General features: G+C 66.6%; 51 protein-coding genes and 1 riboswitch (2 of these 52 running past the window's edge). Of the genes, 30 read left to right on the forward strand and 21 right to left on the reverse strand.

The window, feature by feature from the left end:
- Positions 1–794 carry the 3' portion of an FUSC family protein gene (locus tag AB0H00_RS02280; protein ID WP_357260401.1) on the forward strand. 310 nt of this gene lie to the left of the window's left edge, so the window shows 794 of its 1,104 coding nt (coding positions 311–1,104); its start codon lies beyond the left edge, outside the window; the stop codon is at positions 792–794.
- A gap of 113 nt (positions 795–907) precedes the next feature.
- On the opposite strand, the gene AB0H00_RS02285 is transcribed toward AB0H00_RS02280, so the two are convergent.
- Complete coding sequence (locus tag AB0H00_RS02285) at positions 908–1,690, reverse strand: site-2 protease family protein (protein WP_357259436.1); 783 nt, start codon at positions 1,688–1,690, stop codon at positions 908–910.
- Positions 1,687–2,352 (reverse strand): hypothetical protein, encoded by a 666-nt coding sequence (locus AB0H00_RS02290; protein WP_357259439.1) that lies wholly within the window; start codon positions 2,350–2,352, stop codon positions 1,687–1,689. Before AB0H00_RS02290 ends, AB0H00_RS02285 begins: the two co-directional genes overlap by 4 nt.
- A gap of 277 nt (positions 2,353–2,629) precedes the next feature.
- Between AB0H00_RS02290 and AB0H00_RS02295 the strand changes: the two genes are divergently transcribed.
- Together AB0H00_RS02295 and AB0H00_RS02300 are read left to right on the forward strand one after the other, a co-directional pair.
- On the forward strand, positions 2,630–3,919 hold the full coding sequence (locus AB0H00_RS02295) for an adenylosuccinate synthase (RefSeq protein WP_357259442.1): 1,290 nt from the start codon (positions 2,630–2,632) through the stop codon (positions 3,917–3,919).
- A 117-nt stretch (positions 3,920–4,036) separates the two neighbouring features.
- On the forward strand, positions 4,037–6,640 hold the full coding sequence (locus AB0H00_RS02300) for a LuxR C-terminal-related transcriptional regulator (RefSeq protein ID WP_357259445.1): 2,604 nt from the start codon (positions 4,037–4,039) through the stop codon (positions 6,638–6,640).
- Between the two features lie 165 nt (positions 6,641–6,805).
- On the opposite strand, the gene AB0H00_RS02305 is transcribed toward AB0H00_RS02300, so the two are convergent.
- Positions 6,806–7,057 carry a hypothetical protein gene (locus AB0H00_RS02305; RefSeq protein ID WP_357259448.1) on the reverse strand — a complete coding sequence of 84 codons (252 nt, stop codon included), beginning with the start codon at positions 7,055–7,057 and terminating at the stop codon, positions 6,806–6,808.
- 173 nt (positions 7,058–7,230) lie between these two features.
- On the opposite strand from AB0H00_RS02305, the gene AB0H00_RS02310 reads away from it, so the two are divergent.
- Entirely contained in the window at positions 7,231–7,563 is a 333-nt protein-coding gene (locus tag AB0H00_RS02310) for a helix-turn-helix domain-containing protein (RefSeq protein ID WP_357259450.1), read from the forward strand.
- 18 nt (positions 7,564–7,581) lie between these two features.
- Here the strand turns inward: AB0H00_RS02310 and AB0H00_RS02315 are convergent, their stop codons facing one another.
- Positions 7,582–8,817: a serine hydrolase domain-containing protein gene (locus tag AB0H00_RS02315; RefSeq protein ID WP_357259453.1), complete on the reverse strand. Its 1,236-nt coding sequence runs from the start codon at positions 8,815–8,817 to the stop codon at positions 7,582–7,584.
- Positions 8,818–8,898: 81 nt separating this feature from the next.
- Between AB0H00_RS02315 and AB0H00_RS02320 the strand changes: the two genes are divergently transcribed.
- From AB0H00_RS02320 to AB0H00_RS02330, 3 genes are all read left to right on the forward strand, one after another.
- On the forward strand, positions 8,899–9,075 hold the full coding sequence (locus AB0H00_RS02320; protein WP_357259456.1) for a hypothetical protein: 177 nt from the start codon (positions 8,899–8,901) through the stop codon (positions 9,073–9,075).
- A 125-nt stretch (positions 9,076–9,200) separates the two neighbouring features.
- Entirely contained in the window at positions 9,201–10,652 is a 1,452-nt protein-coding gene (locus AB0H00_RS02325) for a M23 family metallopeptidase (RefSeq protein WP_357259459.1), read from the forward strand.
- A 109-nt stretch (positions 10,653–10,761) separates the two neighbouring features.
- Complete coding sequence (locus AB0H00_RS02330; RefSeq protein ID WP_357259462.1) at positions 10,762–11,859, forward strand: CaiB/BaiF CoA-transferase family protein; 1,098 nt, start codon at positions 10,762–10,764, stop codon at positions 11,857–11,859.
- A gap of 328 nt (positions 11,860–12,187) precedes the next feature.
- Here the strand turns inward: AB0H00_RS02330 and AB0H00_RS02335 are convergent, their stop codons facing one another.
- Positions 12,188–13,693 (reverse strand): PLP-dependent aminotransferase family protein, encoded by a 1,506-nt coding sequence (locus AB0H00_RS02335; protein WP_357259465.1) that lies wholly within the window; start codon positions 13,691–13,693, stop codon positions 12,188–12,190.
- 268 nt (positions 13,694–13,961) lie between these two features.
- On the opposite strand from AB0H00_RS02335, the gene AB0H00_RS02340 reads away from it, so the two are divergent.
- The 3 genes from AB0H00_RS02340 (at position 13,962) to AB0H00_RS02350 (ending at position 17,106) form a co-directional block, all read left to right on the forward strand.
- Entirely contained in the window at positions 13,962–14,540 is a 579-nt protein-coding gene (locus tag AB0H00_RS02340; RefSeq protein ID WP_357260403.1) for an MGMT family protein, read from the forward strand.
- Between the two features lie 414 nt (positions 14,541–14,954).
- Entirely contained in the window at positions 14,955–16,442 is a 1,488-nt protein-coding gene (locus AB0H00_RS02345; RefSeq protein WP_357259467.1) for an aminotransferase class V-fold PLP-dependent enzyme, read from the forward strand.
- A gap of 166 nt (positions 16,443–16,608) precedes the next feature.
- The gene (locus AB0H00_RS02350; protein ID WP_357259470.1) at positions 16,609–17,106 is read left to right on the forward strand and encodes a DUF456 domain-containing protein; all 498 of its coding nucleotides are present in this window, start codon (positions 16,609–16,611) and stop codon (positions 17,104–17,106) included.
- Between the two features lie 54 nt (positions 17,107–17,160).
- Here AB0H00_RS02350 and AB0H00_RS02355 read toward each other — a convergent pair whose 3' ends face one another.
- The gene (locus AB0H00_RS02355) at positions 17,161–18,036 is read right to left on the reverse strand and encodes an amidohydrolase family protein (protein ID WP_357259472.1); all 876 of its coding nucleotides are present in this window, start codon (positions 18,034–18,036) and stop codon (positions 17,161–17,163) included.
- A gap of 84 nt (positions 18,037–18,120) precedes the next feature.
- Positions 18,121–19,584: an FAD-dependent oxidoreductase gene (locus tag AB0H00_RS02360; protein WP_357259475.1), complete on the reverse strand. Its 1,464-nt coding sequence runs from the start codon at positions 19,582–19,584 to the stop codon at positions 18,121–18,123.
- 379 nt (positions 19,585–19,963) lie between these two features.
- On the opposite strand from AB0H00_RS02360, the gene AB0H00_RS02365 reads away from it, so the two are divergent.
- The 3 genes from AB0H00_RS02365 to AB0H00_RS02375 all read left to right on the forward strand — a co-directional run bounded on the left by AB0H00_RS02365 (position 19,964) and on the right by AB0H00_RS02375 (position 22,235).
- Positions 19,964–20,413, forward strand: coding sequence for a hypothetical protein (locus AB0H00_RS02365; RefSeq protein WP_357259477.1), 450 nt, complete (start codon positions 19,964–19,966; stop codon positions 20,411–20,413).
- Between the two features lie 63 nt (positions 20,414–20,476).
- Positions 20,477–20,593, forward strand: a riboswitch (SAM riboswitch).
- Between the two features lie 14 nt (positions 20,594–20,607).
- Positions 20,608–21,024 carry a rhodanese-like domain-containing protein gene (locus tag AB0H00_RS02370; RefSeq protein WP_357259480.1) on the forward strand — a complete coding sequence of 139 codons (417 nt, stop codon included), beginning with the start codon at positions 20,608–20,610 and terminating at the stop codon, positions 21,022–21,024.
- The gene (locus AB0H00_RS02375) at positions 21,021–22,235 is read left to right on the forward strand and encodes an O-succinylhomoserine sulfhydrylase (protein WP_357259482.1); all 1,215 of its coding nucleotides are present in this window, start codon (positions 21,021–21,023) and stop codon (positions 22,233–22,235) included. The genes AB0H00_RS02370 and AB0H00_RS02375 overlap by 4 nt, the downstream gene beginning before the upstream one ends.
- 39 nt (positions 22,236–22,274) lie before the next feature.
- On the opposite strand, the gene AB0H00_RS02380 is transcribed toward AB0H00_RS02375, so the two are convergent.
- Positions 22,275–22,727, reverse strand: coding sequence for an RpiB/LacA/LacB family sugar-phosphate isomerase (locus AB0H00_RS02380; protein WP_357259484.1), 453 nt, complete (start codon positions 22,725–22,727; stop codon positions 22,275–22,277).
- A gap of 170 nt (positions 22,728–22,897) precedes the next feature.
- Entirely contained in the window at positions 22,898–23,707 is an 810-nt protein-coding gene (locus AB0H00_RS02385; protein WP_357259487.1) for an HAD-IIA family hydrolase, read from the reverse strand.
- Positions 23,708–24,012: 305 nt separating this feature from the next.
- Between AB0H00_RS02385 and fgd the strand changes: the two genes are divergently transcribed.
- Complete coding sequence (gene fgd, locus AB0H00_RS02390) at positions 24,013–25,020, forward strand: glucose-6-phosphate dehydrogenase (coenzyme-F420) (RefSeq protein ID WP_357259490.1); 1,008 nt, start codon at positions 24,013–24,015, stop codon at positions 25,018–25,020.
- Positions 25,021–25,194: 174 nt separating this feature from the next.
- Here fgd and AB0H00_RS02395 read toward each other — a convergent pair whose 3' ends face one another.
- A complete protein-coding gene (locus AB0H00_RS02395; RefSeq protein ID WP_357259493.1) occupies positions 25,195–26,922 on the reverse strand; it encodes an SMP-30/gluconolactonase/LRE family protein in 1,728 nt (575 codons plus the stop codon).
- A gap of 259 nt (positions 26,923–27,181) precedes the next feature.
- On the reverse strand, positions 27,182–27,688 hold the full coding sequence (locus tag AB0H00_RS02400) for a nitroreductase/quinone reductase family protein (RefSeq protein ID WP_357259496.1): 507 nt from the start codon (positions 27,686–27,688) through the stop codon (positions 27,182–27,184).
- 184 nt (positions 27,689–27,872) lie between these two features.
- On the opposite strand from AB0H00_RS02400, the gene pta reads away from it, so the two are divergent.
- Both pta and AB0H00_RS02410 read left to right on the forward strand, forming a co-directional pair.
- Entirely contained in the window at positions 27,873–29,945 is a 2,073-nt protein-coding gene (gene pta, locus AB0H00_RS02405; RefSeq protein WP_357259499.1) for a phosphate acetyltransferase, read from the forward strand.
- 252 nt (positions 29,946–30,197) lie between these two features.
- Positions 30,198–31,409, forward strand: coding sequence for an acetate kinase (locus tag AB0H00_RS02410; RefSeq protein WP_357259502.1), 1,212 nt, complete (start codon positions 30,198–30,200; stop codon positions 31,407–31,409).
- Positions 31,410–31,444: 35 nt separating this feature from the next.
- Here the strand turns inward: AB0H00_RS02410 and AB0H00_RS02415 are convergent, their stop codons facing one another.
- From AB0H00_RS02415 to AB0H00_RS02425, 3 genes are read right to left on the reverse strand one after another with little or no spacing between them, the layout of a single operon-like run.
- A complete protein-coding gene (locus tag AB0H00_RS02415; protein WP_357259505.1) occupies positions 31,445–34,042 on the reverse strand; it encodes a tetratricopeptide repeat protein in 2,598 nt (865 codons plus the stop codon).
- 6 nt (positions 34,043–34,048) lie between these two features.
- Positions 34,049–35,032: a transporter substrate-binding domain-containing protein gene (locus tag AB0H00_RS02420; RefSeq protein ID WP_357259508.1), complete on the reverse strand. Its 984-nt coding sequence runs from the start codon at positions 35,030–35,032 to the stop codon at positions 34,049–34,051.
- Positions 35,029–36,468, reverse strand: coding sequence for a hypothetical protein (locus AB0H00_RS02425; RefSeq protein WP_357259510.1), 1,440 nt, complete (start codon positions 36,466–36,468; stop codon positions 35,029–35,031). Before AB0H00_RS02425 ends, AB0H00_RS02420 begins: the two co-directional genes overlap by 4 nt.
- 130 nt (positions 36,469–36,598) lie before the next feature.
- On the opposite strand from AB0H00_RS02425, the gene AB0H00_RS02430 reads away from it, so the two are divergent.
- On the forward strand, positions 36,599–37,294 hold the full coding sequence (locus AB0H00_RS02430; protein ID WP_357259512.1) for an NUDIX hydrolase: 696 nt from the start codon (positions 36,599–36,601) through the stop codon (positions 37,292–37,294).
- Positions 37,295–37,321: 27 nt separating this feature from the next.
- Here the strand turns inward: AB0H00_RS02430 and thiE are convergent, their stop codons facing one another.
- Positions 37,322–38,020, reverse strand: a complete 699-nt coding sequence (gene thiE / locus AB0H00_RS02435; RefSeq protein WP_357259515.1) for a thiamine phosphate synthase — start codon at positions 38,018–38,020, stop codon at positions 37,322–37,324.
- Positions 38,021–38,076: 56 nt separating this feature from the next.
- Here thiE and thiO point away from each other — a divergent pair, with 56 nt between their 5' ends.
- The 3 genes from thiO to AB0H00_RS02450 are packed head-to-tail and all read left to right on the forward strand — an operon-like array spanning position 38,077 to position 40,134.
- On the forward strand, positions 38,077–39,150 hold the full coding sequence (gene thiO, locus AB0H00_RS02440; RefSeq protein WP_357259517.1) for a glycine oxidase ThiO: 1,074 nt from the start codon (positions 38,077–38,079) through the stop codon (positions 39,148–39,150).
- The gene (thiS, locus tag AB0H00_RS02445) at positions 39,147–39,365 is read left to right on the forward strand and encodes a sulfur carrier protein ThiS (protein ID WP_357179722.1); all 219 of its coding nucleotides are present in this window, start codon (positions 39,147–39,149) and stop codon (positions 39,363–39,365) included. The genes thiO and thiS overlap by 4 nt, the downstream gene beginning before the upstream one ends.
- 10 nt (positions 39,366–39,375) lie before the next feature.
- Positions 39,376–40,134 (forward strand): thiazole synthase, encoded by a 759-nt coding sequence (locus AB0H00_RS02450; protein ID WP_357260406.1) that lies wholly within the window; start codon positions 39,376–39,378, stop codon positions 40,132–40,134.
- A gap of 27 nt (positions 40,135–40,161) precedes the next feature.
- Here AB0H00_RS02450 and AB0H00_RS02455 read toward each other — a convergent pair whose 3' ends face one another.
- Complete coding sequence (locus tag AB0H00_RS02455; protein WP_357259520.1) at positions 40,162–40,407, reverse strand: Smr/MutS family protein; 246 nt, start codon at positions 40,405–40,407, stop codon at positions 40,162–40,164.
- A gap of 212 nt (positions 40,408–40,619) precedes the next feature.
- Between AB0H00_RS02455 and AB0H00_RS02460 the strand changes: the two genes are divergently transcribed.
- From AB0H00_RS02460 to AB0H00_RS02470, 3 genes are all read left to right on the forward strand, one after another.
- On the forward strand, positions 40,620–40,997 hold the full coding sequence (locus tag AB0H00_RS02460) for a RidA family protein (protein ID WP_357259523.1): 378 nt from the start codon (positions 40,620–40,622) through the stop codon (positions 40,995–40,997).
- 254 nt (positions 40,998–41,251) lie between these two features.
- Entirely contained in the window at positions 41,252–42,610 is a 1,359-nt protein-coding gene (locus AB0H00_RS02465; RefSeq protein ID WP_357259526.1) for a cytochrome P450, read from the forward strand.
- A gap of 328 nt (positions 42,611–42,938) precedes the next feature.
- A complete protein-coding gene (locus AB0H00_RS02470) occupies positions 42,939–43,886 on the forward strand; it encodes a hypothetical protein (RefSeq protein ID WP_357259529.1) in 948 nt (315 codons plus the stop codon).
- Between the two features lie 4 nt (positions 43,887–43,890).
- Here AB0H00_RS02470 and AB0H00_RS02475 read toward each other — a convergent pair whose 3' ends face one another.
- Entirely contained in the window at positions 43,891–44,364 is a 474-nt protein-coding gene (locus AB0H00_RS02475; protein ID WP_357259532.1) for a DUF6194 family protein, read from the reverse strand.
- Positions 44,365–44,426: 62 nt separating this feature from the next.
- Between AB0H00_RS02475 and AB0H00_RS02480 the strand changes: the two genes are divergently transcribed.
- A complete protein-coding gene (locus AB0H00_RS02480) occupies positions 44,427–45,140 on the forward strand; it encodes a MerR family transcriptional regulator (RefSeq protein ID WP_357259535.1) in 714 nt (237 codons plus the stop codon).
- Positions 45,141–45,250: 110 nt separating this feature from the next.
- Here the strand turns inward: AB0H00_RS02480 and AB0H00_RS02485 are convergent, their stop codons facing one another.
- On the reverse strand, positions 45,251–46,009 hold the full coding sequence (locus AB0H00_RS02485) for an alpha/beta hydrolase (RefSeq protein ID WP_357259537.1): 759 nt from the start codon (positions 46,007–46,009) through the stop codon (positions 45,251–45,253).
- Positions 46,010–46,117: 108 nt separating this feature from the next.
- Here AB0H00_RS02485 and AB0H00_RS02490 point away from each other — a divergent pair, with 108 nt between their 5' ends.
- The 3 genes from AB0H00_RS02490 (at position 46,118) to AB0H00_RS02500 (ending at position 48,533) form a co-directional block, all read left to right on the forward strand.
- Entirely contained in the window at positions 46,118–46,546 is a 429-nt protein-coding gene (locus tag AB0H00_RS02490) for an SRPBCC family protein (protein ID WP_357259540.1), read from the forward strand.
- A gap of 215 nt (positions 46,547–46,761) precedes the next feature.
- The gene (locus AB0H00_RS02495; RefSeq protein WP_357259543.1) at positions 46,762–47,772 is read left to right on the forward strand and encodes an ATP-binding cassette domain-containing protein; all 1,011 of its coding nucleotides are present in this window, start codon (positions 46,762–46,764) and stop codon (positions 47,770–47,772) included.
- Positions 47,772–48,533, forward strand: a complete 762-nt coding sequence (locus tag AB0H00_RS02500) for an ABC transporter permease (RefSeq protein WP_357259546.1) — start codon at positions 47,772–47,774, stop codon at positions 48,531–48,533. Before AB0H00_RS02495 ends, AB0H00_RS02500 begins: the two co-directional genes overlap by 1 nt.
- Before the next feature lie 242 nt (positions 48,534–48,775).
- Here the strand turns inward: AB0H00_RS02500 and AB0H00_RS02505 are convergent, their stop codons facing one another.
- The 3 genes from AB0H00_RS02505 to AB0H00_RS02515 form a co-directional block, all read right to left on the reverse strand.
- Entirely contained in the window at positions 48,776–49,006 is a 231-nt protein-coding gene (locus AB0H00_RS02505; protein WP_357259549.1) for a hypothetical protein, read from the reverse strand.
- Between the two features lie 434 nt (positions 49,007–49,440).
- Complete coding sequence (locus AB0H00_RS02510) at positions 49,441–50,478, reverse strand: terpene synthase family protein (protein WP_357259552.1); 1,038 nt, start codon at positions 50,476–50,478, stop codon at positions 49,441–49,443.
- A 538-nt stretch (positions 50,479–51,016) separates the two neighbouring features.
- Positions 51,017–51,370: a MerR family transcriptional regulator gene (locus AB0H00_RS02515; protein WP_357259555.1), complete on the reverse strand. Its 354-nt coding sequence runs from the start codon at positions 51,368–51,370 to the stop codon at positions 51,017–51,019.
- 742 nt (positions 51,371–52,112) lie between these two features.
- On the opposite strand from AB0H00_RS02515, the gene AB0H00_RS02520 reads away from it, so the two are divergent.
- The 3 genes from AB0H00_RS02520 to AB0H00_RS02530 all read left to right on the forward strand — a co-directional run.
- On the forward strand, positions 52,113–53,828 hold the full coding sequence (locus AB0H00_RS02520) for an acyclic terpene utilization AtuA family protein (protein WP_357259558.1): 1,716 nt from the start codon (positions 52,113–52,115) through the stop codon (positions 53,826–53,828).
- A 146-nt stretch (positions 53,829–53,974) separates the two neighbouring features.
- Positions 53,975–55,126 (forward strand): acyl-CoA dehydrogenase family protein, encoded by a 1,152-nt coding sequence (locus AB0H00_RS02525; RefSeq protein ID WP_357259561.1) that lies wholly within the window; start codon positions 53,975–53,977, stop codon positions 55,124–55,126.
- Between the two features lie 144 nt (positions 55,127–55,270).
- A protein-coding gene (locus AB0H00_RS02530; RefSeq protein ID WP_357259563.1) for a carboxyl transferase domain-containing protein crosses the window boundary here: on the forward strand, positions 55,271–56,201 show its 5' portion. The gene runs 668 nt beyond the window's last position; only the first 931 of its 1,599 coding nucleotides appear in the window; it begins with the start codon at positions 55,271–55,273; its stop codon lies off the right edge, out of view.

Consider the following 56,201-nt stretch of genomic DNA (forward strand, 5'->3'; position numbering starts at 1 on the left):
TCCTCGACGGTGGCTCGATCATCACGATACAGGCGGCCGGTTCCGCGGTGCTGGTCGCGACGTTGCTGCCGCCCTCGGCGGGCGGCGGCTTCTCCCGCATGATCGACGCGCTGGTCGGTGGCCTCGTCGGCGTCGTGGTGGTCGCCGCGATCCCACTGCATCCGGTGCGCCGCGCGAGGACGCTGGCCGCGGAAATCCTCGGCGTGATGGGGAAGTCGATCACCGAGTGCGCCGACGGACTGCTCGAGCAGGACCAGGAGAAAGTGCGCCGCGCGCTCACCGCCGTTCGCGCGACCCAACCACAGATCGACTCGTTGCGCGCCACGCTGGAGGGCGGCCGCGAGATCAGCCGGATCTCCCCGCTGTACTGGAACTCCCGCGACCGTCTCGAACGCATCAGGGCCACAGCGGACCCGCTGGACAACGCCGTCCGTAACACCCGGGTCCTGTTGCGCCGCTCGCTGACTCTGGTCCTCGACGATGAGATCCTGCATCCCGGACTGATCGACGAGGTGGAGCGCCTCGGTCAAGCTGTCGACGTGGTGCGCCGGATGATGCTCGCCGACCCCGGCGAGCAGCCCGACCGGGCCGAGGCCGCCCGCGTGCTGCGCTCGGTCGCGAAGGGGGCGCGGCCGGAATTGGTAGCGGGCGCGGGACTTTCGGCGCACGTCGTGTTCGCGCAGGTGCGCTCGACGCTGGTCGACCTGATGCAGGTGTGCGGCTTGCAGCGCATTTCCGCGATGGCCCTGCTGCCCCCGACGGTCAAGAACCCCTACGTGCCGCCGGCATCGTGAGCCGGACTACTCGGCGAGATTCGGCCATTCCCGTGCGTCCAAGGGAGCGGCCCCATAACCGGGAACTGCCGACCGGAACAGGGCTCGGATCCCCGACCTCCGTGGCTCCGGCCTCAGGTCCAGAAGCGGGTCAGGAAGCTGCCGTATCGTGACCAATTCGATGGAACGCCGGACAGTTCGAAGAGGGCGTACACCGCGTCGAAGAACACCTGGTTGATGGCGGGGGTGAACAGCAGCGCGAACAGGATCAGCATGCCGAACGGCTTGAACTGATCGAGCGAGCGCCGTGTCCGGTAGCTCAGCGATGGCTCGACGATGCCGTATCCGTCAAGTCCGGGCAGTGGGATCAGGTTCAGGAGAGTTGCCGTGATCTGAAGGAACGCAAGGAAGCTCATGCCGAACCAGAACGCGGGATGCGCACTCGCGCTGCCTGCGAACCGGACGACCGCGAGCAGCAGCACCGCGCACAGCGCGTTCACGAAAGGCCCGGCGCCGCTGATGATCCGTTGCGTGCGCGGCGCGACATTGTGGGTGTGTACGTAGACTGCTCCGCCCGGCAGGCCGATACCGCCGAGCGCGATGAACACCATCGGCAACACGATCGACAGCAGCGGATGGCTGTACTTCAACGGGTTCAGCGTCAGGTATCCGCGCAGCTCCACTTCACGGTCTCCGGCCCGCCACGCCGTGAACGCGTGCGCGAACTCGTGCAGGCACAACGTGACGATCCAGCCGAACACCACGAGTACGAACACCCCGACCTTAGCCGTGGTCGAGTCCACCGGAGCGTCCCAGGCCAGCACGCCGCCGACCACCGTGAGGATGACCACGAGCAGGAACACCGGGCTCGGCCGCACCGCGCGCGACCTTCGGTCGATCGGGAATGGGGAAGTCATCGGATCAGCAGCCAGGATTCGTGGTGGCGATAGAAGCTCGAGCGCGGCACGGGCCGGTCGGTGCGGATACCGTCCCTGGTCACGATCGCGCCCGGGGTGCCGAGTTGCGCCGCCCGGCCCGCTAGCCAGCGGCGCCTGCGGACGCGGATGCCCTTCTGCACGGCCGCCTGTATGCCCGGCAGCTCCATGGTCGGCGAGACCAGCATGCCCGTCACCTTGCCGGAGAACAGCTGGGTGTCGTCGACATAGGCCTCGCCCTCCAGCTTTTTCCCGCCGACACCGGTGAGCACCGCGCGACCGACCAGGACCGTGCCGGTGTCGTCCCTGAGCAGCGGCGTCTCGGTGGCACGGCCCTCGAGAGCGCGCTTGGCGGCGGCGTTGCCGGTGCCGGTCTGGTAGACGCGTGAGCCGTAGGTCTTGTCGACCGGCACGTAGCCGATCTCCACGTGCAGCCGCTCGGTGCGCATCAGATGGGTGAGCACCGCGGCCAGCGCGGCGTCCTCACCGAGCACGATCAGGCGCGGCAGGCTGTCGGCGGCCAGCACGGGAAGGAGTTCGTCGATCTCGGTGGTGTCGGGGATGGCGCCCGTTTGAGTAGTCGGCAGCGCCGCGAGCGCGATGGGTACGGGTGCGCCGGCGCAGCGGAGAACATGGGTACTCAAGCTGCCGTACACCCTCCTCGGTTCGAGCCGACACCGTCGGGCCCTCGCAGGGGCGAACCCCCTGTGGTTCGCTCCGGTTGACGCCGCGCTGCCGCTCGGCGTGCCGTGCAACCATAGCCCTGCCCGGCTCTGACCACACCGTTGTCGAGACTACGGCGAGATCCGACGCGACGCCGCTTCGGATGGGTCGGCTAGACTGTGCTTCCGGCCACCGCCTCAGTACGGCAGGTAGCTGCAACACACCAGTGTTGCCTGTCGAACCGTAGGAGACACGACAATGCCGGCAATCGTCCTCATCGGCGCCCAATGGGGTGACGAAGGTAAGGGCAAAGCAACCGATCTGCTCGGTGGCCGGGTGCAGTGGGTGGTTCGCTACCAAGGTGGCAACAATGCCGGACACACCGTGGTACTGCCCAACGGGGACAATTTCGCCCTGCACCTGATCCCCTCCGGCATCCTCACCCCCGGCGTGACGAACGTCATCGGCAACGGCGTCGTCATCGACCCCGGTGTGCTGCTCGCGGAGCTGGCCGGGCTGGAAGAGCGCGGCGTGGACACCTCCGGCCTGCTGCTCTCCGCCGACGCGCACCTGATCATGCCGTACCACGTGGCCATCGATAAAGTCACCGAACGCTTCCTCGGCAACAAGAAGATCGGCACCACCGGCCGCGGTATCGGCCCCTGCTACCAGGACAAGGTCGCCCGCGTCGGCGTGCGCGTCGCAGACGTGCTCGACGAGAAGATCCTCACCCAGAAGGTCGAGGCCGCGCTGGAGTTCAAGAACCAGGTGCTGGTCAAGATCTACAATCGCCGCGCGCTCGATCCGCAGCAGGTGGTCGACGAGGTGCTCACGCAGGCCGACAGCTTCAAGCACCGGATCGCCGACACCCGGCTGCGGCTGAACCTGGCGCTGGAGCGCGGGGAGACGGTGCTGCTGGAGGGTTCGCAGGGCACCCTGCTGGACGTGGACCATGGCACCTACCCGTACGTCACCTCGTCGAACCCGACTTCCGGCGGCGCAGCGGTCGGCGCGGGCGTCGGGCCCAACCGGATCAATACGGTGCTCGGCATCCTGAAGTGCTACACCACCCGGGTCGGCTCCGGCCCGTTCCCCACCGAGCTGTTCGACGAGTTCGGCACGTACCTGGCCAAGACCGGCGGCGAAGTCGGCGTCACCACCGGCCGCGCGCGGCGTTGCGGCTGGTTCGACGCGGTGATCGCCCGCTACGCCACCCGGGTCAACGGCATCACTGACTACTTCCTCACCAAGCTGGACGTTCTGTCCAGCCTGGAGACGGTGCCGATCTGCGTCGCCTATGACGTCGACGGCGAGCGGGTCGAGCAGATGCCCACCACCCAGACCGAATTCCACCACGCGAAGCCCATTTTCGAGGAGATGCCAGGCTGGTGGGAGGACATCTCCGGCGCGCGCACCTTCGAGGAACTGCCGGCGAACGCACAGGCGTACGTATTGCGTCTGGAGGAGCTGGCCGGCGCCCGCATTTCCTGTGTCGGTGTCGGTCCCGGCCGGGATCAGACGATCGTCCGGCACGACGTCCTCGGCTAGAACCGGTTCGAATTCGCCACGGTAGAGCGGAATTTCGGCTCCGATCGCACCGAATCTCCGCGCCGCTTCACAGTTCATCGGCTTCGATCATGATCGGTGAAGAACTACAGTAAGAGCATGGCTCGGAACCGGCCGATGATCGAGCGCGACAGCGAATTCGAGGCGATCCGCGCGGCACTGACCGGGCCCGAATATGTCGGGGTGGTGCTCACCGGCGATGCCGGGGTGGGCAAGACCACCCTGGCCCGGCATGCCACCTCCGCGATCGGCGGCAATATTCGCTGGGTGGCGGGCACCGAGTCGGCACGCAGCATTCCGCTGGGGGTGTTCGCGCATATGGTCGGCGTCTACACGGCGCACGATCCGGTGACGTTCATGTCCGCCGCTCGCAAGGCACTGCTCGCCGACGGGCACACGGTGATCGGCGTGGACGACGCCCACCTGCTCGACCAGCTCTCGGCCACCCTTCTGTTGCAGCTGGCCATCGACAAGGCCGCGCACATCGTGGTCACCGTCCGCAGCGGCGTGCCGGTGCCCGACGCGGTCACCTCGCTGTGGAAAGACGGGCATCTGATGCGCATCGATCTGCGCCCGTTCAGCCAGCGGCAGAGCGTGAAGCTGGTGGAGTCGATGCTCGGCGGGCAGCTGGAAGGATTTACCGCCAACCTGATGTGGGAGTCCTCCGCCGGAAATGCCCTGTTCCTCAAGCATTTGGTCGAGGGAGCGCTGGAGGCGGGCACACTGCGCCAGGTGAACGGTGTGTGGCAGCTACGCGGCAGGGCCGCGGTGACCTCGGAACTGGCCGCGCTGCTGGAGGATCGGGTCGAGCAGCTGCCCGACCCGGTGCTGAGGGTGCTGGAACTGCTGACCTTCTGCGAGCCGATCGATCTCGATGTGCTCGCCGAATTGGCCGGTGAGGATGCGGTGGAAGCCGCCGAGAACCGCGGCGTGATCCGGGTAGTGGAGAGTTCGCGTCAGCTCACCGTGCGATACAACCACCCGCTGTTCGGCGAGGTGATCCGGCGCAGGCTCGGCATCACCTCCGCACGACGATTGCGTGGCCGCCTGTACTCCTCGCTCAAAGAGCGTGCGATCAATTCCGCCGCTGACCGGATCCGGCTGGCCGAGTTGGCCTTGGACAGTGATAAAACCGCGGATCTGGAATTGCTCGAAGCGGCCGCCGCCGACGCGATCGGTTTGGCGAATCTGCCACTGGCCGAACGTTTCGCGCGGGCCGCGGTGGAGCGGCGCGGCGGCGTGGAGGCCGCCGACCTGCTGGCGCGCGCCCTGCTGTGGCAGGGGCATCGGATCGAGGCCGAGCGCACCTTGGCCAGCTTCGACCCCGACCAGCTCGACGAGGTGCAGCTAGCGCGCTGGGGCAGCACCAGGGTGGCGAATCTGTTGTGGGCCATGGGTGATGCCGACCGCGCGGGCGAAGTGCTTACGCTGTTGCGTAGCAAGGTGAAGCATCCGAAGATCGCCACGATCTTCATCGGTCTCGCCTCGGCGTCGGCGGTCAATGAGAACCGCATCGACCACGCGTTCACCGAGGCCGAAACGGTCATGACCACCGAAGGCGCGCCGCCGTGGGCGGTGTGGTGGGCCGCGTTCGGCGGCGGCCTCGCACTGGCGTTGATGGGCAAGGGCGAGGCGGCCAAGGAGTATGCGGCGCGCGGTCACGCGGTGGAAGAGCACATCGACGGCCTCAACCGCTTCATGTCCACGCACGCGGAGGTGCTCGCGCTCACCTTCACCGGCGATCTCGAGGCCGCACGGCATTGTGCCGGAGCTTATTTCGGCTACTCGGCGCCGGGGCAATACTTGGCCTGGGGCATGTCGAAGATTCTGCAAGGCACCGTCGACGTGGCGCAGGGCCGGTTCCTGGCCGGCATCGAGCATCTGGAACAGGCGCTGGCCGCGCTGACAGCCGAAGGCGCGGCCGCTTGGATGTTTCCGGCGAGAATTCGTCTGGCCGAGGCGTATTCGGCGCTCGGCCGCGCCGCGGAGGCGGCCGAGTCGATCGCGGATGCCACCGCGCGTGGGGGACGGCACAGTGCGGTCTACGAGCCTCAACTCGAAATCGCCCGTTCCTGGCAGGCTGCCGCCGAAGGCGCCGTCACCCCAGCCGTCCGAATCGCTATCGGCGCCGCCGACGCGGCAGCCCGTGCGCATCAGCATGCGATCGAGGCCATGGCGCTGCATACCGCTGCCCGGTTCGGTGATCACTCCGTGGCAGGACGGCTGTCCGACCTGGCGTCCCGGGTGGAGGGACGGCTGGTGCAGGCGCAGGCACGACACGCCGTAGCCCTCGCCGCACACGACGGCCCCGGACTCGACGCCGCCGTGGCGGAATTCGAGCACATCGGCGCGATGCTGTCGGCGGCCGACGCCGCGGCTCAGGCCTCGTCGGCCCACGAGCGGGCCGGGGACCGGCGCAGGATGCTGGAGTCCGCCGCCGCGGCGAACCGCCTCGCCGCCGCCTGTGGCGGAGCGAGCACGCCCGCCCTGCGGCACGCCGCTCAGCCGTTGCCGTTGACCGCGCGGGAACGTGAGATCGCGAATCTTGTCGCCGCGGGGCTGTCCAATCGGCAGATCGCCGACCGTCTCACCGTCTCGGTGCGCACGGTGGAAGGGCATCTCTACCGCGCCTGCATCAAGATGGACGTCACCGCCCGCGAATCCCTCGGCGCCCTGATGCGCGGCGAATCCGCAATGGGGTGAGGCCGCGCGCGTCTTCCGCCACCGACTGAGCATGCCTGGTGGCAGGGTGCGGGTCCTACCAGCGCGTATCCCCGCCCCGGCACCTGCCTTGATCACCAACGGCCGACATGGTGTGGCACTCGCGCTTGTCTCGGCCCTGTGCCGCTCGCCGGGGCGAACTGGTTGTTAGGCTGACGCGACCAGGCTTTTTCTTCGGTGGTTGGGACGGATGGTGCGGATTTTCATCGGCGTATGTTCGGTTGCGGCCGGGATGGCGCTCACGCTCGGCTGCTCGAGCGGGCAGCAGGCGCCGATCCCCGGTTCGCCGTCGGCGACGAGCCGGGTGTCGGCGACGCCGCGGTCGGAGACTCCGCAGGAGCGCAACGTTCGGATCAGGCAGAAGCTGATCGAAATGGGGTGCTCGTCGAACGCCTGCATCCAGACGTACTTCGGTTGCGCCGACGGCTACATCACCGGGGAAGCCTGCGATTTCTATCGCGAACACCCGATCTACTGAGCGGCGTGTTGCTCGGACGGCCAGGATATGTCGATGTCTATCGAATAGTACTATCATCCTCGACGTAATGCTGGTTCGTGGCTAGGCTGCGGGCATGAGCGTGGTCATCGATGAAGCGCATCCAGCTGCGGAAGAACTGCGGCTGTCGAAAGTTCTTGCGGCGCTGTCGGATCCGGCGCGGCTGACGGCGGTTCGGGTATTGGCGGCCACCGAGGAGGTGGCGTGTACCGAGCTGCAGCAGCGCGCGGGCCTGACCATCGGCCGCTCGACGTTCTCCTATCACCAGCGCGTGTTGCGGGAGGCCGGGGTGCTGCAGGCACGTGTCCGCGGGGCACGCCGAATGCTCAGTCTGCGCCGTGACGATCTCGACACCCATTTCCCCGGGCTGCTCGATGCCATCCTCGACACCGCGCCCGAGATGTTGTGACCGGTTGTCTGCGTGCTGTCAGTCCTCGAGCGCCCGTGCGGTGAGGGTGCGGAAGTCGTCGCCGATCGTGCTGCGCCAGTCCGCGGCGACGATGAGGTTCTGAGACTGAAGCAGCAGCAGGGCGACCACATCCTTGTGCGGGTCGGCATACCAGGCGGTTCCGAGGCCGCCCGGCCAGGACAGGGTTCCGACGCTGGGCCCGGCGCCACTCTGGCGGGTGCGCACCCGCAGTCCGTAGCCGAAGCCGTGCTCGGCCCACAGATTTTGGCCGAGGGGTAGGGCGAACGGCGGCTCGGCACGTTGCCGATCGGTCAGATGATCGGTAGTCATCGCTTCGACCAGCTGCCGCGACAGCACCCGCACTCCGTCGAATTGCCCCTTGCCGAGCAGCATGTGGGCGAATCGGGCGTAATCGTCGCCCGTGGACACCAGCCCCGCACCGCCGGAAGCGAATGGCGGCTCGACGGCCCACCCGGTGTCGCAGGGGTGATCCAGCACGGCGAAATCTGGTGCGGGACCATATAATACGGCCAGCCGGTCGCGTTTACTCGGTGGCACGGTAAAGCTCGTGTCCACCATCCCGAGGGGCCGGAAAAGCCGCTCGCGCAACACCGTCTCCAACGATTGCCCGGTGACCCGGGCAATGAGCACGCCGAGAATGTCGGACGAGGTGTGGTAGCGCCATATCGTCCCGGGATCGGCGATGAGCGGGAAGGCGCCGACGCGCCGCATCCAAGCATCCGGAGCGAGCGTTTCGGCATCCGGCAGTCCGAGGGCAGCAGCGATCGGCTGCGCGGTCAGCGTGAACAACTCCGGACCGATGCTGGATCGCCCCCACCCCAGCCCCATACGGTTGGTGAGTAAGTCGTCGAGGGTGATCGGCCGGGATGCGGACACCACGTCCTCGGATGAGCCGTTCGGATCACGCAGGACCATCGGCAGCGCCAGTTCCGGCAGCCAGTCGTCGATCGGATCGAACAGGCGCAGGCGACCGTCGTCCACCAGCGTCAACGCCGCCGCCGCTGTGATCGGCTTGGTCATCGACGCGATACGAAAGATGGTGTCGCGCCGTATGGGTGACCGCGCCTGCCGATCCCGCCAGCCGACCGCGTCGGTGTGCACCAACTCGCCGTGCCGCCAGACCATGCTCACCAGGCCGGCCAGCTCGCCCCGCTCGACGTATCCCTCCAAGGCCCGGCTCAGCCGCCGTAATCCCTGCTCAGACGCGCCGGACCGCGTCGATCTGTCGCTCATGATCTCCTGCGTTCACTCCGATCGGTCGGCCCGCGGAGGCGGTCCGGACATCAATCTAGTCGATAACAATCGAATACGTCGATGAGTATCGTAGTCAACGGTCTGCACCGTAGCCGTCGGATGGCGATTTCACGGGCCGACCCATGGTCCGGTGATCCCCGGCAGGATGCTGATCTCGTCGATCAACCGCGCCGGGATCGAGAGCCGTCGTATCTGATGGTCGGACGAGTGATCGCCACAGTCGTTGCGCGGTATTGATTCCGCCGAGCTCGTATTTCCCAGCTATGAAGATCGGGCCGATGTCCGATAAGTCACAATCGATCTTGGCACCAGCGCTCGGGCGGGAGACGTGCCGGTTGGGTTCTGGGCATGCGGAGGTGGTCGTGACTAGTGGGGAGGTGGCACACCTGGTCGCGGACGACGGTGCGGCGGCAGACAGCGGCACCAGCGACGGTGCGCCCGAGGCGCATGGGCCATCGACATCGATCACGGACCGGAAACAGCCCGACCTCGTTGCCCAGGCAGTCCCGGCTATCGCGAATCTGGCACGAAACGTGCTCGGCGGACCTGGCGCGGCACCGAATTCAGGCGCACGCACCCAAGCCGTACCGGCGGTGGGCCCGGCGGCACCTCCGGCCAACGGTGCGGCGGCACCCGCACCTAACGCTGCCGCGGCGCCGCCGCCCGGCGGCGCCGCGGCACCTTCCAGCGTGACCGCACCGCCGGTTGGCGCACCTCCGGCCGCAGCGCCGCCGCCGCCCGGGATCGACCCGGAGACCATCGCGGACCTCGCGCCTGCCGCCATGACGGCCGGTTCGATGGCCTTGATGGCACTGCCGATGTTGGCATCAGCGCTGGCCGGTCTAGCCGGCGGCGGATCGGGTGCCGGATCCGGATCCACTGCCGCCGCATCCGCCGGAGGCGGGCTTTCCCCAGAGGCTCAACGGGCGTTGGACACATTGGAAACCCTGGCGGCCCTTTACGGCAAGGACGGCACCCCGTCGGGCACCGATGGCTTGGGGTCGAGACCCCAAGGAGCCGGCGGCTCGGGTGCCGGGGCGACCGCGATCAAGGCAAGGGCTCTGTTCCAGAAGAACGTGGCGAAAGCGTTCAACGACCTGGACAACGATCTCGCGAGATACGTATCGAATCTGGCCGGATTCAACAAAGCCGACCGGCAAGCGGTCATCAAGTTGCTCCGCGAGGTCAACGTCCAACTCGCCGAGCTCGGCCCCAACGCCTATACCAAAGAAGGTCAGCGGAAAGTACACCAAATACTCACCGCTGCATTGGAAAAAGCCCAAAAGATCGTCGGTGGCGGGGCCGCCAACGCAACCGAAACCGCCGCGATGGTCGACCGGCTCACCGCCCAGTACCTCAACGGAATAGCTGGAAAACGAACGGCGGGAGCCGGCGCAACGCGGCCGGATGATGGCCGACCCCGAGCACCTCTCGATCCGGGGAAATACAGAATCAGCTCCCACTACGGCCCCCGGAATGGCAAGCATCACGGCGGCCTCGACCTCGCGGCCCCCGCGGGGACCCCCATCTACGCCGTTACCGGTGGCACTGTTGTCAAGGCGGGCAATGCGGGCGATGGCTACGGATACCACGTGCGCATCCGCTCCGCCGATGGCACCGAGACCATCTATGCCCACCAAACCGCCGGCAGCATCCGCGTCAAGCCCGGCGACCGGATCCCCGCAGGCACCGTGATCGGCGCCGTCGGATCCACCGGCAACTCCACCGGTAACCACCTGCACTACGAAGTTCGGCGCAATGGGCGCTCCATCGAGCCCACGGCCTATCTGGCGGCAAACGGCGTACGAGTGTGACACGCGGCGCCAACCGTCGTTATTGTCGTACTGTCAATACGCCCTCCCGTTCGCGTCGGGAGGACGCACCGGCACCGGTGCCCTGGAGCAACGACGAACCGAGGTAGGCGTGAGCACTTCATCCACCGCCGCGCATGGCCCGCTCGCGGGCATCAAAGTCATCGAACTGGCTGGTATCGGCCCCGGTCCGCACGCCGCACTGCTGCTCGCCGATCTCGGCGCCGACGTAGTGCGGGTGCAGCGCGCGGGCCAGCTGCCCGGCGGTTTCGACCGGGCGCAGCTGCGCGGACGGACCATCGTCGAGGCCGACCTCAAGGACCCCGCCGATCTCGAGAAGGTGCTCGGCTTGGTCGAGAAGGCAGATGTGCTGATCGAAGGCTTCCGTCCCGGCGTCACCGAGCGGATGGGCATCGGCCCGGACGACGCGCTCGCTCGCAACCCCCGCCTGGTCTACGGCCGGATGACCGGCTGGGGTCAGGAGGGTCCACTGGCCGACCGTGCCGGACACGACATCAACTACATCTCCATCACCGGCGTGCTGCACGCGATCGGCCGCAAGGGTGAGCGCCCGGTCCCGCCGCTGAACATGGTGGGCGACTTCGGCGGCGGCTCGATGTTCCTGGTATTCGGCATCCTCGCCGCATTGGTGGAGCGACAGATCTCGGGTAAGGGGCAGGTGATCGACGCGGCGATGGTCGATGGCGCCCTTGCCCTTTCGCACATGATCTGGGGGATGCGTGGAGCCGGCGCCTGGTCCGATGAGCGTGGTGTGAACCTACTCGACACCGGAATGTCGTTCTACGACACTTACGAAACCGGCGACGGCAAGTACATGGCGGTCGGCGCGATCGAGCCGCAGTTCTACGCGCAGCTGCTCGCCGGACTGGAGATAGATCCGGAGGGTCTGCCCTTCCAGCTCGACCCGGCCGGCCAGGAGACGTTGAAAAAGCTGTTCGCCGAACGCTTCCGGGCTAAGACTCGCGACGAGTGGACCGAGATCTTCGTCGGGACCGACGCCTGCGTCTCGCCTGTCCTCACCTTCGCGGAAGCGACGAAGAACGAGCACATCTCGGCCCGCGGCTCGCTGCTGGAGCTGGACGACATCACCCAGCATGCCCCGGCGCCTCGGTTCTCTCGCACCCCGAACGGCATCCCCACCCCACCACCGACCACGGCCACGTCCATCGAGTCGGTGTGGGCCGACTGAGCACCGAGCGGGATGCCAGGGTACCGCGGCATCTGCTGATCTGCGCAGATGATCACATTTTTAACATACCAACTGGTTCGACAGTACGGCGCTGTGCCTGCCATACTGTCGGCGAGCAGGCGGCTCTAGAGCGCAGCTGATGGTGACGGGCAATCGTCCGGTCCGCTGCTTGACCGCCTTGCTTGCTGGAGGCCTCGGCGCCGTGCAGCCTTCTGCACGCCGCCCGCGCGTGACGAGGGCCAGCCCCGAGGGGTGGCGGGCCGGTCGTGCCCGGCGGCGCTCGGAGGGGAAGTGCCGCCGGCCAAGGCCCTCCGCAGACATCCCGCCATCAGTAGCAGGTCAGCGGCGTCAACGGATCGGCGGCACGTGGCGTCAGCGCCTCATAGGCGGAGGCAATGCCCTTGACCGCCAAGCGCAATTCGGGTTCCTGGTGCGTGAACGGCAGCCGCAGAAACCGTTCGAACGCGCCCTGCACGCCGAATCTCGGCCCCGCCGCGAGCAATACGCCGTGATTGGGCGCCGTGGCGGCCAGCGCGGTCGACACCGAGCTCGGCAGCTGCGCCCACACCGACATGCCGCCCGCACCGACGGTCACGCGCCAGTCCGGCAGCTCCTCGGCGAGAGAATCGAGCAGAGCGGCACGCTGCGAACGCAATTGGTCGCGGCGACGGTCGAGGATGACGTCCGCGTGCTCGAGCAGGTGGACGGTGGCCAACTGGTCCATGACGGGAGTGCCGAGGTCGACCGTGGAACGGATGCCGAGCAGTTTGGTGATCAGCGACTGGTTGGTGCGAATCCAGCCGACGCGCAGACCACCCCAGAACGATTTCGACGCCGAGCCGATCGTGACGATCTCGGCGCCCTTGGCGAACGCCGCGACCGGAGGTGGCGGGACTTCGTCGCCGAGTCCGAGATCCGCCATGGACTCGTCGATCACGACAGTCATCCTGGTCTCCCTGGCGATGGCAGCCAGCTCGGCGCGGCCCGCGGCGTCCAGCAGCAGGCCGGTCGGGTTGTTGTAATCCGGCACGAGGTAGGCCAGGGTGGCTGCGGTTTGCCGTGCGGCACTGCGGATTCCATCGAGGTCCCAGCGGGCCACCGGGTCCTCCGGCCGCAGCGGCACCGGTACCGGGCGAGCGCCGACGTCCCGAATCGCTTCGATGGCGTTCGGGTAAGTCGGGTGGTCGATGAGCACGCGGGCGGCGGGTGCGGTGAGCACGTTCAGCAGCAGACGAAGGCCGTGCTGCGCGCCGAGGGTGACCAGGACCTGGTCCGGGGCGGTCGGCAGGCCGCGCGCGGTGTAGCGGCGGGCGATCGCCTCACGCAGCGCGAGCACACCGACCGGGTCCATGCCGTGTGTGCCGAGATACGCCGGAATCCCGTGCAACGCAGTCGAATACGCTTCCTGCATCTCGAGCGGGGCAGCCATGGCAGCGTAAGTCATGTCGATGGTGGGCAGTTCGGGCGGCGCCATCGTGGCGAGGATGCTCCTGGCCGGCTTGATGCCGTCGTGCTGCACATCGCGTGGCAGCGCCACGGTGCTGCGCGAGCCCTGCCTGCTGATCAGGTAGCCGTGCTCCCGCAACAGCGCGTAAGTGGACGTAATGGTCGTGCGACTGACCCCCAGGGTGGCGGCGAGATCTCGTTCGCTGGGCAGTGCTACTCCCAACGGCGCGCGCCCGTCATGGATCAGCAGCCGGATGCCTTCGGCGAGCGCCAGGTACGCCGGACGCGCGGACCGCCGAGCGGATGAATCGCCCTCGCCGTCGTCCGCGTTCCGCCACCGACCCAGATCGCGAGCCAAGCTGCCCGCGCCGATCACTCTCGTCACCATACAGGCCAGTATTGACTGATTGGATATTTATTGGCAAGGCCAGTTGAGTGCACGCCGGTATGACATGGCCATCTTTGCCACCGCGGATCAACTGTGACAAAGCCGAGGCGGAGCCGCTGACGATCGGGTTACCCGGAGTCGCGTCCAAGGCCAGTCTCGGTTAACTGGACGTACCTTTGTCGAACTTGTCGGTCGCCCGGTGCACACTTGCAGCATGAGTGACTTCACTCGCCTCGCCACCGAGACCACCGAGGCCACTGAGCCCGTGATGCCCGGCCGTGTGGGGGCTATCAGCCTCGCCACCGCGGCGACGCTGTTCGACACCGCCATCGGCCACTGCGCGATCGCGTGGCGTGGCGCGGCGGTGATCCGATTCCAGCTCCCCGAGGCGAGCCCGGCAGCGACGCTGGCACGTATCGCTCGCCGTCGCACCGGACGCCTGGACGAGGAGGTTTGCGAAGAGAAACCCACCGGCGTGATCGCCGAGGCCATCGCTGCGATCCATGCCCACCTCGCAGGCGAGCTCGACGACTTGCGCTGGATTCCGCTGGACACCAGTGAAATCCCGCAGTTCCATCGCGTCGTCTACGACGTGACACGCGCCGTTGATCCCGGCCACACCCTCAGCTACGGCCAAGTGGCCGACCTCGTCGGCGCACCAGGCGCAGCCCAAGCCGTCGGACAGGCCCTGGGCCGCAACCCGATTCCGCTCATCATCCCATGCCACCGCGTACTCGCCGCCGACCATGCGCTGCACGGATTCTCCGCGCCCGGTGGAATCGACACCAAACAACGTCTTCTGGCAATCGAGCGCACCTCTGGGTTCGGCGAGCCGACGCTGTTCTGAGTTCCCTCGAGACCCTCTTCGAAGGCGATAGCCCCTACGGCAACCCGCTGCCGATAGGTGCGTTGTCTGCGTGGACGAGTTCAGATCGTGGAATGCGCAGCCGCCGAGAGCGGTCGTTCCCACCCTTGGCGACCTGGCCCGACAACTCGCTGCGCGTTCGGTGTAGCGTCCATCTTCGCGCATGGAATGCAGTACTGGCCAGGGGTTTCGACGTCTCGATCAGGAGAGTCGGATGAGTTTTCGAAGATGCCGCCGCGGTACCCGTCGCCATGTTCTCGGGCGCCGATTACCTCAGGTGCGCGTCGGCTCCGGTCGGAGCGATTCGGACATCCGTGCCACCACGGCAGCTGACGCAGGGAAACCGCTGTCGGTATGACACGGCCCGGCTGACGTTCCGACAGAAGGGAACCAGTAATGAACAAGACCAGTGTGCAGTCGGCCGACGCCCCAGCGGAATTCCTTGCCGCATATCCCGACTACGCGTCCACCGGTTCGCTCGATCGGATACGCAAGGAGCAGTACTCGTACCTGGACCAGAATGGTCTGGTATACCTCGACTACGCGGGAGCCGGGCTCGCCGCGACAGCACAATACCGATCGCACCAGGATCGGCTGTCCGAACACTGTTTCGGCAACCCGCATTCGGAGAATCCGACCTCGCGGGCCGCGACCGAATTGGTAGACCAGGCACGTCGTGCGGTGCTTGCGCACCTCAACGCCTCGCCTGACGAATACTGCGCGATCTTCACTGCCAATGCGAGTTCGGCCTGCCGGATCATCGGAGAGGCCTATCCGTTCGTGCGTGGTTCGCGCTTCGTCATGACCTCGGACAACCACAACTCCATTATCGGAATGCGAGAATTCGCCAAGGCGAAACGAGCCGAGGTGGTGCATGTTCCGATCGGAACGCCCGATCTGCGAACGACGGATGAGGCTGTGCGTGCCGCATTGAGCACTCGCACACGGCCGCGATTCTCCGGGGTGTACCGGAAGGGTGAGCCGGGTAGGCGCGGTTTGTTCGCCTTTCCGGCGCAGAGTAATTTCACCGGAGTTCAACATCCGCTGGACTGGGTGGAGCTGGCGCACCGGCACGGCTATGACGTACTGCTGGACGCGGCCGCGTATCTTCCCACCAACGAACTGGATTTGAGTGTCGTACGAGCCGATTTCGTGCCGATCAGCTGGTACAAGCTCTTCGGCTACCCGACCGGGGTCGGATGCCTGGTCGCACGCCGGGAGGCGCTGGCCAGGCTGCGCAGGCCGTGGTTCGCGGGCGGCACTATTGCGGCCGTGAGCGTCCAGGGTGACTGGCATATGCTGACCGACGACGAAAGCGCCTACGAAGACGGGACGCTGAATTTCCTGTCCATTCCCGATGTGACATTCGGGATCGGCTGGTTGCGGGAAATCGGCGTCGACCTGGTGCACCGACGGGTCGTGTGTCTGACTGGTTGGCTGCTCGATCGGCTGCGATCACTGACACACGACAACGGTGCCTCGATGATCAAGATCTATGGACCGCAAGACACGGTCCGCCGCGGGGGCACGGTCACGTTCAATTTCCTCGACCCGGACGGCATCGTCGTCGACGAGCGCTTGGTCGCCACCGAGTCCGCGGCAGCGGGTTTCTCCCTCCGCACAGGTTGCTTCTGCAACCCAGGTGCGGGCGAGGGGGCTTTCGATATCCAGCTGCCCATACTGCGGCGCCTGTTCGGGGCACGCCTCCCGACCATCGATGAATACGTCACAGTGCTCGGTCTGCCGAGCGGCGGCGCCATCCGGGTGTCGTTCGGTACACCGTCGAATATCCAGGACGTCGAGCGATTCATCGGTTTCGCCGAAGAAACGTACCGGAACAGGCCTGCGACAGTGGACGGCCTGCGACCTCGGGAACGATGCTGACCGGGCTCAGGGCGAGACGTACTCGTCGCGAGGAAGGTTTGTCCAACATCGGATTCACACCGCCTAGGCAGCGAGCGGCGCCGGGCACGGAGAACGGACGACATCGACGTGAGCCGTTGTCTCGGCGGCGTCGCTCATAGTCGCACGCAGGACATAGGCTCGATCTGTGCAAACATTCTCAGATCAGGGGTGGTACACCCTACTCGCCGGCCTTGCCATCCTGGTCGGCCTCGTCGGAATCATCGTTCCGATCCTGCCGGGCGTCATCCTGATCTTCGGTGCTATCGCAGTCTGGGCCTTTCTCACCGGCGGCGCTACGGCGTGGATCGTCTTCGCAATCTGCGCGGCGCTGCTCGTGATTTCCGGGATCATCAAGTACACCTGGCCGGGCCGCAATATGAAGGAAGCGGGTGTGTCCAATCGCGCGGTCTTCGTCGGCGCGATTCTCGGCATCGTCGGGTTCTTCGTGATACCGGTGGTCGGCCTATTTGTCGGTTTCGTGCTCGGCGTCTACCTTTCGGAACTCCAACGCCTGCGTATCGGTCAACAGGCTTGGCAGGCAACGGTTCACGCGCTGAAGGGGGTCGGTCTGTCCATGCTCATCGAACTCTTCGGTGCGCTGCTGGCGACCGGTGTCTGGGTCGTCGGCGTCATCGTCGCCTGAGCGAGCAAACAACAGGCACAGCCGAGCGAACGACAGGCGCGGTCGTCACGACCACTATCGCTCGATGGCGGGGAACGGAATCGTATCTCCCGCTTGGGCTTCGGGGAGTTCTTCACGGTGCAGCCGGAGGGTCGGCGGTTCGGGACGGTACAGCGGCAGTGTCGGGGCCGGGTCGGGGGGGATGACGCGCTCGCGGGCCGAGAGGCGGTAGAAGGCGCGCGCGTTGTCCTCCAGCACCGGGTACATGTCGGTGCCCACCACATCGCAGAGGAGGTCGACGTCCGAGTCCTCGAATGGGCGGCCCGCGCGGGTGCCGGGGAGATCGCTGCCGAACATCAGGGCTTCGGGGTTCACCGCGTGGATGCGGCGCAGCGTGTCGGCGACGTTCATCGCGACCCGGCCGAAACCGGTGGCCTTGACCCGCGCCCCTCGGTCGACGAGATCCAGCAGGAACGGCAGACCCTCTTCCGACATGCCGAGATGGTCGACCGACAGCGCGGGCAGCTTGGAAATGACCGGTTGCAGCGAGGCGAGCATGGTGCCGTCGATGTAGACCTCGACGTGCCAGCCGACCAGCTCGTATGCCCGCAACGCCTGGAGCGTCATTCCGGTGATGTCGGCGGCGGCGCGCTTGAGGTTGAACCGCAGCGCGCGCACACCGATGCGGTCCAGCTCGATGATCTCCTCGTCGGTGGCGTCCAGGTCCAGGCGGGTGACGCCGACCCAGCCCTCGCCCAGTTCGGCCAGGGCGGCCTTCAGGTAGCTCTGATCCGTGCCCTGGAACGAGCCGCTGACCACGGCGCCGCCGCCGACATCGAAGCGCGCCATGCGCTTTCGGTAGTCGGCGATGGTGAACGGGTCGGGCAGGTAGCCCTCGTTCTCGGCCAGCGGGAACCGCGGGTCGAAGATGTGCAGGTGGGCATCGAACACTTGTACAGAATGCCTCAGTGTCGGACTTTCCGCTGCCGCAGTGCGGTGGTTGCCGCGGCAGCGGAGCTGATCCCGCCGGGGTGATCAGACCTTGTGCGGCTCGCTGGCACGGAGCATGTCCTCGCGCTCGACGACTTTGACCCGCTCCCGGCCCTCCGGCTCGCCGAGCGCGCGTTCGTGGGCGTCCAGGCGGTACCAGCCCTGCCAGGTGGTGAACGGGATGCCCTTGCCCTCGAGGAATTCGGTGACAGCGTCGAGCCCCGGTTCGGCGGCCGGGGTGAAGCGCGCGCTGTCGTCGAGCAGGCAGGCCACAGTCTCGTTGGCGTCGCCCTTGGTGTGGCCGATCAGGCCGACGGGACCGCGCTTGATCCAGCCGGTGACGTAGGTGGCAGGCAGGTAGCGGTCGGCGCCGTCGGCGTTCTCGTCGGCGATCACGCGACCGGCCTCGTTCGGTACGGTGCCGGCCTGGTCGTCGAAGGGCAGGTTGGTCAGGTTCTGCGACAGATAGCCGACGGCGCGGTACACCGCCTGCACGTCCCAGTCCTTGAACACGCCGGTGCCTTTGACGTTTCCGGTGCCGTCGAGCTGCGTGCGCTCGGTGCGCAGGCCCACAACTTTGCCGTTTTCGCCGAGCACCTCGGACGGGGACTCGAAGAAGTGCAGGAACAGCTTGTGCGGTCGGTCGCCGACGTCGCGGATGGCCCACTGCTCGAGGGTGTTGGCGACCATGTCGACCTGCTTCGAGTGGCGGCGCGCGGCTTCGGAGCCTTCGTCGTAGTCGATGTCTTCGGGGTCGACGATGACCTCGATGGTCGGGGAGTGGTCGAGCTCGCGCAGCTCGAGCGGGGTGAACTTGGCCTGGGCGGGTCCGCGGCGGCCGAAGACGTGGACCTCGACAGCCTTGTTGTTCTTCAACCCCTTGTAGACGTTCGGCGGGATCTCGGTGGCCAGCAGCTCGTCGCCGGTCTTGGCCAGCACCCGCGCCACGTCGAGTGCGACGTTGCCGACGCCGAGGACCGCGACTTTCTCCGCGTCCAGTGGCCAGGTGCGCGGCACGTCGGGATGTCCGTCGTACCAGGACACGAAGTCCGCCGCGCCGAACGAACCATCCAGGCCGATGCCGGGGACCTCCAGGGCGCGGTCGGCGTTGGCTCCGGTGGAGAAGATCACCGCGTCGTAGAAGATACGCAGGTCGTCAAGGGTGATGTCGGTGCCGTAGTCGATGTTGCCGAGCAGCCGCACCTGCGGCTTGTCGAGCACCTTGTGCAGGGCGGTGATGATGCCCTTGATCCGCGGATGGTCCGGCGCGACGCCGTAGCGGATCAGCCCGAACGGCGCGGGCATGCGCTCGAACAGGTCGATGCTCACCTCTGCGTCGGATTTCATCAACGCGTCGGCGGCGTAGATCCCGGCCGGTCCGGCGCCCACGATCGCGATGCGGAGCGGGCGAGCCTCGGCGGTGTGCGCGTCAGGCCCGGAGGAGGCAGCTTGCGTCACCACGGAGGGCCCGCGTACACCGCTTGTTGATCCTGCACTCTGTTCGGTCATCTCTTACGCGCACCCTTAATGGTCGAAACAATTAACGACGTCGTTCCTTAGCTTAGGCTAAGTTGACGCACTGGCTTGGTTGCACCCTGTCGGGGCCGACACCGGCGATGCTGGCTCGGGTCTGCACGGTGCCCGGTTCACTGCGACGACGAGCCGCCGATTGGCGATGACAGCTGGCCGCAGTCCCGCGATTCTATCGGGGTGACCGATGCCGCCCCGCGCCGGTGCGTGAACTGGATGGATGCCATCGAACGTCACAATCACCGGCTACCCGTTCCTGCGCGCGCTATAGCGACCGTCCGGTCTCTGTCGAGCAATAGGCGTGTCCCTAAGGGGGCCCGAGCGCTCGATACCGGCACCGACCAGGGATCATCGAGTCATGACCGAGCAGCAGCCGACCGCGGGCGAGGACGAAATCATCCAGGTCGATCAGACCGACAAGCGCTCTGCGGTTCCTTTCGCCGCGGCCGCGGCGGTCGCGGTAGTCGTGCTGGTCGCGATCGTGCTCGGCGGGATGCTGTCGCCGACTGAGAAGAATGTCACAGATTCCGACCGGATCGTCGCAGCGGTCCGTAACTTCGTCGAGGGCTCCAACAACACCGACACGGTGCCGCCGCCCGGCACCGCCTGCCAGGACTTCGATACCGCGCGTTCGCCGCTGGCCGGACAGGCAGGGCGCGGAAAGTCCGTCGAGATCACTGAACTCGACAATCCGATAAGGGACGGCGACAAGGGCAAGGCGACCGTGACCACAAAGGTCGACGGCAACGAGACGACGACGACCTGGAATTTGACCAGATCCGGCGACAAGTGGCTGGTTTGCAACTGACCGTTACCGCAGTGCGAACAATCGTTTGACATGGCGACCCGCGTCGGTGCAATCTCAGTCGAAGGTCATGAGAACCAGTGTCAAGCCCCGGCATTACTGGTCGGCAACCCTCCTCCGCGGTGGGGTGCTCCGGGTGACGACCCGGCCGTCGCTTCAACCCGAGCGCGGCAAGTGCGGATACGCAGGAGGTGCACATGAGTTATGCCGGTGATATCACTCCCCAGCAGGCGTGGGAAGTTTTGCGGGACCATCCCGAAGCCGTCTTGGTCGACGTGCGGACGGAAGCCGAATGGAAATTTGTCGGCATCCCCGATACGAGTTCGATCGATCGGCCGACGGTGCTTATCGAGTGGGTCGACTCCACCGGCGCGCGCAACGAAGCGTTCGTCGAGCAGCTGAAGCAGGCTCTGGTGGACCACACCCCGGACGCTCCGGTCGTGTTCTTGTGTCGCTCCGGCCAGCGCTCGATCGGCGCGGCTGTCGCCGCGACCACCGCGGGCTATCACATCTCCTATAACGTGCTCGAAGGCTTCGAAGGTCCGCTCGATGAGTTCGGGCATCGCGGCGGCTCCGGCTGGCGTGCCCTAGGACTTCCCTGGCGGCAGTCGTGATCACCGGCGGTGCGTTCGACCGCCCGCTGCCCGAGGGCGTCGGTCCCGCGACGCTCGGTGTGCGGGGTGGGCTGCGGCGCTCGGGTTTCGAGGAAACCGCCGAGGCGCTCTACCTGACCTCCGGCTTCGTCTACGAGAGTGCGGAGGCCGCCGAGGCCGCCTTCGCCGGCGACGTCGAGCACTTCGTCTACTCCCGTTACGGCAACCCGACGGTCGCCATGTTCGAGGAGAGGATGCGGCTGATCGACGGCGCCGAAGCGTGTTTCGCGACCGCGAGCGGAATGTCGGCGGTATTCACCGCTCTCGGTGCGCTGCTCGGCGCCGGTGATCGACTCGTCGCCGCGCGCAGCCTGTTCGGCTCCTGCTTCGTGGTGTGTGACGAGATCCTGCCGCGCTGGGGCGTGGAGACCGTCTTCGTCGACGGCGAGGATCTGGACCAGTGGGAGCAGGCGCTGTCGGTGCCCACCCAGGCGGTGTTCTTCGAGACGCCCGCCAACCCGATGCAGACGTTGGTCGATGTACGCAGGGTGACCGAGCTGGCGCATGCGGCGGGCGCGAAAGTGGTGCTGGACAACGTCTTCGCCACACCACTGCTGCAACGCGGTTTCGAACTCGGTGCCGACGTGGTGGTCTACTCCGGTACCAAGCACATCGACGGCCAGGGCCGGGTGCTCGGCGGTGCCATCCTCGGTGCCAAGGACTACATCGACGGTCCGGTGAAAACGCTGATGCGTCATACCGGGCCGGCGCTGAGCCCGTTCAATGCGTGGACGCTGCTCAAAGGGCTGGAGACGATGCCGCTGCGGGTGCGCCATTCGGCGGAGTCGGCGCTGCGGATCGCCCGGTTCCTGGCGGACAACAAGGCCGTCAGCTGGGTGAAGTACCCGTTCCTGGAATCACATCCCCAGCATGTTCTGGCCACCAGTCAGATGAGTGCGGGCGGCACGGTGGTCACCTTCGAGCTGAAGGCGCCCGAAAACGAGGCGAAGAAGCGCGCTTTCGAGGTGTTGAACAGGCTTCGGATCGTGGACATCTCCAACAACCTCGGCGACGCCAAATCCCTGATCACCCATCCCGCCACCACAACCCACCGCGCGATGGGTCCCGAGGGTCGAGCCACCATCGGCCTCTCCGACGGCGTCCTGCGTATCTCGGTAGGGCTCGAAGACGTCGAAGACCTTCTCGGCGATCTCGACCGAGCACTGGCCTGACCCGCACGCACCGCATGTGCCCAACCGGCTCCTGCGGGGTCAGGTGTTGGTGGTGTGCTCGATCTTGGTGAGATGGGCGATGTTTGCCTGGTCTTCGGGGGTGCCGCTCGGTTCGGTGGTGAACCATGCGTCGAGGATTTCGCGGAGTTCGGCGCTCGAGGTCGAACGGAGGCTCAGAGCGAGGACGTTCGCGTCGTTCCAGGTCCGGGCGCCTGCCGCGGTCGCGGCATCGGTGCAGAGTGCCGCGCGGATGCCCGCGACCTTGTTGGCCGCGATCGAGGCGCCGGTGCCGGTCCAGCAGCAGACGATGGCCTGGTCGGTGCGGCCGGCCGCGACATCGCGTGCGGCCGCCTCGGTCGCCCAGGCCCAGTCGTCGCGTTCCGCGTCGGACAGTGCGCCGTGCAGCACGGCTTCGTGCCCGCGCCTGCCCAACTCGCCGACCAACTCCTCCGCCACGCCTATCCGCTCGTCCGCCGCCACCGAAATTCGCATGTTCCCAGCGTAGTGGGCCTTCTCACCACTACGTGGTGGGTATCCGGCCGATGCTTCCGGCGTTTTGCGGGCTCAGCCACAGCGGAACTCGGCGGCGAAAGAAATATTGAAGCTCTCCGCCGCGCTGGACGCGATCACGGAGGACTAGGGCATGCTTCGCGCCCTCATTCCTATCCGAATCGAGTGGTGAACGGGGACTTGGTTCGCCCGACGAGGTCGGCGACGGAATCCACCACCATGGTCGGCCGGTAGGGGTACGCCTCGAAGGACTCGCGGGTGGAGATGCCTGTGGTGACCAGGATGGTGCGCATGCCCGCTTCCAGGCCGGAGATGACGTCGGTGTCCATGCGGTCGCCGATCATCACGGTGGACTGGGAGTGGGCGCCGATGCGGCGAAGCGCCGAACGCATCATCAGAGGGTTCGGCTTGCCGACGTAGTACGGGTCGCGACCGGTGGCGCGGGTGATCAGCGCGGCCACCGAACCCGTCGCGGGCAGCGAGCCCTCGCGGGAAGGGCCGGTGGGGTCCGGGTTGGTAGCGATGAAGCGGGCCCCGCGCTCGACCAGCCGGATCGCCGTGGTGATCGCCTCGAAGGAGTAGGTCCGGGTTTCGCCGAGGACCACGTAGTCCGGTGCGCTGTCGGTGAGCACGTAGCCGATCTCGTGTAGCGCGGTGGTCAGCCCGGATTCACCCACCACGTAGGCGGTTCCGTTGGGCCGCTGCTCGTTCAGAAAGGTGGCGGTGGCCAGTGCGGAGGTCCAGATCGCCTCCTCCGGGATGTCGAGACCGGAGTGGCGCAGTCGTGCCTGCATGTCCCTCGGTGTGCGGATCGAATTGTTGGTCAACACCAAGAACGGCGTCTCGTTGGCACGCAGCTCGGCGAGGAACTCGTCGGCGCCGGGCACCAGATGGTCCTCGTGCACCAGCACCCCGTCCATATCGGTGAGGTAGGACAGGATCGGTTCGTCATCTGCGGTCACCCGGCCGATTATCCGCTATCGCGTTCCGCGACGCCGGTCGGAACGACGAGCGCCGGTCGGAAACCCGACCGCCGCGCCCTGCCGCGAATCCGGCGCATGCGTCGGACTCGGCACCTGCCACCGGCCCGGCGTGCCGTTGACCTGGTCGGACCCGCGGCACTTCGGCTCATGGCCGTCGAGGCGAGCGGAACGGCCACGGCGATCTCGCTCATCCGCGCCAGGCCCTCGGTACCAGTCGCACAAGAGTTGGCTACTGTCGACGACGGATCGCGACGACGGCGAAACGAAACGCGAGGAGCATGCAGATGAGCGGACTCAAGCTCGGTTACAAGGCATCGGCGGAGCAGTTCGGCCCCCGTGAACTCGTCGAGATCGCGGTACTGGCCGAGGAACACGGCCTGGACAGCGCCACGGTGAGCGACCACTTCCAGCCGTGGCGGCACAAGGGCGGGCACGCGCCGTTCTCGCTGGCCTGGATGGCCGCGGTCGGCGAGCGCACCCAGCGCCTCCAGCTCGGAACCTCCGTGCTCACCCCCACCTTTCGATACAACCCCGCGGTGATCGCCCAGGCCTTCGCCACCATGGGTTGCCTGTACCCGGATCGGATCATGCTCGGGGTAGGCAGCGGTGAGGCGCTCAACGAGATCGCCACCGGGTACACCGGCGAATGGCCCGAATTCAAGGAGCGCTTCGCCCGTTTGCGCGAGTCGGTCGACCTGATGCGCGCGCTGTGGACCGGCGACCGCGTCGACTTCGACGGCGAGTACTACCGCACCGTCGGCGCCTCCATCTACGACGTGCCCAAGGGCGGCATCCCGATCTATATCGCCGCGGGCGGCCCGCTGGTCGCTCGATACGCGGGACGCGCGGGCGACGGCTTCATCTGCACCTCGGGCAAGGGCATGGACCTTTACACCGAGAAGCTGATGCCCGCGGTCGCCGAGGGCGCGGCGAAGGTCGACCGCACCGTCGAGGACATCGACCGGATGATCGAGATCAAGATCTCCTATGACACCGATCCCGAACTGGCCCTGGAGAACACCCGCTTCTGGGCCCCGCTCTCCCTGTCCGCGGAGCAGAAGCACAGCATCACCGACCCGATCGAGATGGAAGCCGCCGCCGACGCGCTGCCGATCGAACAGATCGCCAAGCGCTGGATCGTCGCGAGCGACCCCGACCAGGCCGTCGAACAGATCAAGCCGTACCTCGACGCCGGCCTCAACCACCTGGTCTTCCACGCGCCCGGTCACGACCAGCGCCGCTTCCTCGACCTGCTCCAGCGCGACCTCGCGCCACGCCTGCGCGCACTCTGAATCGAGCGCTGTCCTCGGTCGCCGAAACGGGTTATACGCGACCCATATCGGCTGTCCTGGAAGTTCGCACCGGAACCGAATACACCTCGGCGACTCGATGGAGCTGTGCGTCAGCTCGTCGGCCGGGAGAACCGCAGCGGCGAGGTGGTCTGCCGAGTTGCGAGCTGTCATAGCTCATCGGGCGACGAGTTTTGTGACGCTGCCGTCAGCGGGGTTGCTGAGGACGATGGTGCCGGGCACCGGAATTGCGACATCCGCGGTGTAGTTGAGGAAGGGCAAAGTGGTAATCCCGCGAACGTTCATCTGGAACCCGCTGGCAACGGTGCTTCGCGCCCCGCTTGTGGGGTTGATGCGGGTGATGCGGCCCGCGCCGGCTTCGGCCACCAGCAGGCTGCCATCCTGATCCACGGCGACCCCTTCGGGGATGGCCAGCCCGGTCGCAACGATCGTCGGCGCACCGCCGGACACGGGCGCGCTCAGCACTGTTCCGCTGTCGCTGTCCGACGCATAGACAACCCCTTTGCTCGCGTCGAACGCGAGGCCGCCAACCGAGCGGAATCCCTCCATAATCGGCACCGGGACGCTCGACCCGCCATCGATACGGACCGAGAGCACCGAGCCGAGGCCTTGATCCGCCACCAAGAGCATGCCGATCGGCCCTTGGCGTACGTGCCACGGAGCGACGAACCCCTGGGCCACGGTAGCGCGGCTGCCCGTGTCGAGATTCAACCGCGTGATCTTCCCTGTAGTCAGCCAGTCGGTCAGGTAGACGTCCTGGCCGATCCGTACCGCGCTCGGCGTGATCGTCTGCACGCTGTCGAGGGCGAATCGGGACAGCCGCTCGACCTGCCCGTTGGAGTGGATGCTTACGACCGACACCATGTCACCGGCGACGAATCCCCCATCTCCGGTGGAGTTCAGCGAGACCGGTGCCGACAGCGGACCGGCCCTGAGAACCGGCACGAGCTCGCGGGTGCTTACATCGACCCGACGTACGTCGCCACGCACGAAGTTCGACACATACATGGTGCCATCGCCAGCGATCACGACGTTGTCCAGTCCCGGCTCCCCTTGGCCGATCAGTGTCTTGTCCGATGGTGCTGTAGCCGACCGGCTGACTTTCCACACCTTGCCGCTACCCGCTTCCAGCACTATCAGCGGCTCCGCCGGGTCGATCTGCGGCGGAACCACTTTCACCGCCGTGACCGGGGTGTCGAAACTCACGCCGAGGCGAGTGACCTGGCCGGTGTCGACGTTCGCTACCGCGATCCGGCGAGCGTACATCTCGGGGACGTAGGCTAGGCCGTCCGAGGCGAAGGCAAATCCCTCCGGAACCTCGAGGCCGCGTACCACCGGAATGGCCGGGACGACTCCCGCAGGGTCGACGGCCCACAGCGACCCCGTCGAGCCCGGTGCGAACTGGAGATCGCTGACGTACAGCCGGTCGCCGCGGAACGCGATCCCGTTCGGGCCGGTAGCGCCGTCGGTAATGGCGGTTCCCACGGTTGTGTGATTGCCGCCGTCGAGGGGCATCCGCACGACAGACTTCGTGAACACGCTCGTGAAGTACAGATTTCCGTCCGGGCCGATGGTGAGGTCGTCGGGTGTATGTGTCTGATCGGTGGTTGGGTCGGTGTCGTCGGCGATGCGGGTGAGCTGTCGCGAAGCCAGGTCGACGCGCGTCACCCGATTGAAAAACGCCTGCGCAACGAAGAGTCGACCTTGGGCATCGAGTGCCAGGCCGTTGGTCGCGGGGAGCGAATTCGGTTCCACGACCTGCTGGTCCTGGTATCCGGGCGCGCTCACCGACTGCCGCATGATCGTAGGGCTGCGTACTGCCATCTCGGTGATCGATTCCGCGGCCGCGGGTACGCCGCTGCCGACCATCCCCATCACACACATGACGACAAGGCTCGCCCGGCTTCTGAGCCCGGCTGGTCTCGGCCACGGCAAGATCCAATTCGTTCCCGATCCGACAGTCGACGAACGAAAGGATGAAAAACGCTGCCCGACCATGGCCTAGCCCTTCCGACCACTGGTTTGCGGTCTCGCCGCGGCAACGATAATGCTGTGGGTCCGTTTGCGCGACTCGACCGTGAAGGCCGTGAGGCAAGTCCTTCGAGCGGCTACGAACGGCGAAAGACCTCTGGAGCGGGGAATTTCAGACGCGGCGTAGGGCGAAGATGCGGAGGTCGCGGGTTGTCCGGGAGCGGTAGACGGCGTAAGCGCCGGCGATGTCGACGAAGCGGGTGAAGACGGCGTCTTTGTCCGGACCTTCGACCGGGGTGGCGGTGACGTCGATGCGTTCGCCTGCGATGGCGACCGTCGCGGTGGGGTTTGCCAGGAGGTTAGCGGTCCAGGCGGGGTGGTGTGCCTGGCCGAAATTGCTGCCGATCACGTAGAGCGTGTCGCCGTCGTGCACATACAGCAGCGGCTGGGTGCGTGGCCGCCCGGACTTGCGGCCGATGGTGGTGAGCAGGATGACCGGCGCGCCGATCGGGCCGAGCAAGGTGTACTTGGCGTGGGTGCGTTCCAGGACGGCACGGTCCAGCGGAGTGATCGCGCGGATCAACCGGGAGCCCGGCTTCGTCGCCGCCAATCTATTTGCCGCGCGGGCCAATACATTCGTGCGCGAGCCCCACTGCCGATCTGGAAACTGCTCAGCCATGCCCGGACTATAGCGGGCCGGAAGACCCCGCGATGGAGAGTCGGCGGGAGCACTCGAGCAGCCCCCTTCGTACCGACGGTCGGTGCTGGTGTCCGGCACGGGGTCGACACACCGAGCGATCGCGACCGCTGATCACGCTTTCGCGGCGGGGTCCGAATGCCGCTCGTTGATTAAGCTCTCGGGCATGGCCGATAATGCTCCATCAGCGGTGTATATCGCCGCACCGGAGGGCGACACCGGAAAGTCGACGGTGGCCCTCGGGGTGCTCCAGATGTTGTGCGCGACAACCGCGCGGGTCGGGGTTTTTCGGCCGATCACGCGATCGACCACCGAGCCCGATTACATCCTGGAGCTGCTGCTCGAGCACAGCACGGCGGACATCGACTACGCGCAGGCCATCGGCACGACCTATGAGCAGGTGCATGCCGACCCGGACGCGGCGATCAGCGAGATCGTTCTGCGCTTCCATCAGGTCGCGGAGGTATGTGACGCGGTGGTGGTGGTCGGCAGCGACTACACCGACGTGGCCAGCCCCAGCGAGCTGCGCTTCAACGCCAGGATCGCGGTCAACCTGGGCGCACCGGTGCTGTTGGTGGTGCGTGGCGCCGGCCGCACGCCGGATGAGGTGAAGCACCTGGCCGAACTGTGCGCCACCGAGTTGTCGCACGAGCACGCACAGCTGGTCGCCATCATCGCCAACCGCTGCGGACCGAAGCAACTGGACGAGGTGCGTTCGGCGCTGCGTGGCTTCGATATCCCTTCCTGGACGCTGCCCGAGGTCCCGTTGCTGATCGCTCCGACCATGGCCGAGCTGTGCTCGGCCATCGACGGCGAAATGTACAGCGGCGACCAGGAATTGCTGCAGCGCGAGGCGCTGGAGATCATGGTCGGCGGCATGACGGCCGAACACATCCTGGAGCGCCTGGTCGAGGGTGTTGTGGTGATCGCGCCGGGCGACCGGTCGGACGTGCTGCTGAGTGTCGTGAATGCTCATGAGGCGGAAGGCTTTCCATCGCTGTCGGGCATCATCATGAACGGCGGCATGCTGCCGCACCCCGCGGTGGCGCGGCTGATGACCGGCCTCAAACCCAAGCTGCCGATCCTCACTACCGAACTGGGCACCTACGACACCGCGGGCGCCGCCTACCGCACCCGCGGCCGCATGTCCGCGGGCAGCCCGAGCAAAGTGGACACCGCGCTCGCCCTGATGGAAGAGCACGTCGACGCGACGGAGTTGTTGCGGCGCGTCGAGGTTCCGCTCACGTCGGTGGTCACACCGCAGATGTTCGAATACCAGCTCATCGAGCGCGCGCGGGCCGACCCCAGGCGGATCGTCTTGCCCGAGGGCGAGGACGACCGCATCCTGCGCGCGGCGGGGCGGGTCCTGCAGCGCAGGATCGCCGACCTGGTCATCCTCGGCGATGAGACGGCCGTGCGCGCCCGCGCCGCCGAACTCGGCGTGGACATCTCCGCCGCGCAGGTGCTCGACCCGCGCGGTTCCGACCACCTCGGCGATTTCGCGGCCGAGTACGCCGAGCTGCGCAAGCACAAGGGCATAACGCTGGAACGTGCCCGCGAAACCATGACCGACATCTCGTATTTCGGCACCATGATGGTCTACAAGGGGATCGCCGACGGAATGGTCTCCGGCGCCGCGCACACCACCGCGCACACCATCCGTCCGTCGCTCGAAATCATCAAGACGGTGCCCGGCGTCTCCACCGTCTCCAGCGTGTTCCTCATGTGCCTGGCCGACCGAGTGCTCGCCTATGGCGACTGCGCGGTCGTCCCGGATCCCACTTCGGAGCAGCTGGCCGACATCGCCGTCTCGTCCGCGGCGACCGCCGCGCGGTTCGGCATCGAACCGCGGGTGGCGATGCTGTCCTACTCCACCGGCGAGTCGGGCAGCGGCGCAGATGTGGACAAGGTGCGCGTCGCGACCGAGCTGGTGCGTGAGCGGGCGCCGGAACTGCTGGTGGAGGGCCCTATCCAGTACGACGCCGCGATCGAGCCGACCGTCGCCGACGCGAAGCTGCCGGGTTCCGAGGTCGCCGGGCATGCCACGGTGTTCGTGTTTCCCGACCTCAATACCGGCAACAACACCTACAAGGCGGTGCAGCGCAGCGCCGGTGCGATCGCGATCGGTCCGGTGCTGCAGGGTCTGCGCAAACCCGTCAACGACCTGTCTCGCGGTGCGCTGGTCGCCGACATCGTCAACACCGTGGCGATCACCGCCATCCAGGCGCAGGACGACTGAGGTGGGCCGGACTGCCTGCCCCGGAACAATCGCGCATGCGATCGTGGTTGCTGAGCGGGTGCGGGAAAACCCGACCGGGTGCGGGTGTCCGGCAAGATACAGGAGGTGTGATGAGAGACAATCGCGCAGCGCTCATCGACGCCGACCGGGTGCGGGTGTCCGGCAAGATACAGGAGGTGTGATGAGAGACAATCGCGCAGCGCTCATCGACGCCGACCGGGTGCGGGTGTCCCGCAAGATACAGGAGGTGTGATGGGCAGGGGTGCCGAAGGCCTGGTACTGGTGATCAATTCCGGCTCGTCGTCCATCAAATATCAGCTCCTGGATCCGGAGTCGAGCGTGGTGGCGGCTTACGGGACGGTCGAGCGGATCGGTGAGGACGACGGGGCGATCGAGCATCACGCCCACGGCGAGACCACCGTGCGTTGCAGGCCGATCGCCGACCACACCACGGGGTTGCGCCTGGTCTTCGACATGTTCTCGGCGACAGGACGCGATCTGGTACGGGAGGATGTGCGCGCGGTAGGCCACCGGGTGGTGCACGGCGGCGAGGTGTTCTACCGGCCGACGCTGATCGACGACTCCGTGGTCGACGCGATCTCCGAATTGTCCGCACTCGCGCCGCTGCACAACCCGGCCAACGTGGCCGGCATCGAGAGCGCGCGCGAGCTGTTGCCGGGCGTGCCGCAGGTCGCTGTGTTCGACACCGCCTTCTTCCACAGCCTGCCCGACGCCGCGAAGACATATGCGATTGATGCTGAATTGGCTGCGGCACACGGTATCAGGAAGTATGGATTCCATGGCACGTCGCACGAGTACGTGTCCGGTCGGGCCGCCGCGCTGCTCGGGCGTGACCCTGCCGAACTGAACCAGATCGTCTTCCACCTGGGCAATGGCGCGTCCGCCTCCGCCATCCGCGGCGGGCGACCGATCGATACGAGCATGGGCCTCACCCCGCTCGAGGGGCTGGTAATGGGCACCAGGCCAGGGGACCTCGACCCGGGTATCGTGCCGCATCTGGCTCGCTCCGCGCGCCTGGACATCGACCAGATCGATGCCCTGCTCAACCGGGACTCAGGTATCAAGGGCCTGTCCGGCGTGAACGACTTCCGGGAGCTACAGCGCCTCATCGACGGTGGAGACCGGACCGCCCGGCTCGCCTATGACGTGTACATCCACCGGTTGCGGCGCTACCTCGGCGCGTATTTGGTGGAGCTCGGCGGCGTCGACGCGATCACCTTCACCGCAGGTGTCGGCGAGAACAGCCCGCAGGTGCGCGCTGATGCCCTCGCCAACCTAGCCCGATTCGGCATCGAGGTGGACCAGACCGCGAATACGGCGAATGACCGTGGCGCCCGGCATATTTCCCCACCCGAGGCGCCGGTCGCGGTGCTGGTGGTGCCCACCAACGAGGAGTTGGCGATCGCCCGCGCCGCACATCGCGTGGTCGCCGAGACCACCTAGTCAGGTGTTCGAGCTCGCGCCGCGCCGATCGAGATCTAAAGCCAGGTTTTCGCGCGGATCAAGTTCGCCAGGTCGACCAACGCATAGCGGTGGTTGCGGTCCGTCGCGCTGCGGGCAAGGGAACGAAGACCGGTTTCGATTCCTGCCCGCAGTTCGCGTTCGGTGAAGGGAACATTGAACAGGGTCGTGTCCGGGCGCTTCGGCGTGTTGCCCGCCTGCAGCCAGGCCAAAGCCGCGCCGCGGACCAGTACCCTCATCTGCACCGCACGACCCTCGGCCACCGGCAGGCTGAGTACCCGCGACGCCGAGATGTGCAGGGTTGCCTCGTCGAGCTCAGCCACCGGTGTGGCGGTGAGCATGAGCAGAACGGCGGTCATCCGCGCTGTGGTGAAATGCCTTGACGCGGCGGGCACTTCGTCCAGCGCCTGCACGGCATCGGCTACCCGGTCCACCGCCGTCAGCTGCCTGGCCAGGCCGAAAGCGGCGCTCACCACGGCACGGTCGGTGCGCCATACGGTCTCGTAGGACTTCTGCGCGTAGGAGCGCCACTGCATGGGGTCCGGAGCATCCCAGTGCTGGAGGATGAGTTCGGCGGTGGCGGCTAGTGCCAGTTTCGGGGCGATTTCGCCAGGCAGTACCCGAAGGACCTCGTCGAAGGTCGCGAAAGCTCGCTCATACTCCCGGTCGAGCAATTCGGCGAGTCCGCGATACCAGCGCACCCGCCAGTCGCGGTCGGATAGGGAAGCGAGCAGGTGCAGCACGGCGGACGATTCGCGCAGGTCGATCCGTATCCGCGCTTCGGCCAAGGTGAATTCCAGAGCCGATGCCTCCAGTGCGTTCTCCGGATCGGCCTCGACGCGCGCACGCGCGTCCCGCAGCGCTTCGAGGGCCTGCGCGGGTTCGGGATGCACTGTAGCGGCGAGCAGGGACGTGGACGGCTCGGTCGGGTCGAGCAGCGGAATGGGCAGCGCCGCGACCACTTCGCGGGGATCGAGCTCGGTGCTGCGGGCGCGGCCGTCCGCGTAGGCGTCGGTCTGGCTGATCAGTTCCTCGGTGCCGAAGCTGGCGCGCGGCGGACTGAAGACAGTCGACAACCGGGGGTGCTCGGTATCGTTTTCCAACGCAAGGATTTCGCGCAGCACACCCCACATCTGGGCGGACATCGCCTTGGCCGAGGGAAAACGGCGATCCGGGTCCGGGTCGGTGGCGCAGAGCAGCAAGCGATGAAAGAACTTGTAGCGCGCCAATACCGGCTCGTCGGCGACCTCCGGCAACCCGTCGAGATAGCGTCCATGCTGCATCGGCAAATTCAGGGTGAGCACCGCGAGGGTGCGGCCGACAGTGTAGATGTCCGAGGCCACGGTGGGGCCGGTTCTCGTGATCTCAGGTGCCTGGAAGCCCCTGGTGCCGTAGAGGTTTCCGTACGCATCAATGGTGGCGACGGCGCCGAGGTCGAGCAGCTTCACCTGGTCTTCGGTGACCATGACGTTGTCCGGCTTGAGGTCGTTGTAGGTCAGACCCGTCGAGTGCAGGTATTCCAGCGCGGGCAGAATCTCCAGCAGGTAGGCGATCGCCTCGGGTACCGGCATGCGCTGCGGGCGCTGGTAAGTGTTCAGGATATCGCGCAGCGAGCGCCCGCCCACATACTCCATGACGATGTAGCCGACGGGTGTGCCGTCGGAGCCGGTGTGTTCGACGAAGTTGTAGATCTTGACGATGCTGGGATGCGCCACCTCGGCCAGGAATTGTCGCTCGGCGACCGCCACCGCCTGGGCTTCGGCATCGCCGGCGTGCAGCAGGCCCTTGAGCACCACCCAGCGGTCGCTGACGTTGTGGTCGATCGCAAGGTAGATCCAGCCGAGACCACCGTGGGCGAGACAGCCCTGGATCTCGTACTGTCCCGACACCATGTCGCCCGCGTGCAGCGAGGGCCGAAAATCATAGGGCGCCTCGCACGTTCGGCAGACGCCCGCCGTCGTCGCGGGCCGAGTCGCCGTCGCCCGGCCGACCGGATTGCCGCAGCGCCAGCAGAATCGCTTGCCCTCGGAGACCACGGGATCGGCGAGCACGGCGTCGCGCGGATCGGCGGGCGTGACCGTCGGAATCTGCACCAGCCCTGCGCCGAGCCGTCGCACCGTCGGGTGCGACCGCGCGGTCCGCGCATTCCGCCCCGAGGTGCGCGCCGTTGCCGCCGAGTTCGGCTCCGAATCCGTTCGCCGTGCGCCGACAACGCCTGCCGCGACGGTGCCCATTGCCGTGGTCGGCGGCGCGGTCCTCGGTTTGTCGCGCGCCATCTCGGTGCTCTGCCCGCCTCGTTCGGCGGCGGTTGTTTCGGCCGCGAACGCTTGTGTTTCCACGGGGCCCTGATCGGCGTCTCCCGTACCCGACTCCGCTTCGGCAGAACGCGAACCAACATGGGTAGAACTGGAACGCGCTTCCTCTGCTTCCTGGTCACCCTTTGACTCGCCATGCACAGGCAGCTCGACCGAACCCGCATTCCGATCCGCACCCGGATATCTGCCGAGTAGTCCGGTGTACCCGCCCGCTGTCGCCGCCCCGGACAGTTCAGGAGAACCCGGCCCTCCGGCGGCGGTTTCGTCCGCGTCGGAATCGGGGTCGGGCCGGGTGTCCATTGCTCGTCAGTCTTGATAGGTGGGTGGGGGAGGAGCTGGGACGGGGCCGAGCACGGTGAGGTACTCGTGGTAGATGCGGCTCCAGGTGCCGTCATTGCGGATCCGGTCCAGGGTGCCGTTGACGAATCGGACGAGATCATCGGAGCCCTTGGGGATGCCGATGCCGTACGGCTCGACGCTGATGCTGTTGCCGACCAACTCGGTGTACGGGTCCTGCGAGGCAAGCCCGGCGAGGATGGCGTCGTCGGTGCTCACCGCGTCGACCTGGCGTTGCTGCAAAACCACGAGACAGTCCGCCCAGGTGGGCACGGTGAGGATGGTCGCAGTGGGCTGTTCGCGACGGACGTGGTCCAGCGAAGTGGTGCCGGGCACGATGCAGACTCGTCGGCCCGCCAGGTCGGCGAGACCGTTGATCCCGGAGTTCTTCACCGCGAGCACACGCTGGTGGGCTTGGAGATAGACGGTGGAGAAGGCGACCTTTTCCCGCCGCTCACAGTTGATCGTCATGGTCTTGGCGACCAGGTCGACGGTGTGGTTCTGCAGCGCGGTCTCGCGTTCGGCCGAGCCGAGACTGCGGAATTCGATCATGTCCGGGCTGCCGAGCAGGTCGCGGGCGACCTCCCTGGCGATGTCGGCGTCGAAACCGACAACGGCGCCGGAGACCGGATCACGGTAACTGAACAGATTGCTTCCGGTGTCCAGGCCGACGAGCAGCCTGCCGCGCGCCCGGATCGCATCGATCACCGGTCCGCGCGCGGCGCCGCCTGCTTCGGTAGGGCGCAGACTCGCGGTGGGGTCCCCGCACTGTGGCGTTTTCGGTGACGGCGGCACCGGCGAATCCGTCAGCACCGGAATCGCTTTGGCGGGCAGCGGGGGTGCGGTGTACTCGGGTGACCTGGTCGGCAGCGGCGCGCTGGAGTCGCTCGCGCAGCCGCTCGCCAGCGCCGTCACGACGAGGAGGACTATAAGGATGCCGCGCGCGGATCTCATCGGTACTCCCGAAGCCGGGGCCAAATGCCGAGTCCGACATAGCCTGCCGCCAGAATGCCCAGCACCATCGCACCCGCCCCGAGGAAGTCCAGCACGCGGGCCGCCTGGGAAATGTCCCCGCGCAGAGTGTCCCGTGTCTCGGTGATGCCCTGCTCCAGCGAGTGGTCCAGAGCGCTGACCTGCGCGGTGGCGTCCGCAGAGCCCGCGCCGGTCGCGACGGAGGCCGCGCTGTTGAAGTCGCCGCGGGCGAGCGCCTCGTTCATATGCTGATGGGCCACCCGCCAACGGGCGAGCGCCGGAACCGCGTTGCGTACCTCGGCGGCCGCGGGTGCGGAGCCGGGGTAGCCGCCGAGCAGGTCGGCCAGCCGCTCGATGTCCGCGTCGAAGGTGCGGTCGTAGTCGCCGGTGGCGTCCCTGCGCACCAGCTTCAGCGTTTCCGCCGCCCGCGCCTGCTGCGCCAGAATCCGGCTTTCGGTCAGCCGCGAGGAGGGCACCGCTCCGTCGTCACGGGCACGGATCATCGACGTCGCCGACACCGAACCCGCGATCACCGTCCACGCCAGCAGAATCAGCATCCCGACGGACGCGAGCAGGAGCCCTGGATTGAGCACCCGCCGCCAGCGCCGCGCTAGATCCCGCTGCACCCAGACCAGCGCGCCGAGGGTGAGGATCAGTAGCACGATGGCCGGCCACGGCGGGCGCACGTGACTGCGCTGCGCGTCGGTCACGGCTGCCGAGCGGTGGGTCTGCAGTTCCTCGGCCATCGGCAGCAGCGTCGTCTGCATCTGGTTCGATGCCTCGCTCAAATAGGCGGCCCCGACCGGATATCCAGTGCGATTGTTCGTCCGTGCCGTCTCCACCAGACCCGAGTACACCGGAAGGCCGGTGATTATGCCGGTACGCAGCCGGGCATCCGGGTCGGCCGCCGCGTCCGGGCCGACGGCGCGGTCCGATTGGGTCACCAGCTCCGCCGCTGCCTCGCCCATGGCCTGGCTGTACCGATCGCGCACCGCCTGCGGCTCCAGTCCACCCGCGATGAACGCGGTGCTGGCCGCGGCGTCGGCGATGGACAACGAGGTGTAGAGCCGGTGCGCGGAATACGCGTCCGGTTCGGTGACGTAGAGCAGCACGTGCAGGCCCTGCTGGCGGTCGCTGACCGTCGCCGCGGTCACCGACCCTGCGGCCAGGCACAGGGTGATCAGCAGAAGGCCGACCGCGATCAGCCGTCCCGGCGATGATTTGGCGAAGGACCGCAGGTTGGCGGGGTCTAGGTGCTCGCGCATGAACGCGACCCGCAGCCCGCTCGGATTGTCCCGATCGCCGGGTTCGGCAGCGGACGAAGGCCGGAGTTCGGCTGTCGTCTGCTCGGTGCGAGTCATGTCCACCTCCCCAGTCTGGGCCGCGTGCGCGGATTTCTCGACGGGCCGATCGGACATTCGATCGCTCCGTGCGTGTTGGTGCGGAGTTTATTGTGGTCATACTGGCGCCGCGGCGTGTGCAACACCCCCGATTGGGAGCAATGCGAGGGGCGAGGCACTGTCGTAGCTGGATGAGGATAGGTACGAGATGCGTGGTGACGGTGACGGTTGGTCACATGGCCCGGACGGATTGCGGTTCTGGGGCCGCTTCGGCGCTGCCGGTCTTCTGTTGCGCGCTCCGCTCGCCGGTGGCGGTTCGGCGGTGCTGCTGCAGCACCGCGCGCCGTGGAGTCATCAGGGCGACACCTGGGCGTTGCCCGGCGGAGCCCGCGACAGCCACGAGACCACCGTGCATGCCGCGGTCCGCGAAGCATGGGAGGAGGCGGGCATCGATCCCGCCGACGTCCGGGTGCGCGGCGAGCGTGTGACCGCGTCTGCCCTGAGTGGCTGGACCTACACCACGGTGGTCGCCGACGCCGTCACGACCTTGCCGACCAGCCTCGATCGGGAGAGCACCGAGCTGGCCTGGGTCGCCGAAGGCGAGGTGGACGCCCGTACGCTGCATCCCGGTTTCGCCGCCGCGTGGCCGACCCTTCGCGCCGCGCCTGCCTGGGTGCGCCTCGCGGAGATCGAGGACGACGGTGCGGTGGCTGCCGTCCTTCCGCGCACACTCGATCTAGCCGAGCAGGGCTTCGTCTGGCTGCATTCGGATCCGGACGGTCCAGGTGACTACGCCAGGATCGTGCTTACGGCGAATCAGCCGGCGGCCGCTGGGCCGACAACCGACGGGAACACCGCGCTGGACACCGTGCTCTCGCTCACGCGTAGCCAGCTGCTTTCCTGATACACGGGTTTACGCGTTACACAGTGTTTACGCGTTCGCGAGCAGTGCCGCCTTCAGTTCGCGCGCCGCGGCCTCCGGATCACGCGCCTCGGTGATCGCTCGCACCACGACGATCCGTGTCGCCCCAGCCTCCAGCAATTGGGGGAGGTTCTCCGCGTTGATTCCGCCGATCGCGAACCACGGCCGGGTCGGATGGGCGTCGCCGGTCGAACGCACCAGCTCGAGTCCGGCCGCCTGCCTGCCCGGCTTGGTCGGCGTAGCCCACACCGGCCCGGCGCAGAAGTAATCGATGTGCTCATCGATCGCGGCGAGGCCCGCCTGGGCGCGGTTGTGGGTGGACCGGCCGATCACCACGTCCGGTCCGAGAATCCGGCGCGCGTACCAGGGCGGGAGATCGCCCTGCCCGAGATGCAATACGTCGGCGCTCGCGGCCAGCGCGAGGTCGGCGCGATCGTTGACCGCCACCATGGCGCGGTGCCTGCGCGCGGCCGCCTTCAATTCGGCGAGCGCACCGAGCTCGGCCCTGGCCTCCAACGGACCGAACTTCGCCTCTCCGGGCGATCCCTTATCCCTGAGCTGGATGATATCGACGCCGCCTGCGAGCGCTGCCTCGGCGAACTGGGCCAGGTCGCCCCGCTCCCTTCGGGCGTCGGTGCAGAGATACAGCCGCGCGTTTGCCAGACGCTCCCGGGGCGATGCGGTTCGATTCGGGTGGGAGGGTTGCACGTGTTCGACCGTAGCCGCGCTACCGTGGGGAAGCGAATAGGAGGCAGGTGGATCGGATGCGGACTCTGGCCGTCGTCGGTGGCGGCGCCATCGGGCTCGCCGTGGCCTGGCGGGCCGCGGAGGAGGGTTGGTCGGTCACCCTGTTGGATCCCGCCCTCGGTACCGGCGCCTCCTGGGTGGCCGGGGGGATGCTCGCCCCGCTGTCCGAGGGCTGGCCGGGGGAAGAGCGGGTGCTGGAGTTCGGTGCCGCCTCGCTGGCCCGCTGGCCCGAATTCGCCGCCCGGCTGGACGCCGCGACCGGGGTCTCGGTCTTCGTCGCCGACGAGACCATGACCGTCGCGCTGGACGCGGCCGATGCCGCCGACCTGCACACTGTGGCCGACTGGGTCGGTGGTCGCGGCCACGAACTGCGGATGCTGGATCGCGCTGGAGTCCGGGCGCTGGAACCGTCCCTGGCGCGCACGGTGCGCGCCGCCCTGCTCGCGCCCACCGAACCCGCCGTCGACAACCGTGGGCTGATGACGGCCCTGCGTCGGGCAGCCGACGCGGCGGGCGTGCTGGTTCGTGCCGAGTCCGTAGACCTGCTGACGCATCTTCCGCACGACCAGATCGTGCTCGCCGCGGGCGCCGCCTCGGCCAGGTTGTGGCCCGAGCTGCCGGTGCGTCCGGTCAAGGGCGAGATCTTGCGCCTGCGCCACCGCCCGGGCGTCGCTCCCGCGCCGCGGCGCGTGATCCGGGCCAGGGTGCACGGCAGGGCGGTATACCTGGTTCCGCGCGCCGACGGGATCGTCGTCGGCGCAACGCAGTACGAAGCGGGTTTCGACACCGCGGTCACCATCGCGGGCGTGCGCGATCTGATCGCCGACGCGGAGGCGGTGTTCCCCGGCATCGGCGAATACGAGCTGGCCGAGGTGAGCGCGGGCTCCCGGCCCGGCAGCCCGGACAACCTGCCGCTGATCGGCAGGCTCACCGACCGGATCGTCGCGGCCACCGGGCACGGCCGCAACGGCATGCTGACCATGCCGCTCACCGTGGACGCGGTACTGAGCCTGCTCGGCGGGGCAACGCTGCCCGAAGCGGAAGTCGCCGACCCGCAGCGCTTTTCGACGACTGTAGGAGGAATTCGATGACGCTGTCATCCGTCCCCATCGGTGTCACGGTGAATGGCGACGACCACGAGTTCGCCGAACCGCTCACCGTGCGCGAGCTTTTGGCGCGCCTGGACCTGCCATCCCAGGGCGTCGCGCTCGCGGTGGACGGCGCCGTGTTCCCGAAGTCGCGGTGGAACGAACCAGTCGGCCGCGGCTGGCAGATCGAGGTGCTGACGGCGGTCCAGGGTGGCTGAGGAATCCGGTGTGGCCGACGCCCCGCTGCGGATCGCCGACCGCGAGTTCGGCTCCCGCCTGATCATGGGAACTGGTGGCGCGGAGAGTCTCGCCGTGCTCGAGGAGGCACTGATCGCCTCGGGTACCGAGCTGACCACCGTCGCCATGCGGCGGATCGATGCCGGGGGCGGCACCGGCGTGCTCGACCTGCTGAAGCGGCTGGATATCGCGCCGCTGCCGAACACGGCGGGCTGCCGCACCGCGGCCGAGGCGGTGCTCACCGCACAGCTGGCCCGCGAGGCGCTGGACACCAACTGGGTGAAGTTGGAGGTGGTCGCCGACGAGCGCACCCTGCTGCCCGACCCGATCGAATTGCTCACCGCCGCAGAAAAACTCGTCGATGACGGTTTCGTCGTACTGCCCTACACCACCGACGACCCGATCCTGGCCCGCCGCCTGGAGGACGCCGGCTGTGTAGCGGTGATGCCGCTCGGTTCGCCGATCGGCACCGGCCTCGGCATCGGCAACCCGCACAACATCGAGATGATCGTCGCCGAAGCGAAGGTCCCGGTCATCCTGGACGCGGGCATCGGCACCGCGAGCGACGCCGCCCTCGCTATGGAACTCGGCTGCTCGGCCGTGCTGCTGGCGACCGCCGTGACCAGGGCACGTCGGCCCGAGCTGATGGCCGCCGCCATGGCGGACGCGGTGCGTGCCGGGTATTCGGCGCGCTTGGCCGGGCGCATTCCGAAAAGATTCTGGGCTCAGGCATCGTCTCCGGCGCTCTGATCCGACGAGAAAGCTCACAACCTGCGCCTACGTGAAGTACACGAGGACACGGCCGGAGTTGTTCGGATCGGGTTCCCGGCGGGCGTACAGCTTCTTGATGTGCTTCTGGTCGAGGAAAGCCAGAACGCGGCTTTGGAGCTGGCCCGAGCCTTTCCCGGGGATGATCTCGGCGACGGGCGTCCCGGACTTGGCGGCCCTGATGAGGAACTGCCGCATGGCGACATCGATGTCGCGGTTGCTGCGAAAGATCGGATGCAGATCCAAACTGAGCACAGATCGACCCCTTCAACGTTGTTCAAGCGTGAAGCCAGCGTAGGTGCGGCCTCACCCACTGCCAAGAGACGCCCACCTTCACCGGTGGTGGCAAGCCGGTCGGATCGCGACTCGATCCGTGCGACCGTGCCGTGCCGCCGGATTCGGCGGCATCGGTGCCGACCGGTCCCATACCGTAGACCGAGAATCCCTCTACGAAAGGAATCCAGTTCATGCCGAACCGCGAAGCCCTGCGACCGGCTGGTCTCGCCGTACCGAAACCGCCCTACTCGAGCGTGATCGTGAGCGGAGACTTGGTTTTCACTGCCGGCCAGGCACCGTTCGACAGTGACGGCAAGCTTGTTTCCGTGGACTTCGCCGAGCAAACCCACCAGACGCTGCGCAACCTGCGTAGCTGCCTGGAGGCGGCCGGCTGCGGATTCTCCGATGTTCTGAAGGTAACGGCCTACATCGTCGACCCGGCGGACTTCACCGCGTTCAACGAGATCTATCGGCAGTACTTCACCGAGCCGTATCCCGCTCGCACCACCATCGTCTCCAACCTTCTGGGGTTCAAGGTGGAGATAGAGGCCATCGCGCGTAAACCGTAGCCGGGCGGGCGAGGGTGGTTGGGCATCTCTTCGACGACCGCCATCGGTTCGAGAGAGCAGAGCACCGCAATGCGATCGATCCTCTGGCGCGCCATGCGTAGTCGACCGCGTCCATCACGGAGAGTGGGCCGGATCAACGTAGCCCGGGATGGTTTACGTGCCTGCGAAGGTGGGTAAGCCGTTGCGGGAGCCAGCCTTCGGTCACATTCGGCAAACCGTGGCGAGTATCGACGCTGTCGGTTTTACTTGCTGTTGTGTCCTCCACTTCCGCCGCTGTCACCGGGCTGCCCCCGGTGGTCACAGGCCGCCTCCGTAATACCAAACGCTTCGTCACCGACCCGATTACGTTCCTCTCCGACTCTATGACTCAGCACGGCAACGTTTTTCAGTTCCAGCTGATCAACGGGAGTATGGTCGGGATCACCCATCCGCACCACATCAAGTACATCTTGCAGGAACGCATGGCGAACTTCACCCGTGAGACCCAGATGTACGACATCATCGAACCGTTCATCGGACGCGGGCTGGCGTCCATTGCCGACCACAACCGCTGGCGACGCAACCGGCGCCTCGTCCAGCCCGCCTTTCACCACAAGAAGATCAGTGCGCTCAGCGAGACCATGGTGGCCGAGATCGACGCCATGTGCGACGAATGGGCTGAACATGCCCGTGCCGGACGGACGGTCAATATCGGCGAGCAGATGAGCCACCTCACGTTGCGGATCGTAGTGCGGGCGCTGTTCGGATTGGATCCGCAAGGCCCGGAGGTCACCGGCTTCTCCGCCGCGACGCAGCGGCTGAATGCCGAATTGGGGAAGTTCGTCCGTATGCCGTTGGTCCCCTTGAAGTTTCCGACGCCGAGCCACCGCCGATTCTGGCGGGCCATCGACGAGATGGACGCCATCGTCTACACGGTGATCAACAAGCTGCGCGACACCGACAGCAATGGCTTGCTGGCCATGCTCATGAACTCCACGGATGCCGATACCAACGAGAATTTCACCGACCGGGAGCTGCGCGACGAGGTCGTCACCATGCTCTTCGCCGGTCACGAGACCAGCTCCTCGGCTCTGACGTCCGCCATTCTGCTGCTGCAAGTGCATCCTGAGGTGCGTCAGCGGTTGCGCGATGACGTCGACACCGCGTTGGCCGGCGGGCACGCCACCATGTCCGACCTGCCCGCGCTTTCTTACAGCAAGCAGGTGATGGAGGAGGTGTTGCGGCTCAAACCGCCGGCGTGGATGGGACAACGCCGCGCCGACGAGGACGACGAGATCGGCGGCTTCCGCATTCCGGCAGGCACTACAGTGATGTTCAGTTACTACCACGCACACCGGAACCCCGAGTGTTGGGACCAGCCGGACACCTTCGACCCGGACCGCTTTACCGCCGACGCGGTCGCTGCCCGTGACCGGAACGTGTACTTGCCCTTCGGTGCGGGCGGACACCTCTGTATCGGCAACGCGTTCGCGATGATGGAGATGCAGCTCGCGCTCTCGACCATTATGCGGCGGTTCGAATTGACCATCGAGAACCCGGACCTCACCCCCACTTCCGCGTTGACCCTCAACACCAAGTACCCGGTTATCGCGAGGCTGACCGAACGGCAATAGCGCTGCGAACAGGGCCGTTCGAACCGCCCCAGCGAGTTCAGGCCTTCGATGGACTCGCCGGGGCGGTTCGATGCTGTCGCCGGCTTCATTTCCGTCCCCGGCCGCTTGCGGTTCGGTCAGGTCTGTTCGCTCATGTCGCTCGCTATCTGCGAGTTTGCCGAAAGCTCGGAGATGAATTGCGGCGCAACGAGTCTGGTGTGCTGTAATCGCACTGCGTTATGGTGCAGCATCTTCACAGGCACACGAATTTCATCTTCGAGACCCAGAGGGGCTTATGGTTTTCCGCGCCGAGACGGCACAACTCCGACGTACAGCGCCCCGGCTCGCCATGACGTTTGCCGCTGCCACGGCCCTGACGGCTGTGGGCGCGGCTCCTGCTCTCGCCGATCCGATCACCGATGCGCTGCCGACCGGGGTGGAGGCGAGTTTCGTGATCTTCGATCGCACGACCGGCGCCTCGAGTGTGCAATTCGACGCACACAAGCAGTACCGGGCCGCGTCGGTGGTCAAATTGCTCATCGCGCTCGACTATCTGGAATCCCATGATCCACAGGCCATTTCGTTCGAAGATTCGGCCCGATTGCAGGCGATGCTGCGCTCCAGCGACGACGACGCCGCCAGCTACCTGTGGATCGAGAACGGGTGGGACCAGATCATCGAACGGATGGTCGCCAAGCTCGGCCTGACCGACACCATGCCACCCGCGGACCGCGGGATGTGGGGCTACACCGCGATCAGTGCCGCCGACGTAGTGACGACCTATCGCTATATCCTCGACACTGCGAGCCCGGCCGTCCGTGACTTCATCATGAGCAATCTGCACGAATCGACGAAATGCGGTCAGGATGGATTCGACCAATCCTTCGGCATAGCCCGCGCCCTCGCCAGGCCCGCCAGTGTCAAACAGGGCTGGTCCGGCTTTGGTGACGCACCCGAGCCCGACAACGAATGCGCACCCGAGAACCCGAAACCGCCGATTCCACCAGGGTCTCTCGACGCCGCCGCCGAGAGCCCCATCGTTATGGGGCGAGACGGCATCGATGAGAACTGGACCTTCACCGAGGGCGCCCCGCCCAGCGCACCCGCGATCAACCTCGGCAAGCGAGCCATGCACACCACCGGCACCGTCGGCGAACACGACGAGAAAATCATCGTTCTGCTGACTCTCGAACCAGCCGGAACCCCATGGGACGTCTCATCCCAACGCACCACTCTGCTCACCAAGGCCATCGATCTCGCACACTGGAGCGAGACAACTGGGCTGGGATCGTACTAACGCATCAGCTGCTCGTCGCCCCCGCGCGTCGCTCATAGCGTGAGCGTGCGAGGTCATAGGCCTTGTGGAGCAGCTCGCGGGTTGTCTTATCGGACCGCTGGCCGGGATTTACTATCGCGAGCCAGCCTGCGGAGCCGTAGACGGGGTGTGCGATCACGGTGTCGGTAATGCTGGGGTCGATGTCCATGGCTGCTTCGCGCGGCGCGTGGCCGGTCCACCGGATGAAGGATTCCTTCCCAGCGGCGATGTTGACGCGGAACGCATCCGGGTGGTCCAGGCGTGATTTCTCGTCGCCCGGGTAGTTCTTCGTAACGATCGTCGCGAAGGGTTGGGTCGCTTTCGGCACGACACCACTCGGTGAGTAGTAGAAGAACGTATCGCCCCAGCTGATCTCGGGCGAACCGTCGCCGGGTCCCGGCCTGAGGGTCAGGACTCCCTCGAGGTTCGATACGAAGCGGATGATCTCATCGATGGTCATGCCTTCCAGCGTTTCATTAAGGTGCTTGTGGAGACTTCGAGACGATTGACAGGGGAGGTGGGGTGTCGACCCTCAACTCGTCCATACGCACAGTCGATGTCGCGCGACGTGCCGGTTACTCCGTGCAACAGGTACGCAATCTCGAGCGCGACGGGGTGCTGCCGACCGCGATGCGGACAGCCGCGGGCTACCGCAGGTACGGCGAAATTCACCTGCGTTCCGCGCTGGCTTACCGAGCGCTGGCGGCCGGTGTCGGTCCGGTCGAGGCCAAGCGGATCGTTCGTGCCGTACACCGGGGGCCGGCCTCGCAGGTGCTTGCCTTGCTCGATGCGGCACACGCCCGACTCGATCGAGAGCGTAGGGATCTCGAGCTCGCCAAGGCGGCGGCCGAGGCGATCTCCGCCGAGCCGATCGCGGATGTCCGCGCATCGGACTCGATGAGCGTGTCCGAACTCGCTGCCGCACTCGGAGTGCGCCCGTCGACCTTGCGGCACTGGGACGCCGAGGGGCTCGCTGTTCCTGACCGCGTCTCCACCCAAGGAACGCGACGATATTCGCCGGCACAAGTTCGGGATGCTCGGATCGTTCACCAATTGCGCAGCGCCGGATACCGTATCGAAACCCTCCGCGTTCTGATGCCGAACTTGCCGCGCGGACGGTCGGAAGACGTCGTAGCCGCGCTGGCCGCCCGGGACGTGGGCATCGCGGCTCGCTCCCGTGCCCTGCTCGACGCCGCCGCCGCGCTCAGTGCCGTGATCTCGCTTGCGGCACAATAGCCGTCGGGAGAGCGCTGGACTGGGCGGTCGCGGCGGCGTGGCATCTCGCCCTGAGCGGTGGTGACGGCGAGGGTTACGTTTGGCCGGGCCCGCTCAGGTATCAAGATTCTTCAGCCCGCGGCAACGGTCTCTCGGTGATCGATACGGTCGGTCAGGAATTTCGCCACAGTGGCGGAGTAGGTGCCGGGATGGGAGAAGCGGAACATGTGACCGGTCCGCGCCAGCACGACCTCGGTCGCATCAGGAATACCGTCACGCATCACTGTGGCGGGGGCTTCGCCGACGATGACGTCGTGTTCGGGGGTCAGGATGAGGGTCGGGACCGAGACCTGGTCGAGTTTGTCGACGTAGTAAGCGGACAGGGCCGCGGTGATGCGGGCTCCATAGGACTCCGCAGGGGTGTTCTCCCGGAACACGCGGCGGCTTTCGGCCTCGTTCCAGGGAACCTGGCCCTCGCCGTCGAAGGGGGAGGCGAGGCGGTGGGCGTGGGCGCGCAGGACGATGTGCTGATAGGCGCCACCGCGCATCTTGCCCATGGTCCGCATTGCGGTGTTCCAGAACGGGGAGGTGACCGGGTTGGCCGCGAATCCGCCTGACATCACCAGCCCACGCAAACCCTTCGGCCGCCGAACCGCCAACGCCAGCGCGATCTGAGCGCCGAAGGAGTCTCCGATCAGAACATAGTTGTCGAGATCGGCGACAGCGTCCGCGACGAAGTCGGCATAGACCTCCATATTGTCGACGGCCTCGGGCAGCTTCAGCAGACGCGCGGGCCGCTCGCTCAGCGAGTCGAACCTGCTGATGTCCCATGGGGCACCGGACATGCAGGGGATGAAAACAAGGGTGGGGTTCTTCGATGCGTTCGCCATGGCAAAAACATTACACGACATACATGTCGTGTAATATGTTGCGTGAATCACATAGGCGCGCAGGGTTTTCACTGGAATACGCGCGGCCTCCGCACGCTTCAGGACGGCATGACAACCTTCGAGAACACGCTGACCATCAACCGCCCGATCGTCGACGTCTTCGCATACCTCGCGCAGTTCGAGAACGTTCCGCGCTGGAACTACGCCATCACCGAGACCCGTAAAATCTCGGCAGGCCCGGTGGGGGTGGGGTCGACCTATCGGCAGACCCGGTCGATTCCCGAACCAGCCGTGGAAGTGTTCGAGGTCACCGAATTCCAACCCACGCAACGGCTGCAGATCCGTGGCCAGTTGGGCCGATTCCCGGCTGTGGTGTCCTACGACCTGGAATCCGCCCCAGGCGGAACCTTGCTGCGAAACGCGATCGACCTCGAACTCCGCGGCCCCCTGCGACTCGCGAGCCCGATCGTCACAGCACAAGTCAAGTCGGCGGTAGCAGCCAATCTCGACGCCCTCCGACGACTACTCGAGACATAATTATGTGCTCTGAATGCTCAGTGACCGATCAATGTCGAGGAGGGTTGAACCCTTCTGGGCTCGGAGAAACCCTTTCGACTTCCAGGCCTCGGTGTCGTCTCCGGCGTTGGGAACCGCTCGTCGAGGCGCCCTGATGATGCCCTCATCCTCGAGGATGACCGAACTCGCCACTTTGTAGGGACGCGCACAGCCGCGTTTTGCGGAATGCTGGTCACATGATCGAGCTGAAAGGCCTGACCAAGCATTACGGGCAGACCGTCGCGGTACAGGATCTGACGTTCACCGTCCGACCAGGGCAGGTGACGGGGTTCCTGGGACCGAACGGTGCCGGTAAGTCGACCACCATGCGGATGATCCTCGGATTGGACAAGCCCACCGCGGGCACCGCGCTGATCCAGGGCAAGCCCTACCATGAGCTGGACCATCCACTGCGGATCGTCGGTGCGCTGCTGGATGCCAAGTGGGTGCATCCGAACCGGTCGGCGCGCGCCCACCTGGAGTGGATGGCCGCATCCAACGACATCGCCAAGTCCCGGGTGGAAGAGGTGCTTCGACTGGTCGGCCTGTCGGAGGTCGCGGGCAAGACCGCGGGCGGTTTCTCCCTCGGCATGTCGCAGCGGCTCGGCCTGGCCGGCGCACTGCTCGGTGACCCGCAGGTGTTGCTGTTCGACGAGCCGGTCAACGGGCTGGACCCGGAGGGCATCCTGTGGATCCGCCGGTTCATGCAGCGATTGGCCGCCGAGGGCCGCACGGTACTGGTCTCCAGCCACCTGCTTTCGGAGATGGCGCAGACCGCCGAGCACCTGGTGGTGATCGGTCGCGGCAAGCTCATCTCGGACTCGACCACGCAGGAGTTCATCGAGCGCGCCTCGGAGCAGTCGGTGCGGGTCCGCAGCCCACAGCTGGACCAGCTGCGCAGCGTGCTCACCTCGAACGGCATGACCGTCCGCGAGGACGGTGCGGGCGCCGACGGCCCCGCGCTCGTCGTCGCGAACGTGTCCAGCGACGCGGTCGGCAAGCTGGCGGGCGCGAACGACATCACGCTGTTCGAGCTGGCTCCCCAGCGCGCTTCGCTGGAGGAAGCGTTCATGCGGATGACCGGCGGTGCCGTGCAGTACCACGGTGAAGGATTCGATCAGGTGATGGGCCCGGAGGCGGCAGCCCGCGTATCCCCGCAGGGCACCGGGGACGCCGCGTCCTACACAGCGATGGGAGGTGCGCTCTGATGGGCGTGCTGGCAGCAGAACGAATCAAACTCACCTCGACCAGGTCGCCTTGGTGGTGCTCGGCGATAGTTGTCGTACTCGCGCTCGGCATGGCCGCCCTCCTCGCCTGGGTGGCGCGGGCGTCCTACGGCAAAGAGGGTTCGATCAACCTGACGGTCTCCACCGCGGTGGCCGGGATCAGCGGATTCGGCGTGATGGTCCTGATGATCATGGCGACGCTCACCGTGACGAGCGAATACCGCTTCGGCATCATCCGGACGACGTTCCAGGCCACTCCACATCGGGCCAAAGTCATTCTCACCAAGGCCGGGCTGGTCGGCGTGTACGGCGCGCTGCTGACGATTGTGCTGGTATTCCTCTCCTACCTGGTCGCCAAGGCGCTCGGTGGGGCGGATGCGGGCGCGACTTTGACACTGTCGACCGGGGACGACTGGCGCGAGGTCTACGGCATCCCCATCTACACGTTCCTGTGCGTCGTCCTCGCGGTCGGCATCGGCGTGCTGGTGCGACAGTCCGCTGCCGCGATCTCGCTGATCGTGCTGTGGCCGCTGCTCATCGAGGGCCTGCTCGGGGCATTCGGCAATTTCGGCCGCAACGTCACCCCGTTTCTGCCGTTCGCGAACGCGAGCCACTTCTACAGTGCTTCCCCTACCACCGCCAACTGGCACTGGGGGCCGGGGGGCAGCCTGCTCTACTTCACCGCGTTCGTCGCGATCGTGTTCGGCGCGGCCCTGGTCATGGTGAATCAGCGCGACGCCTAGCGCACAGCCACCCGAGTCGGTTTCCCTCGCCACTCGGGTTGTGGGGCGCCGACCTTGTCGGGAGGTCCGCGCGTCCTGCCCACCGCCTTCCACTGCCCGGTGGGCGGTGCGGCCATCGGTCCGGTGCGATACGTCGCGCCGGGCCGATCGTGCTTTCCTGGGGATTCGTGCTGTGGCATACATCGTGATTCATCGCTTCCGGCTCGCCACGCGAATCGGCGGCGACTGGCTCGGCCGCGACGCTAGCCGAGCCACCAGGCGAGGGCGCCTGCTGCCGCGAGGACGGCGCAGACCGCGAGCGCGATGGACAGCGGCCGAGCGGTCTTCCATGTGGTGTAGGTGCCGCCGAGGAGGAAGCCGGCCAGGGCGAAGAGAATGATCACGGCGACGTCGGTGGGCACGGTGCTTATCTTGCTCCATTCGGCCCCCGCCGCCGCCCTGCGGGTATTGCGGACCCGCGTGTCGCTTCTCATTGAATCTGGCGGGCCAGGGTGCCGCCGACCTGCGGTTCGCCACTTGCGCGGTCGCGCTCGGTCAACTCCTTTTCAGGCGATCTGGCGGATTCCTGGCGTGCGCGGATTACTGGGGTTGTCCTCGTTCAGGTCGCGGATGTGGTTCTCATCTGATGTGACGGGGTTCGTAAACATCCCGCAGATGCGCAGCGGCTCGTCGGCGGTGACTGGTAAGAACTCGTATTCGAGTGGTTTGTGTTCCCCTGGCTCATTTCGTTGATTCGTGGCCGATGTCCCGGGTGGAGTAGGTTGTCCAGCTCCCGTCGGCCTCGCCCAGACTCGGGTTGGGTAGTGGGTGGAGAATCGATTGGGCGCTGAGTGTGGCCCTGGGCACGCTGCTGCGCCGTGATGTGGAGGGCATGTTCGCAAACACCCGACTTACCGGCTGCGGGGGCTTACGGCGCGGTAGGAATCGGTTCGGCGGCCGGGAGGTAGACCTCACGGCGCAAGCGTTCCAAGTCCGGTGCCGCGGAAGCGGAGGTTGGCGTGTTCCGCCTGCTCTCAGTCGCCGCCCGCCCCCCTTTCGTCATGGTCTGGTAGGTCGACTCGAACTTCTTCCACCGGCCCGACAGGCAGGGAGCCACGCGGAAGAATATGGGGAGGTAGCGGATCACCGCGTCGAGTTTGGCGCGATACTCGGCCACCTGGCGCTGCACCTGCTCGACGGCTTCGTCGCGGGTGCACCCGGTCTCGTGACGGATCATCCTGACCAGGTTGTAGGGGACTTGATCGGCCTCGTCCTGATCCAGCCCCACCATGTCGTTCTCCACGAAGACCACCCAGAAGACCAGTTCCTCGAGACGGCGGATCACGCGGTGATCCCGCAGCTTCGACGGCAGTTCCCGGTTTTGGTGCACCTCCATGCCGGCGATGAAGGTCTCAAACCCACCGGTCGACATCCGCAGCGGCAGGTAGTCGGCCGTGGGCGGGATGTAGCCGTTGATGCGATGGTGCGCTTCGCGTTCGCAGGCTTCGCACCACTCCTCGAGGTTGTTGAGAAACCGCTCCTGCCAGCGGGTGGTCCGGCCCTCGCGCAGACGCGGCCACAAACTCGCCCATGCCGTCGGGATCGCGCCGGGCCTCCACGGCGCCTCCGGGTCCTGGCGCAGTGTTGCCACCAGGCCACGCCGCAGCGCGGTGACGGCTTCCGGGTCCCGCAGCTGCGGATCCTCGAAGAGGTCGTCCCACAGAGCGGCCAGGGCGGCCGCGGCGAAAATGCTCTGTTCACGGGCAGGGTCCGCCGGAGCCAAGAACTTTGCGGCGAACCCGATCGTGGCTCCTCCCCACCGGTGGTTGTCAGCCTCGGCAGGGGAGAGGGCAAGGCCGGTGTCCAACAGCCAGCTCCTGAGCCATGGCAGGACCCGCTCCAAGAGCGCATCGCCATCGGTCTGGGGTGGCTGCGGGGAGCCAGCGGAATCGATTTCATTTGGCACGTACGCACTCCTGACTGGTTCCACCGGTCATCTAAGTTGATTGTGAAACTGACTCCACCGTTACACGGAAGGTGTTGGTAACAGGCAAGTTCGGCGTCATCGTAACTGGTTGTCAACCACGGGGGATTGAGGCTGGACGATCGCGGGGTTTGAGCACGGGGGGATGGCTCCGCCGCACATCGGAAGGCATTATTTATGTCCGACAATCGTTTTCACACGTCAACGAGCTCTGGTTCGGGCCGGGTGTCTCGCCGTAGGTTCGTGGGTCGACAACTGGTCCGCGCAATCCGGCGCTAAGCGGTAGAAGAACCGCTCCAGCTCAACGCGGGACAACACCCCAAACCGGCCGTAGCCGCCCTCATCGGTCACGACATGAAATCACCTACAGCTCGAGCGTGGGGGACCGGCGACGGGCCGAAAGATACCCAACTGCTTGGGCGAGATAGTCGACCAGCTCAGGGGGCACGTCGAACGGGTCGTCCAGGAACATTCCGAAGCGCGAAACCCAGCCAGTTGTAGGTCCGACGCCGATTCGCGATCAGTCGGGGGTGCGCTGGTCGAGGGTGCGGCGCAGGTCGGTGTTGAGGCGCTGCGCCTCGGCGAGCTGGTCTTCGAGGATGACGATGCGGCAAGCCGCCTCTAGGGTGTTACCGGCATCGACGAGCTCACGCACGCGCCCGGCGATGCGCAGTTGGTAGCGGGAGTAGCGGCGGTGCCCGCCCGCGGAACGCTGCGGGGTCAAGAGTTGGGCTGCGTCGAGGCCGCGCAGGAACGCTTGGGTAACGCCGAGTATTTCCGCGGCGCGCCCCATGCTGTAGGCGGGGTAGTCGTCGTCATCGAGTTTGTCGGCGGCGCTGGGACCGTCGGTGGGGTTCTGGTTCGGTTGCTGCACAGCACCTCTTGGGTTCAACGCCGACAGGCCCCGGCGCGTGCGCGCCGGGGCCTGGGATCTACGAAGGGGGGATTGATATCAACTCTGCTCACCGGCCGCGTGGACCGATGTGCTACACCGCACCCGACTCTTCCCGGGACGCGGAACTGATAAATGACTACTCAGTGAGCACCACCTCCTGGATTGTCGGTCCTATCCGCGTTACTTCTCGGCCTTGCTTCTTCGTCCCCTTCCGGCAGTCCGGCCGACTGCACCGGATTCTCTTCTCCGCCGGAAGGGGACGGTGGAACCTCATGTTCCGGGCAGTTCACCTGCCCGGCCACTGGACTCATCAATTCGAACGACAGCGACTGTATACCAGCCCGCGCGGAATATCTACACCCGACACAACAGAGTTTCGTCTGCCGATGCAGGCGTTTATTTCGCATTGGTAGCCGGTTTCGGATCATGGCGACCGGGGGTAGATCCGGTGCACTCATTACGTGAGACTCCGCGCCAGACCCGCGCCACCTGCGTGAAAACGCGCCAGCTCGGCTGGGAACCGACACCGTGTCGCGCGATCGGCCGAATACGCGTTGCAGCTAACAAGCACGCACGCTTGCTTTTTTCTGGGTTCGGTGTGATGCTGGTCCCGGAACGCGAACTCGGCAGGTGCGTCACTTTGCCGCGCCCGGACGGAACGCCGCAAGGACCGATCGGACGAACGTCCGGTCGCCGCACAGGAGGGAGGTAATCCCCGCTGATGAGTATGCTGGCCGCCGACCCGGAGGTACTTCGGATCGGCAACTGTTCCGGCTTTTACGGTGATCGGCTCGCTGCCATGCGCGAGATGCTCGATGGTGGGCAGCTCGACGTGCTCACCGGTGACTATCTCGCCGAGCTGACCATGCTGATCCTCGGCCGGGACCGAATGAAAGATCCGAGCCTCGGCTACGCCAAGACCTTCGTCAAGCAGGTCGAGGAATGCCTCGGGCTCGCCTTGGAACGCAACGTGCGGATCGTCGCGAACGCGGGCGGCCTCAATCCCGCCGGGCTGGCGGAGAAACTGCGCAAGATCGCCGTCGACCTCGGGTTGGACGTGAAGATCGCACACGTCGAGGGCGACGATCTGGGCGCGCGAGCCGGTGAACTGGGGCTCGGCGCGCCGCTGACCGCCAACGCCTACCTCGGCGCGTGGGGCATCGTCGAATGCCTGAACGCGGGCGCGGACATCGTGGTCACCGGACGGGTCACCGACGCGTCGGTGGTCCTCGGCCCGGCCGCCGCGCATTTCGGCTGGGGCCGAACCGATTACGACCAGCTGGCCGGCGCGGTGGTGGCGGGGCACGTTATCGAGTGCGGCACCCAGGCCACCGGAGGCAACTACGCCTTCTTCACCGAACTCGCCGACCTCGGGAGGCCGGGTTTCCCGCTCGCCGAAATCCGCAGGGACGGCAGCAGTGTCATCACCAAGCATGAAGGCACCGGCGGCGCGGTCACCGTCGACACCGTCGAGGCCCAGCTGATGTATGAGATCCAGGGCGCCCGCTACGCGGGACCCGACGTGACCTCCCGGCTGGATACCATACGGCTCGACCAGGCGGGCCCGGACCGGGTGCTGATCAGCGGCGTCACCGGTGAGGCCCCGCCACCGCGGCTCAAGGTCTCGCTGAACACGCTCGGCGGGTTCCGCAACGAGATGGAGTTCATCCTCACCGGCTTGGACATCGAGGCGAAAGCGGCACTGGCGCGACGACAGCTGGAATCCTGGCTGCCGACGAAGCCCACGGAGCTGACCTGGACCCTGGCCCGGCTGGATCGACCGGACGCCGACACCGAGGAACAGGCCAGCGCGCTGCTGCGCTGCGTGGTTCGCGACCCTGACCCGGACAAGGTCGGTCGGGCGTTCTCCAATGTCGCGGTGGAGTTGGCGCTGGCCAGTTACCCAGGGTGCAGTTTCACCACATTGCCCGGTAACGGATCTCCGTACGGCGTGTACACGCCAGGGTTTGTCGATGCCTCCGAGGTGCCGCACACGGCGGTGCTGCCGGACGGCAGCCGCGTGGCCGTCGCGCCGCCGACCGACACGGTGGTCCTGGCCGAGGTGGCCGAGCCGCCCGCTCCGGAATCTCTGCCTACCACCGAAACCCGCCGTGCGCCGTTGGGCGCGATCGCGCTCGCCCGCAGCGGAGACAAGGGTGGCAACGCCAACATCGGAGTGTGGGTGCGCACCGACGAGCAGTGGCGTTGGCTGGCGCACACGCTCACGGTGGAGGCCGTCAAAGAGTTGCTCCCGGAGGTGGCTTCGCTCACCGTCACCCGGCACGTCCTGCCCAACCTGCGGGCGCTGAACTTCATCATCGAAGGTCTACTCGGTCAAGGCGTGGCCTACCAGGCCCGCTTCGATCCCCAGGCCAAGGGACTCGGCGAATGGCTCCGGTCCCGTCACCTCGACATTCCAGTGGAGCTTTTGTCATGACCGGTCAGGGCCCGGAGGCGGCAGCTCGCGTCACCACGCAGGGCCCCCGGTCATGCGAGAAAGGACACCGCATGACCGGTCAGGGCCCGGAGGCGGCAGCTCGCGTCACCACGCAGGGCCCCCGGTCATGCGAGAAAGGACACCGCATGACCACACTGTGGGAAACGCCGGAACGGCGCGAGTTGCGTTCCACTGTACGAGGTTTCGTTGAACGCGAGATCCTGCCATACCTGGACGGCTGGGAGCGCGAGGGTGAGATCCCCCGCGAGCTGCACAAGAAGGCGGGTGCCCTCGGCCTGCTCGGTATGCAGTTCCCGGAGTCCGCGGGCGGTTCCGGCGGCGACGGCGTCGACGCCATGATCGTCTGCGAGGAGATGCACCAGTCCGGCGCGTCCGGTGGACTGTTCGCTTCGCTGTTCACCTGCGGCATCTCGGTGCCGCACCTCATCGCCTCCGGCAATGCCGAGCAGCTCGAGCGCTGGGTGCGGCCGACGCTCGCGGGCGAGAAGATCGGCTCGCTGGCGATCACCGAGCCGGGCGGCGGCTCCGACGTCGGGCACCTCACCACCACGGCCCGCCGCGACGGCGACCATTACATCGTCAACGGCGCCAAGACCTACATCACCTCCGGCGTGCGTGCCGACTTCGTGGTCACAGCAGTGCGCACCGGAGGACCGGGCTCCGCGGGCATCTCGTTGCTCGTCGTCGACAAGGGCACCCCAGGCTTCACGGTCAGCCGCAAGTTGGACAAGATGGGCTGGCTCGCCTCCGACACCGCCGAACTTTCTTACGTGGACGTCCGTGTGCCGGCGGAGAACCTGGTCGGCCAGGAGAACTCCGGTTTTCACCAGATCGCGGGCGCGTTCGTCAGCGAGCGCGTCGCCCTTGCGGTACAGGCGTATTCGAGCGCGCAGCGCTGCCTGGACCTGACTTTGGAATGGGTACGCAACCGGGAAACCTTCGGCCGCCCGCTGATCAGCAGGCAGGCGGTGCAGAACACGGTCACCGAGATGGCAAGGCGCATCGATGTCGCCCGTGTCTACACCCGCGATGTGGTGCAGCGCAGTGCCGAAGGTGAAACCGACCTGATCGCCGAGGTGTGCTTCGCCAAGAACACCGCCGTCGAGGCGGGCGAGTGGGTGGCCAACCAGGCCGTGCAGCTGTTCGGCGGCCTCGGCTACATGCGCGAATCCGAGATCGAGCGGCAGTACCGGGACATGCGCATCCTCGGCATCGGCGGTGGCACCACGGAAATCCTCACCGGACTTGCGGCGAAGCGATTGGGGTACCAGGCATGACCGGTCAGGCCCGGAGGCGGCAGCCCGCGTCACCACGCAGGGCCCCGGTCATGCCAGAAAAGGACACAGCATGACCGGTCAGGCCCGGAGGCGGCAGCCCGCGTCACCACGCAGGGCCCCGGTCATGCCAGAAAAGGACACAGCATGACCGTACTGCGCAGCACCCTGGACACCGCCGCACTGGAGTACATCGCGGCGGCGGACGCCATGAGCGCCAAGCTCACCGAGGTCGAGGCCGAGTTCGCCAAGGCCATCGCGGGCGGCGGCCCGGACAAGCTGGCCCGGCATCGCAAGCGCGGCAAACTGACCGCACGCGAGCGCATCGAGCTACTGGTCGACGAGGATTCCCCGTTCCTGGAGCTGTGCCCGCTGGCGGGCTGGGGCAGCGAATTCCACGTCGGCGCGAGCACCGTCGCGGGCATCGGCGTCGTAGAAGGTGTCGAGTGCATGATCGTCGCGCCCGACCCCACCGTGCGCGGCGGAACCTCGAACCCGTGGACACTGCGAAAGACGTTGCGCATCAACGATATCGTGCGAGAGAACCGGCTTCCGGTGATCTCGCTCGTGGAATCCGGTGGCGCGGACCTGCCCACGCAGAAAGAGGTCTTCGTCCCCGGCGGCCAGATGTTCCGTGATCTCACCCGGGCGTCGGCGGCGGGTATTCCGACAATCGCGCTGGTGTTCGGCAACTCCACCGCGGGCGGCGCCTACATCCCGGGCCTGTCCGACCACGTGGTGATGATCAAGAAGCGCTCCAAGGTGTTCCTCGGCGGCCCGCCACTGGTGAAGATGGCCACCGGTGAGGAGTCCGATGACGAATCCCTCGGCGGCGCCGACATGCACGCGCGGATCTCCGGCCTTGCCGACTACTACGCGCTCGACGAGCTGGACGCGATCCGTATCGGCCGCTCCATCGTCAAGCGGCTGAATTGGCGTAAGCAGGGGCCCGCTCCGCGCACCGAGGTGATCGAGCCGCTCTACGACTCCGAGGATCTGCTCGGCATAGTTCCCCCGGATCTGAAGATCCCGTTCGACCCGCGCGAGGTGATCGCCCGCATCGTCGACGGCTCGGATT

It is taken from the genome of Nocardia sp. NPDC023852, assembly GCF_040639505.1.
Taxonomy (GTDB): Bacteria; Actinomycetota; Actinomycetes; order Mycobacteriales; family Mycobacteriaceae; genus Nocardia.

What these genes read in the sequence shown, in the direction of transcription:
- AB0H00_RS02430 (WP_357259512.1), top strand. Translation starts at nt 36,599, where the DNA reads ATGCGTGGTGACGGTGACGGTTGGTCACATGGCCCGGACGGATTGCGG.
- AB0H00_RS02400 (WP_357259496.1), bottom strand. Translation starts at nt 27,688, where the DNA reads ATGGCTGAGCAGTTTCCAGATCGGCAGTGGGGCTCGCGCACGAATGTA.
- AB0H00_RS02370 (WP_357259480.1), top strand. Translation starts at nt 20,608, where the DNA reads ATGAGTTATGCCGGTGATATCACTCCCCAGCAGGCGTGGGAAGTTTTG.
- AB0H00_RS02305 (WP_357259448.1), bottom strand. Translation starts at nt 7,057, where the DNA reads ATGCAGGCGTTCGACGAGCACCCCATTTCGATCAGCTTCTGCCTGATC.
- AB0H00_RS02470 (WP_357259529.1), top strand. Translation starts at nt 42,939, where the DNA reads ATGACGTTTGCCGCTGCCACGGCCCTGACGGCTGTGGGCGCGGCTCCT.
- AB0H00_RS02410 (WP_357259502.1), top strand. Translation starts at nt 30,198, where the DNA reads ATGGGCAGGGGTGCCGAAGGCCTGGTACTGGTGATCAATTCCGGCTCG.
- AB0H00_RS02420 (WP_357259508.1), bottom strand. Translation starts at nt 35,032, where the DNA reads ATGAGATCCGCGCGCGGCATCCTTATAGTCCTCCTCGTCGTGACGGCG.
- AB0H00_RS02520 (WP_357259558.1), top strand. Translation starts at nt 52,113, where the DNA reads ATGAGTATGCTGGCCGCCGACCCGGAGGTACTTCGGATCGGCAACTGT.
- AB0H00_RS02315 (WP_357259453.1), bottom strand. Translation starts at nt 8,817, where the DNA reads ATGAGCGACAGATCGACGCGGTCCGGCGCGTCTGAGCAGGGATTACGG.
- AB0H00_RS02335 (WP_357259465.1), bottom strand. Translation starts at nt 13,693, where the DNA reads ATGGTGACGAGAGTGATCGGCGCGGGCAGCTTGGCTCGCGATCTGGGT.
- thiO (WP_357259517.1), top strand. Translation starts at nt 38,077, where the DNA reads ATGCGGACTCTGGCCGTCGTCGGTGGCGGCGCCATCGGGCTCGCCGTG.
- AB0H00_RS02485 (WP_357259537.1), bottom strand. Translation starts at nt 46,009, where the DNA reads ATGGCGAACGCATCGAAGAACCCCACCCTTGTTTTCATCCCCTGCATG.
- AB0H00_RS02475 (WP_357259532.1), bottom strand. Translation starts at nt 44,364, where the DNA reads ATGACCATCGATGAGATCATCCGCTTCGTATCGAACCTCGAGGGAGTC.
- AB0H00_RS02380 (WP_357259484.1), bottom strand. Translation starts at nt 22,727, where the DNA reads ATGCGAATTTCGGTGGCGGCGGACGAGCGGATAGGCGTGGCGGAGGAG.
- AB0H00_RS02425 (WP_357259510.1), bottom strand. Translation starts at nt 36,468, where the DNA reads ATGTCCGATCGGCCCGTCGAGAAATCCGCGCACGCGGCCCAGACTGGG.
- AB0H00_RS02505 (WP_357259549.1), bottom strand. Translation starts at nt 49,006, where the DNA reads ATGAGAAGCGACACGCGGGTCCGCAATACCCGCAGGGCGGCGGCGGGG.
- AB0H00_RS02460 (WP_357259523.1), top strand. Translation starts at nt 40,620, where the DNA reads ATGCCGAACCGCGAAGCCCTGCGACCGGCTGGTCTCGCCGTACCGAAA.
- thiS (WP_357179722.1), top strand. Translation starts at nt 39,147, where the DNA reads ATGACGCTGTCATCCGTCCCCATCGGTGTCACGGTGAATGGCGACGAC.
- AB0H00_RS02490 (WP_357259540.1), top strand. Translation starts at nt 46,118, where the DNA reads ATGACAACCTTCGAGAACACGCTGACCATCAACCGCCCGATCGTCGAC.
- fgd (WP_357259490.1), top strand. Translation starts at nt 24,013, where the DNA reads ATGAGCGGACTCAAGCTCGGTTACAAGGCATCGGCGGAGCAGTTCGGC.
- AB0H00_RS02340 (WP_357260403.1), top strand. Translation starts at nt 13,962, where the DNA reads ATGCCCGGCCGTGTGGGGGCTATCAGCCTCGCCACCGCGGCGACGCTG.
- AB0H00_RS02525 (WP_357259561.1), top strand. Translation starts at nt 53,975, where the DNA reads ATGACCACACTGTGGGAAACGCCGGAACGGCGCGAGTTGCGTTCCACT.
- AB0H00_RS02320 (WP_357259456.1), top strand. Translation starts at nt 8,899, where the DNA reads ATGAGTATCGTAGTCAACGGTCTGCACCGTAGCCGTCGGATGGCGATT.
- AB0H00_RS02395 (WP_357259493.1), bottom strand. Translation starts at nt 26,922, where the DNA reads ATGTGTGTGATGGGGATGGTCGGCAGCGGCGTACCCGCGGCCGCGGAA.
- AB0H00_RS02310 (WP_357259450.1), top strand. Translation starts at nt 7,231, where the DNA reads ATGAGCGTGGTCATCGATGAAGCGCATCCAGCTGCGGAAGAACTGCGG.
- AB0H00_RS02345 (WP_357259467.1), top strand. Translation starts at nt 14,955, where the DNA reads ATGAACAAGACCAGTGTGCAGTCGGCCGACGCCCCAGCGGAATTCCTT.
- AB0H00_RS02365 (WP_357259477.1), top strand. Translation starts at nt 19,964, where the DNA reads ATGACCGAGCAGCAGCCGACCGCGGGCGAGGACGAAATCATCCAGGTC.
- AB0H00_RS02285 (WP_357259436.1), bottom strand. Translation starts at nt 1,690, where the DNA reads ATGACTTCCCCATTCCCGATCGACCGAAGGTCGCGCGCGGTGCGGCCG.
- AB0H00_RS02500 (WP_357259546.1), top strand. Translation starts at nt 47,772, where the DNA reads ATGGGCGTGCTGGCAGCAGAACGAATCAAACTCACCTCGACCAGGTCG.
- pta (WP_357259499.1), top strand. Translation starts at nt 27,873, where the DNA reads ATGGCCGATAATGCTCCATCAGCGGTGTATATCGCCGCACCGGAGGGC.
- AB0H00_RS02295 (WP_357259442.1), top strand. Translation starts at nt 2,630, where the DNA reads ATGCCGGCAATCGTCCTCATCGGCGCCCAATGGGGTGACGAAGGTAAG.
- AB0H00_RS02415 (WP_357259505.1), bottom strand. Translation starts at nt 34,042, where the DNA reads ATGGACACCCGGCCCGACCCCGATTCCGACGCGGACGAAACCGCCGCC.
- AB0H00_RS02495 (WP_357259543.1), top strand. Translation starts at nt 46,762, where the DNA reads ATGATCGAGCTGAAAGGCCTGACCAAGCATTACGGGCAGACCGTCGCG.
- AB0H00_RS02360 (WP_357259475.1), bottom strand. Translation starts at nt 19,584, where the DNA reads ATGACCGAACAGAGTGCAGGATCAACAAGCGGTGTACGCGGGCCCTCC.
- AB0H00_RS02300 (WP_357259445.1), top strand. Translation starts at nt 4,037, where the DNA reads ATGGCTCGGAACCGGCCGATGATCGAGCGCGACAGCGAATTCGAGGCG.